Below are 43,844 nucleotides of genomic sequence, written 5' to 3'. Positions count from 1 at the left end.
TTGACATCACCAAGCTGACGCGGATATTGGTCAAAGCTAGTCCATCCGCCATCAGAGACAGTAAAACCATTGTCCAGACCGACAAACCACTGACCAAAACTCATTACAATGCTCCTTTAATGACTGATCTTGCGCGTACTACATAGCATGTACCTATTTATTGTCCAGTTTGAGTTCCGGGAACTACGCAAATCATTTGCAAATCTTTACACGGTTGACATTTCCATGACAGATTCTAACTACCAAGGGATGCAAAAGCAAATTAACCAATAGCGATCGCACTGAAGTATATTAAGGATTAGGATTAGGTACTTTTCTCGTTACCTGTTACCGATTTTTCTAAGTTTTCAAAATAAATATTATTAATCAAATTATTTTAATATTAAAATCATCTATCTCTATAAACGGCATTAATTACAATATCTTTGATACTCAGATAAAGAATTAATAGCAACAATAAAAATTGCTCAAATTGAAGAACTGGATCTAAACGCCAACCTTGATACATCAAGATTGCTCCACTTAACAACATTATAATTGGCGTAAATATAAGTTGGATAATATAAAGTGCTAAAGCCCAACCTCTAAGTCTGGTTCCACGTTGGGATAGCCAAGCTACTGTTAAAATTAAATAAATAATTGCCCAAAGCAAATAAATAATTCCAATTAAACCAGCTATATTTACTCCAAAATTCACTTGAGCGAAAGTAAGCATTTATTAAAAATCCTGCTTAATTACAAGCCAAAATTTTAAATCTATTACTCAGTAGATTCCCTAAAAGTCTTCCTTTATGAAAATTATTGGGTTAAGCAATAGCGAAACCCAACCGATGATTTTTCCTCATCTCTGGTTATAACCTCTATCTTTTTTTGCCAGAAGGTGAATTGCGCTGGGTGAGATTATCAATTTGCAGTTGTTGGCGTCCATTGGTGACAATTCGCAACATCTCTTTGAGATCCTGCTCAATATTTCCCAAAAGTCCATCGGCATATTGATCGGCACCATCTTCAATTTCTTGAGCCTGAGCGATCGCAGTTTGTCGCATCAACTCTAACTCTTGCTGACAAGCATACCGCTTGCGGTCAATCTCCGCGAGGGTTTCTTGCATTATTCCCTCACACTCTTGTTGCACTTGTCGCCGCAGTTGTTCAGCTTCCTGTTCCGCTTGGTGAATAATATCGCTTTCAGCTAAAATTTGCGCTCTTTTTGCTTGTGCAGCCTCAACAACCTGTTGCCCATACTCTTCCGCTTCCAGCAAAATCTCGTCCTTTTGGTTGAGAACTGCTGCTGCTTCTTGAAAAAGTGATGGTAAAGCCACCCGGATGTAATCAAGCTGATCTAGTAGCTTTTCTTCATCAATGAGTGTGCGTCCCGTCAACGGAATTCTGAGACTAGAGAGAACTATTTCCTCTAGGCGGTTGAGTTCCTGCTGAATATCTATACTTCCCTCTCCACCGAGAGACTCTTGAGGTGGGGGGTTGCTTCCGTTGAGATCAACATTGGAGATTTCTGATTGTAGCATTGGTATATATCCAGGGCAATGTGTGGGGGAACGAGATGATCGATAGAGCCACCAAACCTTGCAATCTCTTTTACCACACTACTACTTAAAAAACTATACTCATTTGAGGTTGCAAGAAAAACTGTTTCTATTTGGGTAGAAAGAGTTTTATTGGTGTGAGCCATTTGCAGTTCCACTTCAAAATCTGACACAGCCCGTAAACCCCGGATCAAAACTTGTGCTTGTCGCATTTGAGCATAGTTGACGGTAAGACCATCAAAGCTGTCTACTTCTACATTAGGTAGATGTTGTGTAGAATGACTGATCTGATCTAGCCGTTGCTCCACACTAAAAAGTGGAATTTTGTTAGGGTTCCGCAGTACAGCGACAATCACCCGCTCAAACAGCCGACTACCGCGCCCAATGAGGTCAAGGTGTCCCAAGGTGATGGGGTCGAAGCTACCAGGATAAATAGCAATCACAATTTTAAATATATCAAAGTTATTTACGTGATTATATCGAAACAGTTTTACGTAACCTACTCAAATTTACCATCTTGCGCTCTGGGTAAAGATGCTAAATTCAATTGTTTTAGTGGCACAAGTTATGCTCAACTAGGCATTAGGAACTAGACTCCTAAATATGGGCTGGATTTTTACCTAGGTCCCCACAATGTGGTGGAGGATTCAAGTGTAGTTCCAGTATCCGAGACACAAAAAACTCCGTACTTAGTAAAGTGCGCGGGTAATTAACGAACTTTTCTAGGTAATTTTTGATGGCACTGGATTTTTCCGCCTTGCCTTTGGCGTTTCAGTTTACTTCTCCAGGACCGATTCTGGTGAAATTAGATTTAGATATACTAGGTATCCATTTAAGTATCCGTTGGTATGGCTTGTTGATTGCCACAGCAGTTTTAATTGGCGTTATCCTTTCCCAGGAATTGGCAAAGCGCCGTAATGTTAATCCTGAGTTGCTAGGCGATTTGTTCTTTTGGTTGTTGATTGGGGCAATTCCTGGCGCAAGGCTATATTACGTTTTGTTTGAGTGGTCAAAATATGCCCCAACTCCAGGAAAAATCTTTGCGATCTGGGAAGGAGGTATTGCCATTCACGGAGCGATTCTTGGTGGCGTTTCGGCTGCCTTAATCTTTGCCAAAATCAAGCAGGTTTCTTTCTGGCAACTAGCAGATTTAGTTACGCCTTCGCTGATTTTAGGGCAGGCGATCGGACGTTGGGGTAATTTCTTTAATTCTGAAGCTTTTGGCGATCCCACTGATTTACCCTGGAAGCTCTATATTCCACCAGATCGCCGTCCTCTAGACTATGCTAGTTTCGATTACTTTCATCCCACCTTCCTCTACGAATCTCTGTGGGATTTAATGGTGTTTGCGCTACTAATAACGTTGTTTTTCCGGTCTTTATCCGGTAAGCCCCGTTTGAAGGTAGGCACACTGTTTCTAGTTTACTGGCCAGCCTATAGCTTAGGGCGCTTGTGGATTGAAGGCTTTCGCACCGATAGCTTGATGCTGGGACCATTACGGATGGCACAAGTAGTCAGTATTCTAGGAATTTTATTGGGATTAGTTGGATTAGCTTGGCTTTACTTACTTAAACGCCCCTTACCCGATGTAGTTCCTACTCTTAAAGGAAATGGCGAGAGTGGGAGATGAGGAAAATAACCATGCCCAATTCCCAATTCCCAATTCCCAAAAATAAAAAATGCCCCAGAGTATTCTCTAGGGCTTAACCAGGGTGCATCTACCATTACTCTCTACTAGAGAAAGAGGGTAGATCCGGAAAGATACTGAAGAATCTGCCAAAAAATTTTTGAGGGATTGCCGTGTGTTCTTTTAAAGGTGAATATACAGAAAACCTAAGCTATAAAAAAACACTATATGCTATGGAACCATCTGTGTATATTGTGGGAGCAGGCCCTGGAGATCCTGATTTATTAACGGTGAAGGCACAGAAATTACTGACTGCGGCTGATGTGATTTTATTTGCTGATTCTTTAATACCCGAACAGATTTTAGAACTTTGCCGAGAAGATGCAGAGATAATTAGAACTGCAAATCAGACTTTAGAAGAGATTTTGCCAATTATGATCGATCGGGTGCGATCGCAATCCAAATCTCTCGTCCGTCTCCATTCTGGCGATCCTAGCCTCTACAGTGCCATCCACGAGCAAATGCACCTCCTAGCAGAGGCAAATATTCCTTTTGAAGTCATACCCGGTATCAGCGCTTTTCAAGCTGCTGCTGCCAAACTGAAAGTAGAATTAACTGTCCCTGGTTTAGTCCAGACGATTATTTTGACGCGCATTAGCGGACGTACAGAAGTCCCCGCTACTGAAGAATTAGCCACTCTTGCGGCACATCAGGCTAGCCTCTGCCTGTATTTAAGTGCGCGTCATGTCGAAAATTCCCAAGCCAAACTACTTGAACATTACCCAGCCGAAACCCCCATTGCCATTTGCTTTCGCATCGGCTGGCCCGATGAAAAAATTAGGGTTGTCCCCCTGAATCAAATGGCAGACTGTACTCATCAAGAAAAACTAATTCGCACTACACTTTATATCATCAGTCCAGCACTCTCACCAGCAACAGGGCGATCGCGTTTATATCATCCCGAACATAGTCATCTATTTCGCTCGTCTCATAATTAAAATTCCTATGCCAACTCCAAAACACTTGACAAGTAGAAAAAAAATAGTGATAATAGCAAAGTTGACAAACAAGGGACTGTAGTTCAATTGGTTAGAGCACCGCCCTGTCACGGCGGAAGTTGCGGGTTCGAGCCCCGTCAGTCCCGTTCTAACATTTATGAGTAGTGAATCACTGAACTGAACTTCGGTGATTTTCGATTTTGAATTACCCACAGGGATTGACTCAGAATTCAGGGTTTGAATATAAGCTACATTTATCATGCTTTGCAAAAGAGAGAATTAACTGTGACTGTCAGAGTCAGAATTGCGCCGAGTCCAACCGGAAATTTACATATTGGTACAGCTAGAACGGCTGTATTTAATTGGTTATTTGCCCGTCACCACGGCGGGAAATTTATACTGCGAATAGAAGACACAGATTTAGAGCGATCGCGTCCCGAATACACCGACAATATTTTTGAAGGACTGCGCTGGCTAGGGCTGAACTGGGATGAAGGGCCATTTTTCCAATCCCAACGCTTGGATCTTTATAAAGAAGCAGTACAAAAACTGCTAGATCAAGGATTAGCCTATCGCTGCTATACCACTTCCGAAGAACTAGAGGCACTCAGAGAAGCCCAAAAAGCTAGAGGTGAAGCACCTCGCTATGACAACCGTCACCGCAACCTCACCCCAGAACAACGCGCCGCATTTGAAGCAGAAGGTCGTTCCTCTGTGATTCGTTTCAAAATCGAAGATGGGCGGGAAATTGTCTGGAATGACCTAGTAAGGGGAAAGATGTCTTGGCGAGGTAGCGATTTAGGTGGTGATATGGTCATCGCCCGCGCCTCAGAAGAGGGTAGTGGTCAACCTTTATACAACTTTGTCGTTGTAGTCGATGACATCGATATGCAAATCACCCATGTCATCCGGGGAGAAGACCACATCGCCAACACCGCCAAGCAAATTTTACTGTATGAAGCAATCGGTGCAAAAATCCCAGAGTTTTCCCACACGCCCTTGATTTTGAATGTGGAAGGACGCAAACTTTCTAAGCGAGATGGTGTTACTTCCATTTCTGACTTTCAGCAAATGGGCTTTACTGCTGAAGGCTTGGTGAATTACATGACATTGCTGGGTTGGTCGCCACCAGACTCGACGCAAGAAATATTTACCTTAGATACAGCAGCGAAAGAATTTGGCTTTGAGCGTGTAAATAAAGCAGGTGCAAAGTTTGACTGGGACAAGCTAGATTGGTTGAACAGTCAGTATATCCACAATACGCCAGTAGATAAACTTACGGATTTACTCATACCCTACTGGCAAGGGGCTGGGTATAAATTTGATGGTGGAAGAGATCGCCCCTGGTTAGAGCAACTAGTAACTTTAATTAGCCAAAGTTTGACTCGCCTGGTAGATGCAGTAGCTCAAAGCCAAGTGTTTTTTAGCGACACAGTTGAATTTAGCGAGGAAGGTAGTACGCAACTGAAGCAAGAAGGTTCTGTTGCTGTTCTTGAAGCGATTGTCACAGCTTTAGAAAATCAGCCGCAACTGTCGGAAGCCGCGGCCCAGGAGATTATTAAACAAGTGGTGAAAGAACAAAAAGTCAAAAAAGGCTTAGTAATGCGATCGCTCAGAGCAGCCTTAACTGGAGATGTTCATGGCCCCGATCTAATCCAATCTTGGTTACTACTAAATCAAATTGGTTTAGATCAGCCCCGCTTGAATCGGGCAATAACAGAAGCTCATTAGCGATTACTTCCAGATTTTAGAAATATTTTAGATTTTAGGGGCGCACGAACGTGCGCCCCTATCCATAAGGTAGAGCAACTATGGGAACAAGAAATCATTGACTAATTACTAATGAATTATCCCCAATTTCAAATCTAAAATAAGCTGACAAGTATTTAAATTGCCTACAATCAGTAGCCAGAAAGCCTACTGTGATTCAATTTCTAAATTGTGAATTTTGAATTTCTTAGTAGTCAATTATCCTGATGTTGGGAACTTGGTGTGTAAAATTCATGTCTTCAAAAACACTTAGAAGCGAATGTAATTACAATGCCGACAAAAGCGCTCAATAGAGGGATGAGATTATCGTTCATGATAGTTACGGTCTTCATCATATCGACAGTTAATGCTGTGACTGATGCTCAGGAAGCGCCAACGATATTTGGAGATGTCACCATTGGCTCTCAGTTTTCGCCAGACCCCATGACAGTTCGCGGGATGAGTGGTGGTTCAATATCTGGGAATGAAGTAGCTGCGAGGAGTGAAACAGCTACTGGTCCTTGTACGGGATTTGTTGATGAAACACCAGACCACACATTATCCCTAACAAGTAAATTTGACTACCTGAAGCTGCAAGTGCAGAGTCCTGAAGACACCACCATGATTATCAAAGGACCCGGCGGTACTTGGTGTAATGACGATTTTGATGGTAAAAATGCTGGCATTGTTGGTGAATGGCTACCTGGAAGTTACCAAATTTGGGTTGGCTCCTACCAAAAAGGTAAGTATCTCCCTTACACTCTAAAAATTACAGAAGTTAAGTAGGGAATTGGGTACTGGGGATTGGGTACTGGGGATTGGAAGCTAATGATTAGGTATTGGGGATTAAGTAGAGCGGCGTGAATAATTCAAGGTTTGTAGTGTTCGCGTAGCGTCTCGGAGAGAGCGACTCCAGCCCTCATAAGAGGACTAAAGTCCTCACTACGAACTAATCTCAATATTTTTTAAATTACTTAATCTAGTTTGATTTCTTCTCACCGACTTACTTAGATTAAATAATTAGGGTTCAACTAATTTTTCCAGTCCCCAGCGATGCACTGAGCTTGTCGTTGGCGCAGCCTCTCGTAGAGAAGTGTCCCCAGTCCCCAGAATGAAGATTGAGAGCGGCTTGAACGACACGAGAACCATTCTGAAGAAATTCTCGGTGTCTTTGCATCCCGTTGCGCTCCCTTTTATCGTGCGATATTGTATTAAAATTAAGTTAACTTTGATTAAGATTCTTGTTGGCATTGCCATAATAGGCCGATCGCTCTATAGCAGTGCATATAAGAGGTCAAATTAAACAAAATGGATTTATAAACATCCGTTTAACAGCTTAAAGTCACATAGTGATGAACATTCTGTTGCTAGGGCTGATGAGTTGTATATGCATCTAGAGGCAAATTAAGATGAAATTCTCTTGGAAAGTCGTAGTACTCTGGACATTGCCAGCTTTGGTAATTGGCTTTTTCTTTTGGCAAGGGGCTTTTGCAGGCGCTCCTGCCGACATGAGTAAGAATACAGCGAATACCCGCATGACTTATGGCCGCTTTCTAGAATACTTAGACGGCGATCGCGTCACCAGCGTAGATTTGTACGAAGGTGGTAGGACTGCAATTATCGAAGCCCGCGATCCAGACATTGAAAATCGTGTCCAAAGGTGGCGGGTAGATTTGCCTATTAACGCTCCTGAGTTAATTAGCAAGCTGAAAGAAAAAGCCATTAGTTTTGATGCTCACCCCATGCGGAATGATGGCGCAATTTGGGGATTATTGGGCAATCTCGTGTTTCCAGTTTTATTGATTACCGGACTGTTCTTTTTGTTCCGCCGTTCTAGCAACCTCCCCGGTGGGCCAGGTCAAGCGATGAACTTCGGCAAATCTAAAGCGCGTTTCCAAATGGAGGCCAAAACCGGGGTCAAATTTGACGACGTAGCCGGGATCGAAGAAGCTAAGGAAGAATTGCAAGAAGTTGTCACCTTCCTGAAACAGCCAGAAAAATTTACGGCTGTAGGCGCACGGATTCCCAAGGGAGTGTTGTTAGTTGGACCTCCTGGAACTGGTAAAACCTTACTAGCAAAAGCGATCGCTGGCGAAGCAGGTGTACCATTCTTCAGTATTTCCGGTTCGGAATTTGTGGAAATGTTCGTTGGTGTGGGTGCATCCCGCGTCCGTGATTTGTTCAAGAAAGCCAAAGACAACGCCCCCTGTATTATCTTCATCGATGAAATCGACGCTGTAGGCAGACAACGGGGCGCTGGTATCGGTGGCGGTAACGACGAGAGAGAGCAAACCCTCAACCAATTGCTCACGGAAATGGACGGGTTTGAGGGTAACACAGGCATCATTATTATTGCTGCTACCAACCGTCCTGACGTATTAGACTCGGCATTGTTGCGTCCCGGTCGCTTTGACCGCCAAGTAACAGTTGATGCACCCGATATCAAAGGGCGTTTGGAAATCTTGCAAGTCCATGCACGGAACAAGAAACTAGACCCTAGTGTATCTTTAGATGCGATCGCTCGTCGCACTCCTGGATTCACTGGTGCTGACTTAGCCAACTTACTCAACGAAGCGGCAATTCTCACCGCCAGAAGACGCAAAGAAGCGGTCACCCTCCGCGAAATTGATGATGCAGTTGATCGCGTAGTCGCTGGGATGGAAGGTACTCCTTTGGTGGACAGCAAGAGTAAGCGCTTAATTGCCTACCACGAAATTGGACACGCCTTGGTTGGGACTTTGTTAAAAGACCATGACCCAGTACAGAAAGTCACACTCATCCCAAGAGGACAAGCACAGGGTTTAACTTGGTTTACACCCAACGAAGAACAGGGGTTAATTTCTCGTTCTCAACTCAAAGCCAGAATTACTGGTGCTTTGGGTGGTCGGGCTGCTGAAGAGGTGATTTTTGGGGCTGCGGAAGTCACAACTGGTGCAGGTGGAGACTTGCAGCAGTTGTCAGGAATGGCGCGGCAAATGGTGACTCGTTTCGGGATGTCCGACTTAGGACCACTGTCGTTAGAAAGCCAGCAGGGAGAAGTATTCTTGGGTCGTGACTGGACAACCCGATCTGAGTATTCCGAATCCATCGCTTCTCGCATTGATGGACAAGTGCGAACGATCGTGGAAGAATGCTATGAAAATGCTAAGAAGATTATCCGTGAGCATCGGACTGTGAGCGATCGCTTAGTCGATCTGCTCATTGAAAAGGAAACCATTGATGGCGAAGAATTTCGCCAGATTGTGGCTGAGTACGCTGAAGTGCCTGAGAAGCAACAGTACGTACCTCAACTGTAATACTTGACTCAAGTCTAGCTACCATCTGGAAATAAGTAAAATAACAAAAAATAAAATGAGGATGCCGTATACCATCCTCATTTTTTTGCCTAAAATTTTGGTTTTTTCAGAGCCAGTTGATAAAGTCTAGATGATCGAGGAATGCAGTCAGCGATTCGACTCCTGCTGCCTCCTTCAATTCTAGGACTTACGCCAGAAACCTCTTAAACTCCTATTCCTCGGTGTACTCTGCGTCGCGCCAGTTGCTTCTCCCAAGGGGAGACGCTACGCGAACAAGTCGGGGAACCCGCCCAACGTACTGGCTTCTCTGTGGTTAGATTTTCCGTTACCTGTGCCTAAGTCCTGAATTCTTGGAAGTCCCAAAGATCATAAAGACACCACATTTCTTTCTAGAGAACTCCAAGAAATAAATTATCCAATCTTGTGGGGTGCCCAGTCCATAGGGCGGGCGAGACGACCACCCCACAGGATTTATTTAATTGGATATTTTTTATTTGTCAGTCCCCTACGAGATACCAAAGGCGATCGCGCAGTGTGTCTGAAAATACATTTTTTCTTACCCATAAATAAATTTAGTTGCTGTATATCATGAGTCTGTTTCGGTTAGATGCCCAATACCCCAATCCAGATGCATCTTATGGAAGTTCCTCAAATATCAATATCCATAGGAGACTAAAGAAGGAAGAATATTAAAGATATCTCATGGGTATTGAAGCAGCGAAGGCTGTAACTAGTTAAGGAGGATTTATGCGTGCAGTACTGATGGCAGGGGGTTCGGGAACGCGGCTTCGCCCATTAACTTGCGATCTGCCCAAACCGATGGTGCCAATTCTAAATCGACCAATTGCCGAACATATTATTAATCTCCTCAAACGACATCAAATTACAGAAGTGATTGCAACATTGCATTATTTACCTGACGTCTTGCGAGATTATTTTCAAGATGGCGGCGATTTTGGCGTTCAGATGACTTATGCCGTCGAAGAAGATCAGCCTTTAGGTACAGCAGGCTGTGTGAAAAACATTGCCGAACTTCTTGATGAAACTTTTTTAGTTATTAGCGGTGATAGCATAACAGATTTCGACCTGACGGCAGCGATCGCATTTCACAAACAAAAAAAGTCAAAAGCAACTTTGATTTTAACCAGGGTTCCCAACCCCATTGAGTTTGGGGTGGTGATTACCGATGAGGAAGGACGGATTCGGCGATTTTTAGAAAAACCCTCTAGTAGTGAAATTTTTTCCGATACCGTCAACACTGGCACTTATATTCTTGAACCAGAAGTTTTGGAATATCTGCCAGTAAACACTGAATGCGACTTTTCCAAAGACTTATTCCCCTTACTACTAGCAAAAGATACAGCCCTGTATGGTTACATTGATCAAGGTTACTGGTGTGATGTTGGTCACTTAGATGCCTACCGCGAGGCTCAGTATGACGCATTAGATCGGAAGGTACAACTGGATTTTCCCTACAAAGAAGTTTCCCATGAGTTGTGGGTAGGCCAAAATACTTATATCGATCAGACGGCTGTGATCGAAACTCCAGCAGTGATTGGTGATAATTGCCGCATCGGGGCAAGAGTCCAAATTGAGGCCGGAACTGTAATTGGAGATAATGTTACTATTGGCGCTGATGCTAATCTCAAACGTCCTATAGTGTGGAATGGGGCAATAATTGGCGAGGAAGCACATCTTTCTGCCTGTGTAATTTCCCGTGGCACTCGTGTAGACCGCCGCGCCCATGTATTAGAAGCTGCTGTTGTGGGTTCGCTTTCCACGGTGGGAGAAGAAGCCCAAATTAGCCCCGGCGTGCGTGTTTGGCCTAGTAAAAAGATTGAATCAGGCGCAGTTTTAAACATTAACTTGATTTGGGGCAATATTGCCCAACGGAATTTATTTGGGCAACGTGGTGTGCAAGGATTAGCGAATATCGATATCACCCCAGAATTCGCCGTGAAATTGGGATCTGCTTACGGTTCTACCTTAAAACCTGGTTCTAAGGTCACGGTTTCCCGTGACCAGCGTAATATTTCGCGGATGGTGACGCGATCGCTCATTGCTGGTTTAATGTCAGTAGCTATTGATATTCAAAATCTTGATGCCACAGCTATCCCCATTGCCCGCACAGTTATACCTACAATGTCGGTAGTTGGTGGTATCCATGTGCGGGTACACCCCGATCGCCCCGACTACATTTTGATTGAATTCATGGATGCCAAGGGCATTAATATCTCCAAAGCCCTGGAAAAGAAAATTGAAGGGGCTTACTTTAAGGAGGATATGCGGCGGGCGCTAATTCATGAAATTGGCGATGTATCTTATCCTAGCCAAGTCATGGAGCGCTACTGCACTGCTTTTGAGAAACTTTTGCATGTTCATACACTCCGCAACAGTCGCGCAAAAGTGGTGATTGACTATGTTTATGCCGTATCGGGGGCAGTTTTACCCCAAATGTTAGATAAATTTGGGGCTGATGCAGTCGTACTGAATGCCAGTGTCAATAAAACGGCGATGTCTGTAGCTGACCGCGAAGGACTGCTGACTCAGTTAGGTCATGTAGTGGAGGCATTGAAAGCTAACTTTGGTGTGCAAGTATCCGCTAACGGGGAACAGCTAATTTTAGTTGATGAATCAGGCTACCCAATTCGTGGGGAAACTTTAACAGCACTGATGGTAGATATGATTCTGACAGCTAACCCCAGAGGAACTGTAGTAGTACCAGTTCATGCTTCTAGTGCTATTGAACAAGTCGCCCGTCGCCATGATGGGAGAGTGATTCGCACCAAAGCTAACCCGACAGCTTTAATGGAGGCTTGTCAGAAAAACCCGAATGTGGTATTGGGAGGTAGTGGAGATACTGGTTTTATTTTCCCGCAACTGCATCCGGGATTTGATTCTATGTTCTGCATTGCGAAGATCATTGAAATGTTAACTATACAGGAGCGATCGCTTGCTTCTGCGCGAGCGGAATTGCCCCGCGTAATTCACAAAACTTATACAATACGCTGCCCGTGGACAGCTAAGGGGGCTTTGATGCGTTACTTGGTGGAAACTCACCCCGCCCAAAACCTAGAGTTAATCGATGGAGTGAAAATTTGTCAACCCTACGATGACAGTTGGCTATTAGTTTTACCAGATGCTAGCGAACCACTGGTGCATTTGTATGCAAATAGCAACGATCGCGAATGGGTAGATGAGACTGTAAGAAACTACCGCACCCGTGTACAGGCGTTTGTGGAAAGACAACAAGAATATCAACCCGCAGAACTGTAATTCGTAATTCGTAATTCGTAATTAAAGAATTCAATTGCGAATTACGTTACAGCACTTACGGCAGCTATGAGGTACATCCTCAAAGCTGAAAGCTATGCTAAAAGAGGGGCAAGGAGAAAACTGTATTGCATAATAGCGGGAAGCGCTGTAACGATTTTGCATACTCCTGCACATTGGTCACTGAGGCTTCTCGAAGTGCGTCTTGTAGAGAGCGCCATTACCAATTACTAATTATCATGAGAGGGATTACAAATTATTATCTAGGACATTCTGGTAAATTTCTCTCAGCGTAATTGCAATCAAAATAAATTAAAGCTTCCCTAGTAGAGGTGAATGCTCTAGTTGTGGAGTATGCGTCACTGTTTTGACTTGCTTCAGATGACCAAACTTTCAAATAGTAATGACTATTATCATCGCTAGACCATAATTCATAACGGTAATTACCTCCTGACCCCTGACTATTTAAATAGTCAGCTAGTGCTGTATTTGATGCAGATACAAAGCTAAATACAGTCAAAACAGGAATTACAGCTACTTTCAATATTTGGATTAATTTCATAAATGCACACAAAAGTTACTCTCCTAGCTTGTTTTACGAGTGTAGCTTTTGGAACCAGTAATTACTGAGAATATTTTGTGAGGCAATCGTCAGGCACTTAGTTTGAGTGCATGGAGGGTCAATACTGCGTAGGTTTTGAGTTGATCCCCCCAACCCCCCTTAAAAAGCGGGGCTAAGAACGCCTTATTTTCCTGCTTTTTAAGGGGGAGAAGGGGGATCTCCAATGACTACAGCAGATTTCAGGTAAATGAAGTATATATATAAAACCCAAAACCTTGTAGAGACGTAGCAGTGCTACGTCTCTACGTGTATTCGATTAGAGCGCAATCTGCTGTATGCACCTTAACCGAGCAGTATTGGATGGAGGGTGAGTTAGAAATCCTTTTATTTACCGAAATACTTTACAAAAGTTTACTTTTTATAAATGAAAATAATTTTCAATAAGTCTGATAGTATATCTTCAGGCTTATTGATATAGATATTCATTAAGTCATTGATATATCTCAGCTATTTGCAAACTTTTCAGGAGGTAATGTCAGCTAAGTCTTGGAGTGAGTTTAATGCTGGATGGACAGTGGGTAGCTGTGGAGGAGCTTTGTTTGCCTTCCTGCTGTTAACCAATAGCAGTTTGTTTTTCTGAGTTGCACAAACTTGGCAAATAGGTATCCTTGCGTAAATTATTGCGATCGGTGCTTTGCACCATCGCGCAGCCTCCCGCAGGGCAAGAGAATCGCAAATCATATATCAGGTGAAAATATGTCGAAAAAAATTGGTCTGTTCTACGGTACTCAAACTGGCAACACTGAATCTGATGCTGAAAAAATTCGGGATGAGTTTGGTGGCGATATTGTAACATTACATCCCATTTACGAAGCAGATACTACCACTTTTGCTGAGTATGAATTGCTGATTATTGGCTCTCCAACTTGGGATATTGGTAAACTTCAAAGCGATTGGGAAAGCTTTTTCCCCGATTTGGATCAAATAAATTTTAAAGGTAAACTGATTGCCTATTTTGGTGATGGAGACCAATATGGCTATGCCGATAACTTCCAGGATGCAATGGGAATTCTGGAAGAAAAAATTTCCCAGAAGGGCGGTAAAACTGTTGGCTATTGGCCAACTGAGGGATATGACTTTGAGCAATCTAGGGCTTTGAAAAATGGGAAGTTTGTCGGATTAGCACTTGATGAAGGTAGTCAATCTGATCTCACAGATGAGCGAATTAAAACTTGGGTTGCTCAGTTGAAGACAGAATTTGGTTTGTAGAAAGCCTTGGGGCCGGGAGATCCCCGACTTCTTATAGAAGTCGGGGATCTGACAACTAGTGAAATTGATAATTTAGAAGTTACAGGTATTTATGTCTGATTCCTTTGATGTTTTGTGGTTAAGTGCCAGTCCTGCTTTACAGCGTTTTGATAAACCATTACTTGATTACTTATCTGGGTATATAAACGTCGCCCAGTGGGAATACCAGCAAACTAAAGATGAAGCCAGTTCCATAGATAAAGCTGTGGAGTTGCTATATGACTTTTTAGAATGGTGCGATCGCCCCCTGCATTTAGCGGGACATGGAATGGGTGGTGCGATCGCCTTAACCTTTGCCCGTCGATTTCCCCACCGAGTGCGATCGCTGACTCTGCTAGCTGTAGCAGCTCAACCTGCAAACAATTGGCAAGCTCACTATTACTTTCAGCGACAACTTTTTAGCATCAGCCGCGAACTAGTTTTGGCAAGCACCGTTCGCAGTCTATTTGGAAATCAACCGCCTCATACCACTAAGAAGTTAGTCGCTGCCTTGGATAAAGATTTAGAACAATCTCCATCGTCACACTCTTTATTTAAGTTGGTTTATTTACCCAAGGGCGGAGTTTCTATGCCAATGATGGTATGTGGTAGCAAGACTGATCCCATAGTTAACCCACTTACATTGCATGACTGGTTGAATTGGCTCAAGCCAGAAGATAAGCTCTGGGAATACGCACAAGGATATCATTTCTTTCACTACTTCTATCCTCAACAGGTTGGCGAAGAGATTTTGAGTTTTTGGCAACGCCATCATCCGCATCTACTGGAAGCATCTGCACTATCTTTTAGCAGTTCTACAAATTAGTAACTTTGAGAGTGCGATCGCCTTTGGTGTTGACGCAGCGATCGCTACTTTACAGATGGTGATAAGCAAGATTTCTCAATGAAACCTAGAAAGAGAAGGTTGTTCGGACTGTACCAATATAGATTGTGTCATTATTACTATTGTGTTCTGGGTTTGTAACCATAATTAGTCCCGGTGTGACTGCAATAGCGTCATTGATGGCATAGCGGTAAAACAACTCTAATTCCAGCGAGCTATTGGGATCTACGCGAGTTGCAACATCATTACTAGTCACCTTTGGCGGTAGTCCAATCACAAACCCCCCTAAGTTTCCTTGTCCACCTAAATCGGGAAATGCTGCTGTCACCGACCAGTTCACAATGTCCGCATTGGCTCCCTGATTGTCACCTCCTTCGGCATGGGCGTATGTAAAGCCTGCCGATGCTGCCAAGGTGAATTGACGACTAACATCATAAGCCATATTTACACCATAGGAGTTAGCTGAAGTAGGACTGCCATTAAAGGGGTCGCTGGCATTGATACTGCCTGTACCAGTATCGAGCGCATTGTTCGGCTCATCATTGTCAGCACTGTAAGAATGTGTATAGGTGAGTGCAAAAGTCAAATGATCGATTGGACGTAAAGTAAGTTCAGCCAAACCCACATAAGTCCCGCCGAAAAGTCCCGAATTTGGATTATTGCTATTGCCACCAGCAGCGTAGGCGGCGCTAAGTCTTACTGCCTTGCTAAACTCATAAGTGAGAGAACCACCAGCAACATCTTCCCCCCCGATAGCAAAGATGGGATTGAACTGCCCAAAGAGTGAGATGGAACCATTAACATGATCCCCCAGAGGGGAAACAGCATCCACATCGTCATCCAGCATTTCATGTAGTTCATCATTTGCACCAATATGGATGGCAAGCTTATCTCCCACCTTAAATTGATACGATAATTTAGCTAAAGTCAGTTGATTAGGGCTGTCATAATCATCTAGTGTCAACCGTCCCATATTTGTGCCTGTGGCAACACTCAAATTAGGCGTATTGCTAGCTTGTAACCGAGTTCTCAACAGGTCTTTACCAGTAAAACTGGTATCAAGAGTCAGCCACAGGAAATCACTGGCAATCAGATTACGACTCACCGGTACGCCACTAGCATCAGCCTTTTTGTTACCCCCAATAGCCGTCAAGGAAAAGAGGGCGTTACCATAGAGCTTCGTCGTTGTAGAAAATTGTTGCTTTTCTACAGTGGCATCGCGTACTTCCAGATCATCCACCCGACCTCCTAGGGTCGCCAGTTCTGGCGCAAAACTCTCCTGTAACTTTTGCAACAGCGCTAAGTCGTCTTTTTTCACTAGACTGTCTGTTGTAGAAGCCAGCAATTCATTCACCCGGCTTAAACAAGCATTGACACCAGCTGCAAATTCATAACGGCTGAGGGCACGATTACCACGATATGTTGAGTCAGAATATCCGGTGATACATCCATAGCGTTCTACTAAAGATTGCAATGCCTGAAAAGCCCAATCAGTAGGTTTAACATCTGAAAGTTGGGATACCGAAGTCACCTGTCCTTGGTCAGTATTTTCGGCAGTATCGTTTACCAATGGTTTATCCTGTTTTGCTGGTAGCACTGACGCTGATGTTTGAGCAAAAGCAGGATGTGAAAAATGCAGCAGTAATCCAAAGGTTAACTGGAAAATAATTGCAATATTTTTGAACTTGTGACCCATAATCTTACTTCTTATTGTTGATGGCAAATTCAGTAACTTTCACCTCAAACATTGTTGGAAAAATTACTTAGCTTCCGGCAACGATAATCTTGTAGGTTAGGGTGAAAGGTATAAATCGACCATTGTATCCAGTATTCTTTTTAGGGTATCCACTCAGTTTCAATTCGTATTCTCCCACTGTAGGGAAAGTAATTTCAGCACCGGGAATCCCTTGATAGCGATCGCCATTGACAGCTTTTAAGATTGGACTGATCAGAGGCGAAGCATTTTTCTCATGAGGAACCGCATACACTGCAAGCTGACAATTACATTGCGATAGGGGAATGATCCGCCCACTTCTGTGAGTTAAAGCAAACCAAGCAAGGGAAGGCTTTCCAGCCTGGGGATTGTCATTGGGTTCAATATGAAAGGTAGCTCCAACATCTCCTGACATCTGTACTGTATGAGCAAGTACGGGCGTAGCTATCAATGTCGAAAGGAGGAAGATGAAGGGCTTTGAAAAATATTTGAGGGAAGGCATTAATTATCACACTCTACACGTGTTTTTTTATGTCTACATTTTTTGCTGAAACTGAATTTGTGTCAAAAGACAAGCTGTCGAAGTTGAGGAGCGCTGGATGGTGTATTTTAACAAACCTGGGAAGTTTAGAATTACCGTAGACGTAGCCTTTATTCTCGCTTCCAGACCTTTTTAAATTTGTCATGCAAGGATTTTCAATCCAAAACCTAAAATTTAAAATCTCAAATTCAGTGAGTTTGTGTTTCTCTATTGATTGATTTTAGGGAAATATCGCTAACTCAGTTTCCGGGTCAAAAAAGTGAATTTTCTCTGGAGTTAGCGATAACCAAAGTTGCTCACCAACTTGTACAAATCGGTCTGGTGGTATTCGCACTTGTAGGAATTTGGCTGTAGTAGCAGGTTGAGATCCCGGTTCGGCAATCTTAACGGCGAGAAAGGAATCGTTGCCGAGATTCTCTACCAAATCTACTTGTACTGGTAGGTTTTTGGTGGCAGGCATACTCAAGTTCAAGTGTTCTGGGCGAATGCCTAAAATTAGAGTTTTCCGATCATATTTTTGTAAAGCTTTTCCCCAAACTTCTGGAAGGGTGAAACGCAACTGGGAATGAGTAATCAACAAAGGGGCATGAAATTCCACAGGAATAAAATTCATCGGTGGGGAACCAATGAATTCTGCTACAAAAAGGTTGGCAGGACGGTTGTAAAGTTCTAGGGGAGAAGCGACTTGCTGAATTTTACCCTCAGACATAATTGCAATGCGATCGCCCATTGTCATCGCTTCTGTTTGATCGTGGGTGACGTAAATCGTCGTTGTCCCCAGTTGGCGCTGCAATTTGACAATTTGGGCGCGGGTTGCCGCCCGCAGTTTGGCATCTAAGTTAGAAAGCGGTTCATCCATTAAAAATACTTGGGGATCACGGGCGATCGCTCTTCCCAGTGCAACTCGTTGTCTTTGTCCCCCAGATAGCTGTTTGGGTAAGCGATTCAGCAATGTTTCGATTTGCAACAGTTGAGCAACACTACGCACCTGCTCATCTACAGCTCGTTCTTTGTCAGAAATATACCGCAGTCCTTTAGGTAAATTTCTTGTCGCCCCCACGAAGAGATTTTCAGCCCATGTCCGAAGATATGGGGATGAGGGGGATGAGGGAGATGAGGAAGTAATTTCTCCCCTGGCTTCCCTAAGACGGCGGCGTAAGCCAAAGGCGATGTTGTCGTACACCGTCATGTGAGGATAGAGGGCATAATTTTGAAACACCATTGCGATGTCGCGTTCTTTGGGTGGTAAGTCATTAATCAAGCGATCGCCTACCCAAATATTGCCTCCAGTCATCACTTCTAATCCGGCGATTAACCGTAGTAGGGTGCTTTTACCACAACCAGAAGGACCTACCAACACCATAAACTCGCCATCTGCGATCGTCAAGTTAATGCGTCGCAAAACATTGACGCTTCCCCCACGCTCTTGCGCTGCATCAGTTTTATCCCCAGACATCAGGGGAGATTGGGTTTGTGAAGTAGCACTTTCCCCTTGACGTGAGGAAAAACTTTTATAAACGTTTTCTAAAACAACTTGGGACACAACTAATTTGGGGATTGGGCACTTGTACTGAGTTTCGACTACGCTCAACTACCGCGTTCGCGTAGCGTCTCGTAGAGAAGTTGTTGGCGCAGCCTCTCGTAGAGAAGTATGGGGCATTGGACAAATGACTAATGACCAATGACCAATGACAGTTTAGCGCCAATCATAATACACGTTGTATGTAAATACGAAAAGTTAAAAAAACAGCTTGCACCATAAAAAGCAAACTATTCTAAATTTTAGGGCTATCAAGAGGTGTTGTTATGACTACCGATGTACCTAAAAATCTTTCCCAAGACCCAAGCATTAACCCTATCCATGACATTGTAGACGTACAAACCACAGATTGTTGCATTGTGGGTGGGGGACCGGCAGGAGCAGTATTGGCGCTGTTGTTAGCGCGTCAAGGCATTTCTGTGATGCTGCTGGAAGCACACAAAGACTTCGATCGCGACTTTCGCGGCGATACGATTCATCCATCGGTGATGGAAATTATGGAAGAATTGGGACTTAGCGATCGCTTGCTGCAACTCCCCCATGCCAAAATGCGCCAAATTAGTATTCAAACTCCTGAAGATACTGTCACATTCGCAGATTTCAGTCATCTAAAAACCCATTACCCCTACATTACAATGCTTCCCCAGGTGAAATTCCTGGAGTTCATCACCCAAGAAGCACAAAAATATCCTAGTTTCCATCTGGTGATGGGTGCGAATGTACAGGAATTAATTAGCGAAAATGACGTAATTCAAGGTGTCCGCTATCGGGGAGGCGGAGGTTGGCATGAAATCCGGGCAATAGTGACAGTGGGTGCAGACGGTCGCCACTCACGTCTGCGCCACCTGGGTGAGTTTGAATCCATCGAAACTTCACCGCCAATGGATGTCCTCTGGTTTCGCCTACCGCGTCAGCCAGAAGACCCTGAAGGGGGAATGGGGCGCTTTGGTCAAGGTCGCATCATTGCCATGCTTGACCGTGGTGATGAGTGGCAACTTGCATATATCATCCCTAAAGGAGGCTATCAACAACTGCGGGCTGCGGGTTTAGAGGAATTAAAAACATCTTTTGTCGAAGTAGTGCCAGAATTCCAGCAACGCATCCAAAATTTAGATGATTGGTCACAAATAGCTTTTCTCTCAGTGGAGTCCAGCCGCGTTAAACGCTGGTATCGTCCGGGACTGCTACTCATCGGTGATGCTGCCCATATAATGTCCCCCGTCGGTGGAGTTGGGATTAACTACGCAATTCAAGATGCTGTAGTTGCGGCGAATGCACTCAGCAAACCGCTCAAGAACCAACAAGTACAACTTAGCGATTTAGCAAAAGTACAGCGTCAACGCGAGTTGCCCACACGCATTATTCAGGCATTTCAAACTTTTGTCCAAAAGCGGTTACTTGCACCGATTCTCACCTCAAATCGCACCTTTGTACCACCTGCGTTTTTGCGCTTACCTATCTTGCGTGACCTTCCAGCAAGGTTGATCGCCTTGGGTGTTTTCCCTGTTCACGTCAAGACTTAATTTTTGCCAAGAATTTTTGATATTTCATCACCTAGTGGTACAATAATACTACTCAAATGCAGAATTCAATGCTCATCCTAGTCAGGCGAAAGTGGCGAACGGTATATTTAATGCTGTTCAAAGCGGTCGCTTGGCTTTTATGCTAGAAATAACTAAAAACTAAAAATGGATGTAGAACATTTGTTCAAATATTATTAAAAAATGCAAACAATTAAACCTATCTAGATATTAATTGGCACTACATAGAAAACCCCCCTCTTTTTGAATCAGTACTTTTTGCAGTTAGGAGTAATTTTAATGAACAGTTGCGTTTTGATGGCGGAAATTATTAATGAACCGCAACTCCGCTATACGGCGGATAATTTGGGAGTCACGGAAATGCTGGTGCAGTTTCCCAATTCCCAGAAACCAGAAGAGCCGCCAGCCACACTGAAAGTTGTTGGCTGGGGCAATTTAGCGACAGAAATTCAGCAAAACTACCACCAAGGCGATCGCGTCATCTTGGTAGGGCGTTTAAGTATGAATACTGTTCCGATGCAAGAAGGTTTTAAAGAAAAACGCGCTGAATTGACGGTGCAACAAATTCAATCTGTTGGAGGTAGTTTTAATACTGATCCATTGCCCTCAGCAACCGTAACTCCATCATTCACTGAAACGGCTCCACGACAACCATCTTCAACATCTCGTCCTCCACAGAAAGATATCCCCAATTACGAGTCACAAAGGCCAGCGCCTACCCCGGTTACAAATCCTGTTGGCGTTACTCCCCAAGTAACCAGTTACGAACCCGTACCCCAACCTACAAATTATGAGCGAACCACTTATCCAGCAGTGAAAGCGGAAGAACCAGATCCAGATGATATTCCCTTCTAAAGTTGGTAGTGGAGCCTCTGTTAAATTGGCTCAAATACTTAGCAAGAAACATTACGATTAGATAGTTTATACAAATAGCCATCCTTTCGGATGTGCTATTTTTTTGTCTACCCTTTTCAAGGTCTTGTGTAATGGCTTGATTTGTAGTTTGCTCAAAGTATGCCTTGGCAGGCAATTATATTTGGCAATATTTTGCTTTTTGCTGAATCAGATTATTTGTAGAAGTCTGGTTGGAACTATATATTTAGACTAGGGTTGAAAAACGGAGAGGGAGGGATTCGAACCCTCGTTAAGTTTCCCTAAACAGACTTTCCAGGTCTGCGCCTTAAACCGCTCGGCCACCTCTCCAGGTGCCACAAGCTACGATTCTACTATAGAATCCTAGAAAATGCAAAGATAAAGAAAGATATTTTAGATTGAATCTGAAAGTCCTAATTCCAAAACCCAAATCCAGATGTCCCGTACATACACAATTAAAGTTCGCGATCGCGCCACTGGCAAAACATACACCCTAGAAGTCCCAGAAGACCGCTACATCCTGCACACTGGTGAAAAACAAGGCGTAGAACTACCGTTTTCCTGCCGCAACGGGGCTTGTACCGCTTGTGCTGTGAGAGTGTTGTCAGGAGAAATTTACCAACCAGAGGCGATCGGCTTGTCGCCAGATTTACGTCGGCAAGGTTATGCCTTGTTGTGTGTGAGTTACCCTCGTTCTGACTTGGAAGTGGAAACACAAGACGAAGATGAAGTCTACGAACTCCAGTTTGGACGCTATTTTGCTAGGGGGAGAATTAAAGCGGGTTTACCCTTAGATGAGGAATAAATTTAAAATCACCGAATTTCTGATGCCTGTACATTTTGGTGACTGGTTGCGAAAAATAGCGATTTTGGCTTGCTTATTGCTCTTGGTGAGTTGCCAAGGTAAAAACCAGCTGCCAACCAATGAGGCTGAGGTGAAAGTAGCGCGGGTAGTTAGTGGGCAAAGTTTGGAAGTGTTAGGTATGGCTGAACAACCAAATTTGATTTCCCAAGTGCGGTTAGTAGGTATTGATGCACCAGATTTGCGACAGCGCCCTTGGGGGGAAGCAGCAAAAGAACAGTTAGAAAATCTAATTGGTGGTGCAGAACAATTGGTAACGCTGGAGTTTGATTTAGAAGCAAAAGACAAAATCGGGCGAACCCTAGCTTATGTGTGGAAAAATAAGGTGTTGTTAAATGAAGAACTAGTCAAACAAGGGAATGCAATGTTTGTGGGGCGATCGCCTAACCACAAATATGACCAGCGTTTAGAACGTGCCCAACAATGGGCTAGACTCATGGGGCAAGGAATCTGGAACCCAGAAAAATCTATGCGCCTCACTCCCGCCGAGTTTCGCCGCCAAAATCTTTGAGAGTGAGGGATGAGGGAGTAGAGGAGGCAGGGGGAGCAGGGGGAGAAGAATTAATGCCCCATACCCCATGCCCAATACAACTCTTGGAGAGGCTGCGCCAACGACTTCTCTACGAGACGCTACGCGAACGCGGTAGTTGAGCGTAGCGATGCACTGAGCGTAGTCGAAGTGTCGAAACTCAGTACAAGTGCCCAATACCCAATACTTCGACTTCGCGGTAGTTGAGCGTAGTCGAAACTCAGTACAAGTGCCCAATACCCAATAACTAATGACTAATCTACAAATTTTTCTAGATATTGCCACAGAAGCGGCCTTAGCTGCTGGTGCCATTTTGCAAGGTTACTTAGGGAAATTAGAAGACGCAATTATTGAAAAAGGACGCCCTGGGGATTTAGTCACTGCTGCTGATAAAGCCTCAGAAGAGGTGATTTTAGACATTTTGCGTCGCCACTTTCCTCAGCACTCGATCCTTGCTGAAGAATCAGGAAAATTAGGTAATCAAGAGAATGAATATCTCTGGGCAATAGATCCTCTAGATGGCACAACCAACTACGCTCATCAATACCCATTTTTTGCTGTTTCCATTGGACTGTTAATTAATGGCGTTCCGCAAGTTGGTGTAATTTATGACCCCTTTCATAATGAGCTATTCCGGGCTGCTGCTGGCTTAGGAGCAACGCGTAACCGTCAGCCCATAAAGGTTTCAGTCACATCTCAACTGAGTAAAAGCCTACTAGTGACAGGATTTGCCTACGATCGCCGCGAAACTTCTGATAACAACTATGCAGAATTTAGCCACCTCACCCATCTTACTCAAGGAGTCAGACGTAGCGGTTCCGCATCGCTAGATTTGGCTTATGTTGCCTGTGGACGTGTTGATGGTTACTGGGAACGAGGGCTTTCTCCTTGGGATATTGCCGCCGGGATAATTTTGGTACAAGAAGCTGGGGGCAAAATCACCGCCTACGATGGCACTGCCGTCAAAATTGAATCAGGTAGAATTCTTGCCACAAATGGTTATATTCACGACTCCCTTAGTAACGAACTTTTACAAACTCCGCCACTGTCAGCTTGGGTGTAGCAGGTGGCGGCTTTCCCCCTAACTTTGGGTAAACTAAGAGGAATCTAACTGCTCCTTTGGTGCAAAACCTCTATATGTCTTTTAAAATAGATCGCGGACTATTTAAATATGATTTCATAGATCATCACGCCGTATTGTGCGTTCCAGTTGATGCGAATGTGAAAGAGATTCGTAAACGCTATCTCCAAATTGCCCGTCGCTTACACCCGGATAGTAGTTTTACTGAAAGTGATGCCCAAAAACAGCTAGGAAACGAATTCTTATCAAAGCTGGTTAACCCAGCTTACGAAAAACTTGTTGGCGATCGCACTCGCACGGAATATATTCTAATTTTGTCACAAATTGGCAAGCGTTTGGTACAAGAGTCTACCTCGGTAACTCTCAACACCGACTTGGCTAGACAGTTAGTTGAGGCGGCTAATGTCGATCATTTCTATAAAAGTGCGATCGCGAAACTCGCCCAAACCCAATATGATTCTTTAGAGCATGTACTGCAAGTCATTGCCCAAGTTAGTGAGTTGAATTTAGTCTATTTAATGCGGAATGCGGGTAAATCATCCGCAGCGTCACCCCCATCTGCTCAACCCAAAGTCCAATCAGGTATACCTCAGCCAAATACACCAAAAAGTACAGCACCAGCGCCAGCCCCAGCAAAAGAAGGCTTGGTTGTAGAACAGTATGTTCGTCGCGCTCAATCTTTGATTGAGAAAAACCAATTTGCCCCAGCCAAGGTAGAGTTGCAAGAGGCACTAAAGCTAGAACCGAAAAATAGTCGCTGTCATAGCTTAATTGCAATGGTGTATTTGAAGCAAAATCAGCTAAAAATGGCAAAAATCCACTTCGACAATGCTCTAAAATTAGACCCTAATGATGAAACGGCATTGCAATGGAAACCGAAAATAGATAAGGCTTTAGGACAACAAACTAGCGATCATAAGGTGACATCATCCCCCAATAATGGAGATAAGCAACCAGAGAAATCTGGTAGTGGTTTGTTCGGTGGTTTGTTTGGTGGGAAGAAAAAATAATGGTGTATCAACCAGCTGCGGGAGCCAGGGATTTATTACCCCTGGATGTGGAGAAAAAACGCTGGATTGAAGATCGGTTACAGCAAGTGTTTCACCGTTGGGGATATCACAGGATTATCACCTCGACTTTAGAGCGCATGGATACCCTGATGGCGGGAGAAGCAATTCAGCGTCAGATGGTGATTCAACTACAACAAAATGGCGAAGATGATGAATTAGGGCTACGTCCAGAATTAACAGCATCTATTGCTCGTACTGTTGTGACTCGGATGGCCGGTGGTACTTATCCGCAACGGTTGTATTACAACGCCAATGTGTTTCGCCGCACTTGGGAAAGTAGACACAATCGCCAACAGGAGTTTTATCAAGCTGGGGTAGAGTTATTAGGTGCTGGCGGATTGCTGGCAAATGCGGAAGTCCTGCTATTAGTAGCAGATTGTCTGGCAGCATTGGGTTTGCAAGGATGGCATTTAATTTTAGGTGAGGCGGGAATTACGCGATCGCTCCTGAGTGCCTTTCCTGCTAATTTACAAGATCAAGTTCGCAGTGCGATCGCTCATCTCGATCGGATTACCATAGATACTTTACCCCTGAGTGACAAACTACGCGATCGCGCCCGAATCATCATGGATTTGCGCGGGACAAGTGCAGATGTGTTGCAAAAAGTTAGTAGCTTGGATCTAGATAAAGAACAGCGAGAGGCAGTAAATAACCTCAAATCCCTAGTAGAATTACTAGAATCAGAGAAACAATTTCCTTTAACCCTCGACCTTAGCCTGATCCAGACTATAGACTACTACACCGGTATTGTCTTTGAGGTTGTCAACCATACCGAATCCCAAGCCAGAGTTTTAGGGCGCGGTGGTCGCTATGACCAGCTTTTGGGGCTATATCATCCTCAAGGTGAAAACATCCCCGGAATTGGTTTTGGACTCAATATCGAAGATTTATACCAGGTTCTGCTGTGTACTCAGCAATTACCACAGGCGACTCCAGCGAGTGACTGGTTAGTAGCTCCAGAAAGTGCCAATGCTAACGCCTTTGCCTTTGCCTACGCGCAAAAACTCAGAGATTCTACTGATTTGGTGCGGGTAGAAATTGATTTAGGGGGAAGGGATGCAGAAGCTATCCGACAATATGCACGCGATCGCAGCATAGCCCAAATTGCTTGGATCAAAGCTGATGGCTCCGCAAAAATTGAACCATTGCGTTAGTGGGGATTGGGGACACTTCTCTACGAGAGGCTGCGCCAACGACAAGCTCAGTGCATCGCTGGGGATTGGGGACTAGGAATTGGGATTGGGCATTGGGCATTGGTTATTAATTCATCCCCCTTATCTCCCTCGTTTCCCCCACTCCCCACTACCTTGCTAGGCTAGAAAGAGCCGATACAGAAAAGGGGGAATCCAGAACATGCCGCACACAATTGTTACAGAAGTCTGTCAAGGCATCGCTGACTGCGTAGATGCCTGTCCAGTAGCTTGTATTCATGATGGGCCAGGAAAAAATACCAAGGGGACTGATTGGTACTGGATTGACTTTGCCACCTGCATCGACTGTGGCATCTGTCTCCAAGTTTGCCCAGTAGAAGGGGCAATTCTTCCAGAAGAACGACCGGAGTTGCAAAAAAGCCCACAATAGTCCATAGTCAACAGTCAATAAGTCAATAGTTATGTTTGACTTGACTGTTGACTTATTGACTGTTGACCAATGACCAATGACCAATGACAAATGGCAAATGACTATTTACTAGATATCCAAAATGTCCACGCCGGATACATCAAAGATGTAGATATCCTGCAAGGTGTGAATTTCCGGGTTGCACCAGGGGAATTGGTGACAGTGATTGGCCCTAATGGTGCGGGTAAATCTACTTTGGCCAAAGCAATTTTTGGGCTTTTGATCCCCCACACAGGCACAATTACCTTCAAAGGTGAAAATATCGTCGGGCTAAAGTCTAATGAAATCGTCCAACGAGGAATGTGCTACGTACCGCAAATCGCCAATGTTTTCCCCTCTCTCAGTGTTGAAGAGAATTTGGAGATGGGCGCTTTTGTGCTTAACGTTCCTTTGAAACCAATTAAAGATAAAATATTTACTATGTTCCCCAGACTAAGCGATCGCCGTCGTCAACGCGCTGGTACTCTCTCTGGAGGAGAACGCCAAATGCTAGCGATGGGCAAAGCTTTGATGTTGGAACCTAGTTTGCTAATTTTAGATGAACCATCTGCTGCTTTATCCCCAATCTTGGTGACACAAGTATTTGAGCAGATTAAACAAATTAATCAGGCGGGTACTGCGATCGTATTAGTAGAACAAAATGCCCGTAAAGCTTTAGAGATGGCTAATCGTGGATATGTATTAGAATCGGGACGTGATGCGATCTCCGGTCCTGGTGAAGAATTGTTGAATGACCCGAAAGTGGGTGAGCTATATCTGGGAGCAGGTAAGAGACATTAATCTTTATTTAATCACTCTTGCCTCATTCAACATAACACCAGTTTAAGAAGGGAGCTTCATCAGACGATAGCGATGCTTAGGTTGGGCTGCGCCGACGCTATCTATAACTAATACAAAAACCATAACATTACCTGCCACTGCCGCGACCGTCGTTTTCGATGCTCAAAGAATTCTCCCCAATAATCCATTTCTAATCACATCTACAGCTAGTCAAGAGGGAAAACAGGACATTCATTCAGGAAAAAGTGACCAAAACGTAAATTACCCGGATCTGCTAAAATCCCCCATTAAAAGCATTTTTAGTCTACTTTGTCAATGCGTAAGTTATGACGAATTACGAATTAGTAATTATGTTGAGTGCTTTTGGCAATTTGGCATCCCAAATATTTCTGTTGCAGTTTTAATTGATATATCAGCAGGGTTACAGGGACATTGAGAAAATTCTACAAGGGATTTATTCCCGTCTCGAAATCCCACCCAATGGCCAGTTGTTGACGTATACGCTCTCCGAACCACCTTCATGTGGGTGCAGCGCAAACGTCACCGCTTCACTACAACTGGCTAGAATTCAAACAGAAAACACATAGTACGAATGCACTTACCAGATTTAAGTCGGGTGATGACAGTGCTTGAGTTAGCTCAAGCGTAATCAAAATTTGTAAAAAAATATATCAGACTGAAAAATTTAAATTAACTTGCTGTACTGTTTGTAACAGTATATTAACATTATACAGTAGCTTAACCAGGCAAATGGTATGTGCTGTGATCACGAAGGTGTCATAAGTATCTTCTTTGGATATAACTTATGAAAATCTTGTTAGTAGAGGATGACGTGTTACTGAGTACAGCACTTTTCAAGTTGTTGAGTGCAAATCATTATACTATCGACATAGCAAGCAATGGACAAGCTGGATTAGAACTAGCGATATCGGCGGAATATGAGTTGATTTTGCTGGACTGGCTAATTCCAAAACTGGATGGCATAAGCTTATGTCGGCAACTGCGATCGCAAGGCTATGGTAAATCTATTTTGTTGCTAACAGGGAAAAATTCTAATGCAGATATAGTCGCAGGGTTAGATGCCGGAGCAGATGATTATGTCATTAAGCTAGAACAGCAATTTGAGCAACAGCGCTTAGTGATGGAGATGAGCCAGCGTATCCGGCGATCGCTCAATTTTCAAGATATCTTACAAACCACCGTCGATGAAGTGCGGCAGTTTCTGGAGTGCGATCGCGTCACTATCTTCCAATTTTATCCAGGTTGGGGTGGAACGATTGTTGTGAAGAATTTAGAAGTCAAAATTCAGGATTCAGAATCAAGACACTCTCTGAGAGATGCTGGGCAACACAGACTTAGGGAACTCCAAGAAATAAATTATCCAATCTTGTGGGGTGGGCGTCTCGCCCGCCCAAGTCATAGGGCACTCATGTTGCCCACCCCACAAGAGTTAGTTGGATATTTTTTTTGTCAGTCCCTTACAGCGTTTTGCAACTAGATAAGGTACACCCTTCGCCAACCCTTAGTTGACACTGGTAAATGCGATCGCACAATCTTAAGGAATAGGGATGAGGGAGTGAGAGAAAAAAAACCAATACTTCGGCTTACCTCGGCTCCCTTCGACTGCGCTCAGGGCGAGTCGCTCGGCACAAGTCGCGGTTCGTGAGCGTAGTCGTTCGCCTAGCGTCTCGTAGAGAAGGGCAGTACAAGTGCCCCATAGCCAATGACAAATGACCAAATTCTGTGACAATGATTAACAACCAGCCAGAATATTGTATCTAAACAACTCATGAGCCAGAGTTCTGAAAATAGCCCTTTACCAGGCAAACCAGTTCAATCATATTTCCAGTGGTTATACGCTTTCTGGAAATTCTCTCGCCCGCACACGATTATTGGTACAAGTCTGAGTGTTTTGGGTTTATATTTAATTGCCATTGCCATTAGTAATCCTACTGATTCCCTATTCCCGTTCGGCTACGCTCACGGCAAGCCTACTCCTCACTCCCATTCGACTACGCTCACGGCAAGCCTACTCCCTGTGTTGGGCGCCTGGATTGCTTGTTTGTGCGGCAATGTCTACATTGTGGGGCTGAATCAATTAGAAGATGTGGAAATTGACAAGATTAATAAGCCTCATTTACCCTTAGCATCGGGTGAGTTTTCCCAGCAAACAGGGCAATTAATTGTTGCTTTGACTGGGATTTTGGCGCTAGTTGTGGCGTGGCTAACTGGGCCGTTCTTATTGGGGATGGTGGCCATTAGTTTGGCCATTGGTACAGCTTATTCTTTACCGCCAATTCGCTTAAAACAGTTTCCTGTTTGGGCGGCGCTGTGTATTTTTTCGGTGCGGGGTACGATTGTTAATTTAGGATTGTATCTGCATTACAGCTGGGCATTGCAACAAAGCCAAACAATTGTGCCTGTGGTGTGGGTGCTGACGTTATTTATTTTGGTGTTTACCTTTGCGATCGCTATCTTTAAAGATATCCCCGATATGGAAGGCGATCGCCTCTACAATATTACTACTTTCACAATCCAACTAGGCCCGAAAGCTGTGTTCAATCTGGCTCTTTGGGTAATAACTGTCTGCTATCTAGGAATAATTCTAGTTGGGGTGCTACGCGTCGCCTCAATTAACCCCATATTCCTGATAGTGACTCATTTGGGGCTGTTGGTTTGGCTATGGTTGCGGAGTTTGAAGGTAGACTTACAAGATAAAAGTGCGATCGCTCAATTCTACCAATTTATCTGGAAACTATTTTTTACGGAATATCTGATTTTTCCTATCGCCTGCCTTTTGGCTTAGACAATGCTAGAAACCTTTCCCACTAGTTCTATTATCGCTGCTGTTGTAGTTGTGATCAGTCTGTCAACCCTTGGCTATTTCGGCTGGAAAACTTTGATTACCTCAGACTTGTTTCAAAAAGGAATCAATCTGGCTCAAGCAAAAGATTACCAAGGTGCAGAAGCAGCCTTTCGCAAAGTCATTTCTCTCAACTCTACTAATGATGTGGTGCGCTTATTTTTGGGAGATGTTTTAAACCAGCAAGGACAAGTAGAAGAAGCAACAGAATTATTCCGGGAAGTAATTCGCCGCAGTCCGAAAAATCCTGATGCTTACTTGCGTCTGGCGAATATTCTCATGCAGCAAGAGCGAGAAGAAGAAGCTAAAACTAACCTACTACAAGCTAAAGATTTATTACAAAAACAGCGCCAACCTGAAAAAGCTAAAAAAATCGCTCAACTGTTAGATAAAATGAGTGCTAAGTCTAGTAAATCTTCAATTGAGTAAGAATTGCGTAGATAAAATCTTCCTGTTCAGTCTCCTAATTTTTTTTACCATTCCCATCATTATGGTGAGAATGGTTTTTATTTTGGAATTTACCAATGTCTGCCGTAATTATGTCCGCAGTTTTCACAAGTTTGACCACTTCCTTCATAGCCCTTACGGACTGACAAATAAAAAAAAACATCCCAAATTTTCTTGTGGGATGGGTGTCCCCACCCGTCCCAATACTGGTAGGTTAAGGAATTTCTTGGTTAAGGTAAGCAGGGGTAGCAGGGGGAAAAATGGAGGCAGTGTCTTCCCTGCTTATCTGAGGAATATTGCCACCCGTCCCAGATTTAGGGCGCTCATGTTGCCCACCCCACAAGATGGATCATTTATTTCTTGTCAGTCCCTTACAATAGACATCTCCAGAACCCTTGTAGAGACTAGGACTAGCCCTTTAAGGTGGGTAGAAATTTTGCTCAAAGAATCCCTCTTGACTCTGTGTTCTCTGCGCCTAATAAGGTTAGATAAATTACTTTTAAACCGCAGAGTCACAGAGAAGAGCGACAAGCTCCATAGCCGGCAATCAATTGATTTAGAGGAGAAAATTCGGGGGATTTTAAAAGCTTGTATTTTGGCAAAACATCTATGAGAGTAACAACTTTCTTGGTTTGCCAAGATATATTATAGTCTCCCTAAACAGTGCAGGAGTTAGACACACTGTATCAATAGTATTTTAGCACTAAAATACTATTAAGCGAGGACAGCGATTTAATCGTAGATTTTATAGATTCCCAAAAATCAAGTGTTTATGTTAGACATAATATCAGAAGTGTGGACTAAATTTTTGACATCAGAATCATTTATTCCACATGGGCACTGCTATCTATGGCAAACTAATTTAGTTTGGTTACACATATTATCTGATGCATTTATTGCACTAGCTTATTACTCGATTCCAGCTACACTATTTTACTTTGTCCGTAAGCGGCAGGATTTGCCCTTTGATTGGATCTTTCTCCTATTTAGTGGATTTATCGTAGCTTGCGGCACCACTCATTTAATGGAGATTTGGACACTTTGGCATCCAACCTATTGGGTGTCAGGATTTCTCAAAGCAGTAACTGCAACAATATCTGTAATTACAGCATTAGAACTTGTACCTTTAGTTCCACAAGCCCTGGCACTTCCTAGCCCGGCTCAACTAGAACAAGCAAATCAAGAGCTTCAAACACAAATAGCCGAGCGTTTACGGATAGAAGAGGAACTGCGAAAATACCAGAATCATCTGGAAGAAATGGTTGCTGTTCGTACCAATGAAATTACCAACACTAACGAGCAATTACAACAAGAAATCCTGGAACGCCAACGCATCTTAGAAGTTCTCCGACAAAGTGAAGAACGCTACCGTTACTTAGCTGAGGCAATTCCTCAACTTGTATGGACAACTAATGCTAACGGTGAATGTGATTATTTTAATCAAAATTGGTGCGATTATACTGGGCTAACATTAGAGCAGTCCTTGGGTTCTGGTTGGTTAGCGGCATTGCATCCAGATGATCTTCAAAGTGCTGATGAGGTGTGGTCTGATGCTGTAAAAAATAAGACTATATATAACAATGAATATCGCTTCAAACGGGCTTTGGATGGCTCCTATCGTTGGCAGCTAGCGCGAGGTTTACCGCTCAAAGATGAGCAAGGTTTTGTAGTGAAGTGGTTTGGAACGTGTACAGATATCCACGAACAAAAACAAATACTTGAAGAGCGAGCGCAACTGTTGGAATTAGAACAAATAGCACGAGCAAAAGCAGAAACAGCCAATCGAATTAAAGATGAATTTTTAGCCGTCCTCTCTCACGAACTACGCACTCCACTAAACGCAATTCTCGGCTGGTCAAAGTTGTTGCAAAACCGCAGGTTAGACCAAACAAAGACATTTGAAGCACTAGCCACAATCGAGCGGAATGCCTCATTACAGGTTCAACTCATTGAGGACTTGCTGGATATCTCCAGAATTTTACAGGGCAAACTGACGCTGAATATTACGAAGATTAACTTAGAGTCTATGGTCTTGTCGGCACTACAGACAATGCATTTAGCGGCAGAAACAAAGTTGATTAAGGTGAATACAGCATTTGCACCCCTTACGGGACAACTGATGGGCGACTCGACTCGTTTGCAGCAAGTCGTTTGGAATCTTCTTTCTAACGCGATCAAATTTACACCCAAGGGAGGAAAAGTAGAAGTGCGACTAGAGCAAGCTGATGGCTATGCTCAAATCATAGTTAGCGATACAGGTAAGGGAATTAGTGCTGAGTTTTTACCTTATGTGTTTGATTATTTCCGCCAAGCAGATAGCACATCTACTAGAAGTTTTGGTGGATTAGGACTGGGATTGGCAATTGTCCGTAATATTATTGAAATCCATGGCGGCATCGTCAAGGCAGAGAGTCAGGGTGATGGGAAAGGGGCAATATTTACTGTTAGCTTACCGCTTCTACCAGATGAAAGCCCAAAGCTGAAGGATGAAGAAAACTATCCGACATTCTTAACTACTAACTCCTTACCCCTCATTGGCATTCGAGTTTTAGTTGTGGATGATGATGCTGATTCACGAGATTTTGTTGCTTTTGTATTAGAGCAAGATGGGGCTTCTGTCATCGCGGTATCTTCTGCTTATGAAGCATTACAAACTTTAGCAGAGGTAAAGCCAGATGTGTTGGTTAGTGATATTAGTATGCCAGATATGAATGGCTATATGTTAATAAATCAAGTCAGAACTTGGACACCAGAACAAGGTGGACAAATTCTGGCAATTGCCTTGACTGCCTTTGCTAGAAGCGATGACCAGCAAGAAGCACTAAAAGCTGGGTTTCAGATGCATTTAGCCAAGCCTGTTAACCCAGAAGAATTAATTGCAATCATTGCACAACTTATGGAAGTAAAAGTGTCAGTAATTACCTAAAAAACGACTTTTTACCGAAGAATAATTTAGAATTCAGGAGCCAGAATTCAGAATAGATTCTGTGCGACTAGATGGGGAAATTAACCTGCGATCACAGGTTAATTTGGCTCGTAAAATTGGAATCTGGAATTTGGCACTTTGCAATAATTTTCAAGGTTGACTTTTCACTCTTAAAGACATGAGGTAGGATGCACGCTGAAATTATCTCTCTCTGAATCATAGGATCAATCATTCTGTGGAGTTCTCTTAGGAAACCCACGCTAGGCGCGATCGCTGTCCCTCTTGTTCAGGGCAATGGGATTCCCACTGAGCGAATAGCAAGTTTAACAGCCCCTTTGACTACATCACTCACTGTCGCATCGCCTAAAGATTGCCCCCACTTCACGAGTTTCGCTTTCATTGTCGGGTTATCTTGAGCCTGAGTTGCCAGTTCCGTTGCAACTTGCTTTTGGGCAACATCAACATTTACGCCTTGATGTTGCAACTGTTCGATCAAAGTTTGTATCTGAGTTGCTGCTTGAGCCAAATCCTGACTCATATTCACAATATAATCACGCTGAACATAAGTTCCACTGATGGATTCATTGTAATTGCCATCACCATTAAGATTAATTACACGATCACCGCTCATATTAGCTCCCATTTCAAGTGCTTTAAAGATAACTTCTGCCAGAGACAGTTGATTGTCATGTTTGTCCGACCCAGGGTCTTGTAGATGGTTTTGCTCAACTTGCTCCAATTCAGTTTTGTATGTCTGATAAAACTTGTTTTCAACTGCGCTTGTGTCAGCATGATTGGGAACTTGGATCTTAACCAGAGCATCCTCTCCCATCATCTCGAACCCCTGTAATTGATAATGGTTTCCGTGCATCAGCTGTCGAAACGCAGCAGTTAAAGCTTGTCGGTTATCCTCGCTGCGAATGAGCAATTGCAGGATTGAATTATCCTTTCTGAAAAACTTCTCGAAGTCCCCATATCTAAAATTGTTCGGGCTAGGAGGGAAGCGTCGCCGACCCGCCATAGGATCAGGAAGCTCCTCCAGAAATATATAGTCGCATATCACCTTGCTGAGAATTGTCGTTTCATCAATAGTCCAATCCTCTAAGCAAGCGCCAGTTAAACGGGTGTTACTTAAGTTTGCACCATCTAGTTTAGCTTGCTGTAGGTTTGCATGCTCCAAGTTAGAACCCCTCAGACTTGCCCGATTAAGATTTGTTCCAATAAAGCTAGATTTAAATAAATTGGCTTCCTCTAAGTTGATACCTTCAAGGTTTAGACCATTAAATTCTTTGTCTTTTACATTTCGTCCCAGAACCAATTGTCTAACTTTTAGGTACTTAAGATAGCTATTTCCAACACGAGCATGTTCTAAGGAGTTAACTCCTCGCCAACGGGTTCTTGTAATTATTGCTTTTTTGAAATTTGCACCTTTAAGAGTAGCTGAAGTAAAAGTAGCGTCAGTCAAATCAGCCTCATTAAAAAGAGTTCCTCCATGAGTGGCTATTCTAATGTACAGCCTCCAAAGCCAATTAAACTGAGTATTTTCAGTAATCGCCGAGCGAGAGAACCAACAACCAAAAATCGCTCCAATTATTGATGCGAGAAATGCTGAAATCCATGCACCATTTGTAATATTGGGGTTATTGGGGTTCTTCGCGTGACTGCCCAAATTATAAACAATATGTCCTAATTCGGGAGGCAGCGAGTCCTCATAAATCGCAAATATTGTCGCCTTTGTTATAACTATTAAGATTAGAACCAATAATAATGCAGTCATAAAAAAACTACTCAAATCTTCTTCTTCATTTGTTGCTATTATTAATGCAACAATAAGTACGATAACAATTGCAACAACTCCTGATATTACAGAAGTCAACACCCAATCACGAAGAAAATTGAGTAAAAATGTACGTGTAATCATAATAATAATAACTGATGAAAATGCTATAAATATTGAAAATAGAAAAGATGGTTTTTGACGAGAATTACGGAAAAAATATAGTAAAAATGTAATACTTATAGTCGTTGTAAACGCTGAAATCAAACATAAAAATATATGGATGCCGTATAAAATAAATGACCAAGAGCGAGTCAACCCTGCTTGCGCTCCGGTAAAATTCGCCTGATTAAGTAGAGCATCTGTAAAGTTTGTTCCTTCCATTTTCGCATTGCTAAAATCTACTTTAGGGAGTGAAGGATCAACACTGGCTGAGGCATGGGTAAAGTTTGCCTCACAAAGATTTGCGCCATGAAAATTCGCCCCTTGGATTTCGGCATTGTTAAAATCGACATTGCGGAGATTTGCTCCTCGAAGGTCTGCTCCTCGAAGGTCTGCTCCACTAAAGTTTTCTCTTCTTAAATCCTGTCCACGATAGTTCTGATTTCTTAAGTCTCGACGACCAGAAGGGTTATACATAGCAAGTAAGTATTATGTAGGGCTGATGTATATTTGATTTTAGAGATAGCACAAAAATCTGTTAGAGTCTAGATATTCAGTAAAATCTATATTACATATAGGATTCATATTTGATTTTTGAACGAATACGTAGGGTGTGTTGTCGCCAAGCGCCGCACTAAAGTCCAGAATACGGTGCGTTACACTTCGTGGTAACACACCCTACATATACTTAGATTTTTTCAGAAATCAAATCGGATTCCTATATAAACCAAGCAGGTAAGGTAATAAAAATGCTGAAAAACAAGAATCTACTGGTAGCAGCTATTATCTGCTTGTGTTTGAATAATGGGAATACTGCCTTTGGTAAAGATGTTGGCGTTGTTTTAGCAAAAATTCCAGACTCAAATCAAGCAGCACTTACTGAGAACAAAAATGCAGCTGCTAACTTTGAGCAAGGAAATAATCTCTATAAACAAGGAGATTTAAAAGGAGCAGAGGCGGCTTTTCGGAAGGCAATTGAACTAGAACCCAACTTTGTACAAGCTTATATTGGCTTGGGAAATACTCTTGACGCTCAAGGTAAACCAGAAGAAGCGATCGCACTATACAATCAAGCCATCACCTTTTATCCTAAGTATGCAGACGCTCACTATTACTTAGGGAACGCCTTGTATGCTCAAGGAAAACCAACAGAAGCAGTGGCAGAATATACAGCAGCCATTGTCTTAGATCCGAAAAATTCAGCAGGTTATAACGCCTTGGGAAATGCTCTCTACGCTCAAGGCAAATTAGAAGAAGCGATCGCACATTACAAAAAAGCCATAAGTTTTGATCCTAAGTATGCAGATGCTCACTATAATTTAGCAAGTGCTTTATACGCTCAACAGAACCTAGCAGAGGCAGTTGCCGAATATACCGAAGCGATTCGCCTCGATCCCAAACACGCACAAGCTTACACGGGTTTGGCAAATGCAATGGACGATCAAGGTAAGCCACAAGAAGCGATCGCACATTACAAAAAAGCCATTAGCCTTGTACCCAACTATGCTTATGCTTACTATAATTTGGGCATCACCTTGGGAAGGGAACAACAGCTAGAAGAAGCGGTTTTTAATCTTAAAAAAGCCAGAGAGTTATTTCAAGCTGAGGAAAACAAGGAGATGGTTGAGCAAGTTGATCAAGTAATCCAAAAAATTAATACCCGAACGAATTGAATAAAGGGGATTGGGGATTGGGGATTGGGAAAGAAGAACTATTGATAAATGACAAATGATCGTGACTCAAGAAATAGGCAAAGTCTACCTCGTAGGTGCTGGGCCTGGAGATGCGGCATACCTGACAGTAAAAGCTTACAATCTCTTAGCTGCTGCTCAGGTGTTAGTCTACGATGCTTTAGTAGATGCTCAATTATTGCAGTGTGTACCAGATAATTGCCTGAAGTTGGATGTTGGCAAACGGGGCGGTAAACCTAGTACAAGCCAAGCAGAAATTAACAAGTTACTGGTAAACCACTGTCTACAAGGAAAACAAGTTGTCCGACTTAAATCAGGCGATCCGTTGATTTTTGGGCGTTGTACTTCCGAAATTGAAGCTTTGAAAGCATCCGGTTGTGATTTTGAACTAGTACCAGGAATTTCCTCAGCTCTTGCAGCACCTTTGTTAGCAGGAATTCCCCTCACAGATCCGGTGTTGAGTCGCTGCTTTGCAGTGTTTACCGCTCACGAACCAGAGGTTTTGGACTGGGAGGCACTGTCACGCTTAGAGACACTGGTAATTTTGATGGGGGGTCAACATCTACCAGAGATTGTACATCAGCTGGTGCGATATGGGCGATCGCACTTAACACCTATTGCCATCATCCGTTGGGCAGGAACTCCCGATCAACAAATTTGGATCGCGCAACTGGGGAATATTGTGGAACAAACCACCGAATTATCCCTTTCTCCGGCGGTAATTGTGATTGGTGAAGTTGTTGGGCTACGGAAGTACCTACAACCTGAGAAAATAGATGATCAGAATTCGACTACAGCCAAAACTCTTAGCCCCCCTGCTATGTTAAGCAACTTCCCCCAATCTCCCCTTGCCCTTACTGGTAAAACAATCTTGGTGACACGTTCCGTTGGACAGTCGAGCCAATTTAGCGATCGCCTCATGGCATTAGGTGCAACAGTCATCGAAATGCCTACCTTAGAAATCGGCCCGCCCTCCAGTTGGGAAGATTTAGATAATGCGATCGCTCATTTATCTGAATTTGACTGGTTAATTCTTACTTCTACCAATGGCATAGACTACTTTTTTGAAAGGCTAATTGCTCAAGGTAAAGATACCCGTGCCTTAGCTGGCGTTAAAATTGCCGTTGTTGGCGAGAAAACAGCCCATAGTCTCAAGCAACACTCTCTGCAAGCAGATTTTATTCCCCCCAACTTTGTTGCCGATTCTTTAGTAGAAAATTTCCCAGAGAAACTGGATGGTAAAAAGGTTTTATTTCCCAGAGTGGAAAGCGGCGGCAGAGAAGTTTTAGTTAAAGAATTAACTGTTAAGGGAGCAAAGGTGATAGAAGTTGCTGCATATCAATCGTGTTGTCCTAATAGTATCCCACCTGCGGCAGAGTTAGCTCTCCAAAACGGCAAGGTAGATGTGATTACCTTTGCCAGTTCTAAAACTGTACAATTTTTCTGTCAACTTACTAACCATATATTTTCCAGCAATTATAATGCTAATGCGAGTCAATTCTTAGAAGGAGTTTGTATTGCCTCTATCGGGCCTCAAACCTCTAAAACTTGTCATGTTTTATTCGGACGAGTGGATGTAGAAGCTGAAGAATATACTTTAGATGGTTTAACCAAAGCATTGATAATATGGGCGAAAAATTCTTAAATGAGGGGGATCAGGGAGATGAGGAAGCAGCTTGAGAAAGAATACCCCATACCCAATGACTAAACGTATAATCGGCTTAACCGGAGGTATTGCCACTGGTAAAACTACTGTCACCAATTATTTAGCCAGCACTTATAATCTGCCGATTTTGGATGCAGATATATATGCTAGAGAGGCAGTATCTTTAGGTTCGCCTATTCTGGGTGCGATCGCCGGGCGTTATGGCGAACAAATTTTACTACCAGATGGCAGCCTCAACCGCCAAAAGCTAGGCGAAATTATCTTTAATCATCAAGATGAACGCAACTGGATAGACGATTTGATTCATCCTGATGTGCGCGATCGCTTCTTCAAAGCAATTGCCCAGTCCTCCTTACAAACACTGGTGTTAGTAGTGCCTTTATTATTTGAAGCTGGGATGACTGATTTAGTTACAGAAATTTGGGTAGTGCGTTGTTCCCAAGAGCAACAACTACAAAGATTGATCCAACGAAACCATTTAAATAAAGAACAGGCACAAGCCAGAATTAACAGCCAATTATCTATCGAAGAAAAAGTGGCTCATGCAGATGTTGTTTTAGATAACTCCTCCACCCTAGAAGTACTGCTCAAACAGGTGGATATAGCCCTACAAACTAGCAGTAGCCGAGACTAGAGTCTATTGATCTTAAAAAATCCATCTGGGGGACATTATTATCAAAATATAAAATTTTGATAAATTAATATCATCTGTTATAGCAAAAAACACTCATGTCTGACAAAATATTATCTAGTGATTCGGTGATTTTACAGTTGAATATATGGTTAATATTATTGTAAATTTAATTTGCCAGTAAAAAATAGCTGATCTCAACTCGGATATTTTATTAGACACTCAACATTTCTGGCAATCAAGTAATCAATAGTATTAGCAACAGGTAATTTCACCTGATATATATAGAATCATTAATGATATCAATGATTTGTTTTACATAAAATACTATTTCGGATATAATAAGTATTAATATCTCAAAATTAAGTTTGCGAATAACTGATCTTTTAATTATCAGTTCTATTTTGAAATTTTTATTAAATGCCTTCTCTTCAATCAGAACAGGTATGAACTTAAGTTTTACTTTTTTAAACAAATTAACTCTGATTATCTCTCCAATAAAGGAATTAAAACATAAAAAGAAAATACACGATTACAGCCAACAAGTTTCGGGAAGTGACTACGTATTTGAGCGCATCAATGAAGGAATGATTGGGTACATGACTGGTGTAGGAAAAGGCATCAAACCCTGCGATCGCATTATTTTACGACAAGGTTGTGAATCTTATCAATATCAAGTTGAAGAAATTGATTACTACTCCGATCCATCTGATATGTGGATAGCTTTACTTAAGCAAGTACCGATTGAATAATATGAAAATCAGTTGCTTCAATTAAATATCTGAAGACTCTTCTTCTACTAGAGAATAATAGAAAGAATGGATCTATTTTAAGTTTATCAAAAAATGAGCTATTAAAGTATTCCTCTCGTAAGATAACAAGTAAAGTTACTTTCAACCCACAATTTGGCTTTCTTTTACCATCACTGCGATCGCTTAATATTCCCAGTGAAGTTTGTTGCGATCGCCTTAATACACCTGTTACCTTAGCGACGGTAAGCTAGTTAGAACTCAATTTGGGTTAAGCATTTCTTCCTTCTCTGGCTTTGCGTCCTTGGTGTCCTTCTCTAACGAGACGCTGCTCGATGGCGGTTTGTTAAAAAATTGACAGTATTTTATAAGTCTGGGGTTACACAGACAAAGCCTGCGGTAGCAAGCTATATTTTAGTTCCTAAATGTGATAAGTGTTAAGGCGCTCCCATTTTAATAACAGTAAGTGAATGTTCTAGTTAAAGAGGTATAAAATAAGTGGCAAAAGACAGTCAGATAAAAATTGAAGAGATTAACGATAGATCACCACATTTACCAGCCGTTATAAAACTATGGGGTATGAATAGGACAACCCTTGGCTTTTTCCCTAAAGGTGCTTTTGCAGACCATGCAAAGAATCGCCAGATACTTGTAGCTCTTGATCCTCAAGCAGGATGCATTGGCTATTTGTTATATCGACATTCCTATGATCGGATCACAATCGTTCATCTTTGCGTTGATGGGGAGCATCAAAACAAGAAAGTGGCAAGGTTACTTGTCAATCACCTCAAACAAATAACTCAAGAAAAATATACAGGTATTGGCTTAAACTGCCGTCGTGATTATGACTTAGCAGGTATGTGGTCAAAATTAGGTTTCGTTCCTCAATATGAGAAAGAAGGAAAGAGTAAAGATAAGAAGTTGCTAACTTTTTGGTGGTTTGATCACGGGCATCAAAACCTATTTTCTAATACTCACATTCAAAAACTTGAGTCAAAGCTATGCGTTGTTATCGATGCCAATATCTTTTTTAATTTATATAGAGATGAATATAGCAGTAATGAAGAATCTAGATTACTATTGGCTGATTGGTTAGAGCCAGAGTTAGAATTATGCATTACCGATGAAATATTTAACTATATAAGTCTTGTTAATGATGATAAGGAAAGAGAATCACAAAGACAACTAGCAAAACGTTTTGTCAGCTTACCCTCTCTAAGTAAAAATTTAGATGAAATATGCCAAAATCTCAAAAAGTTTATATATCCAAAAAATATAATTTTTTCTGAACTTGATGTACGTCATTTAGCCAGAGCTATAGCCTCAGACTCTCACGTATTCGTAACCAATAAAAAAGAACTGTTAGATATTACAGATGAAATTTATGATAGATTTAGGCTCTCTATTCTTACTCCTAATGAACTGCTTACTCAATTAGACGAGCTTCGCAATAAGCCTGATTATCAGCCTGTACGTTTGGCTGGTACTCTCCTAAAGCAAGTACCAGTTCAAAGGGGACAAGAAGATTTGTTGACCAATTATTTTACTTGTATAAATCAAGGTGAAACAAAAACTGCATTTCAACAGCAGTTACGTCGATTTCTCACTGAAGTAGACAAATTTGATTGTTATATAGTTGTCGAAGGAGAAAATAAACCACTTGCTTTATTTGTGTATGGTAAATATAAAAAAAATGAGCTAGAAGTTCCACTTCTCCGAGTTGGGAATAATCACTTATCAGCTACACTGGTACGGCACTTGATTTTTCAATCAGTATTACATTCTGCTAATGAACATCGGCAATTTACTAGAATTACTGACTTAACTTTAGACGAAACTGTTATTACAGCTATTCAGGAAGATAATTTTATCCGAGTTAATAACGGATGGTTAAAGATAAACTTAGCAGTTGCTGAAACTGCATCTCAGTTATCAATGCGCCTCGCTACTTTAGCCTCTAATTTAGGGCAAGAATATAATTTTTGCATTCAAATTGCTGATAGTCTCAATACAAACAACTTAACTACAGATGTTCAAGCATCAGCAAATATTGAACGATTCCTTTTTCCAGGAAAGATTATTGATGCTGAAATACCCAATTTTATCATTCCCATTCAACCCAGATGGGCACAAGATTTATTTGATTCAAATTTGGCTAGTCAAACTCTATTTGGATCAAAAATAGAACTTGCTTTTAACCGTGAAGCCGTCTACTATCGATCAGTTAGGAACTCAAGAGGCTTAAAAGCTCCATGTAGGATTATTTGGTATGTGAGCCAGGGTGATTATAATTTTTACTGTGGAATAAGCTCTGTTCGAGCCTGCTCGTTTCTAGATGAGATTATCATCGATCAACCTAAAAATCTTTATCAACGTTTTCAAAGGCTAGGAGTTTATAAGTTGGCTGATATTATGAATGTAAATCAAGATAAAGATGGCAATATTATGGCAATTAGATTCAGCAATACTGAGTTATTTAAATTTCCTATAAATTTCAAGCAAGTTCAAAAAATTATTAATAAAAAAGAATCATTCCAGTCGATTTGTAAAATTAGCAACGATTCGTTTAAAAAGTTATATAATTTAGGATATGCCAATAAGATATAGATAAAGTTTCATGCCTAACAACATACTTTTATTGTCAATCAAACCTAAATACGCAGAAAAAATATTTTCTGGAAAGAAACAAGTAGAACTCCGTCGTGTTCGCTCTCGATTAAATATGGATGACTTGGTTCTAGTCTATGTCTCATCTCCCAAAAAAGCTTTAGTAGGTTCATTTGAAGTAAAGTATATTACTCAAATAGAAATTAAAAAATTCCCGAAAGACTTAAATGAGTTTTGGAATCAGGTCAAAAATATAGCGGGAATTAGTTCTAAAGAATTTCAAAGTTATTATGATGGTGCTTCAGTAATAGTTGGTATTTTTGTAAAAAATATAAAAACTTTACCAGATCCTATTGAGTTAACACAGCTAAGAGAGAAAATACCAGAATTTCGCCCTCCGCAAAGTTATCGTTACTTAAAGGAAAGTGAGTTCAAGATGTTTGAGTCTATGATGCAAGGTATAACAATAAATTCTTCGTGTAAATAAATAGATTTTGATTATAAATAAATTATTTATCAAATCATCTAAAGTTAATTAATGATCATGCTAGCTGACCATAAATCTGAATTTGTGAGTTTATTTCAGGAATTCATAATCTCATATCCCTACACACCATCTGGCATAAGTCATACAAACTCATATACTCAACAGCGTCAGCAGAGATGTCGTGATTTTGAAGCGATTGCAGTAGCAGTAGACTCTGGAGAAAACGTAACAGAATCATTGTTGCTACCTCTATTGCTACCTTACGATAACAATACCAAAAATGCTCAAAGGGGAGCTTGGATTCATGTTGCTTCGTCTGTGACAAAAGATATAAAAGAATTGTTTGAGGGAGCAAAGTGGGCAAAACCCGAAAATTGGCAGCAAATTTATCTTGCGATTTGGAATTTTGTTCGTTGCTGCAATGATAATCCAGAGCAATTATCAGCAGCTTGTAAAGAATTTTCACAGATGCCCTATTCTAAGGATTTCCAAACGGAAATACTCACGCCT

Annotated in this window: 37 protein-coding genes and 2 tRNA genes (1 of these 39 only partly in view); 30 read left to right on the top strand and 9 right to left on the bottom strand. The window is 42.3% G+C overall.

The annotated features are described in order from the left end of the window. Positions 1 to 388 precede the first annotated feature (388 nt). The 3 genes from V7K50_RS10210 to coaD all read right to left on the bottom strand — a co-directional run bounded on the left by V7K50_RS10210 (position 389) and on the right by coaD (position 1,984). Positions 389 to 715, bottom strand: coding sequence for a Ycf66 family protein (locus V7K50_RS10210; RefSeq protein WP_334959624.1), 327 nt, complete (start codon positions 713 to 715; stop codon positions 389 to 391). Between the two features lie 145 nt (positions 716 to 860). After that, the gene (locus tag V7K50_RS10205) at positions 861 to 1,523 is read right to left on the bottom strand and encodes a DivIVA domain-containing protein (protein ID WP_334959622.1); all 663 of its coding nucleotides are present in this window, start codon (positions 1,521 to 1,523) and stop codon (positions 861 to 863) included. After that, complete coding sequence (gene coaD / locus V7K50_RS10200; protein ID WP_334959620.1) at positions 1,439 to 1,984, bottom strand: pantetheine-phosphate adenylyltransferase; 546 nt, start codon at positions 1,982 to 1,984, stop codon at positions 1,439 to 1,441. Before coaD ends, V7K50_RS10205 begins: the two co-directional genes overlap by 85 nt. A 293-nt stretch (positions 1,985 to 2,277) precedes the next feature. Here coaD and lgt point away from each other — a divergent pair, with 293 nt between their 5' ends. From lgt to V7K50_RS10165, 7 genes are all read left to right on the top strand, one after another. Beyond that, complete coding sequence (gene lgt, locus V7K50_RS10195; RefSeq protein WP_334959618.1) at positions 2,278 to 3,171, top strand: prolipoprotein diacylglyceryl transferase; 894 nt, start codon at positions 2,278 to 2,280, stop codon at positions 3,169 to 3,171. A gap of 230 nt (positions 3,172 to 3,401) precedes the next feature. Next, positions 3,402 to 4,166: a precorrin-4 C(11)-methyltransferase gene (cobM, locus tag V7K50_RS10190; RefSeq protein WP_334959616.1), complete on the top strand. Its 765-nt coding sequence runs from the start codon at positions 3,402 to 3,404 to the stop codon at positions 4,164 to 4,166. 72 nt (positions 4,167 to 4,238) lie between these two features. Further along, positions 4,239 to 4,312 (top strand) — tRNA-Asp (locus V7K50_RS10185). Positions 4,313 to 4,451: 139 nt separating this feature from the next. Next, complete coding sequence (gene gltX / locus V7K50_RS10180) at positions 4,452 to 5,897, top strand: glutamate--tRNA ligase (RefSeq protein ID WP_334959614.1); 1,446 nt, start codon at positions 4,452 to 4,454, stop codon at positions 5,895 to 5,897. A 309-nt stretch (positions 5,898 to 6,206) separates the two neighbouring features. After that, positions 6,207 to 6,701 (top strand): hypothetical protein, encoded by a 495-nt coding sequence (locus V7K50_RS10175; protein WP_334959613.1) that lies wholly within the window; start codon positions 6,207 to 6,209, stop codon positions 6,699 to 6,701. Between the two features lie 623 nt (positions 6,702 to 7,324). Beyond that, on the top strand, positions 7,325 to 9,211 hold the full coding sequence (gene ftsH2, locus V7K50_RS10170) for an ATP-dependent zinc metalloprotease FtsH2 (protein WP_334959611.1): 1,887 nt from the start codon (positions 7,325 to 7,327) through the stop codon (positions 9,209 to 9,211). Positions 9,212 to 9,958: 747 nt separating this feature from the next. Then, on the top strand, positions 9,959 to 12,487 hold the full coding sequence (locus V7K50_RS10165) for a mannose-1-phosphate guanyltransferase (RefSeq protein ID WP_334959609.1): 2,529 nt from the start codon (positions 9,959 to 9,961) through the stop codon (positions 12,485 to 12,487). Between the two features lie 256 nt (positions 12,488 to 12,743). On the opposite strand, the gene V7K50_RS10160 is transcribed toward V7K50_RS10165, so the two are convergent. Continuing rightward, positions 12,744 to 13,046 carry a hypothetical protein gene (locus V7K50_RS10160; RefSeq protein WP_334959607.1) on the bottom strand — a complete coding sequence of 101 codons (303 nt, stop codon included), beginning with the start codon at positions 13,044 to 13,046 and terminating at the stop codon, positions 12,744 to 12,746. A gap of 532 nt (positions 13,047 to 13,578) precedes the next feature. Here V7K50_RS10160 and V7K50_RS30670 point away from each other — a divergent pair. The 3 genes from V7K50_RS30670 (at position 13,579) to V7K50_RS10150 (ending at position 15,159) form a co-directional block, all read left to right on the top strand. Then, positions 13,579 to 13,686, top strand: coding sequence for a photosystem I reaction center subunit XI (locus V7K50_RS30670; RefSeq protein ID WP_442944571.1), 108 nt, complete (start codon positions 13,579 to 13,581; stop codon positions 13,684 to 13,686). Between the two features lie 116 nt (positions 13,687 to 13,802). Then, a complete protein-coding gene (fldA, locus tag V7K50_RS10155) occupies positions 13,803 to 14,315 on the top strand; it encodes a flavodoxin FldA (RefSeq protein ID WP_334959605.1) in 513 nt (170 codons plus the stop codon). Positions 14,316 to 14,406: 91 nt separating this feature from the next. Further along, positions 14,407 to 15,159: an alpha/beta fold hydrolase gene (locus V7K50_RS10150; protein ID WP_334959603.1), complete on the top strand. Its 753-nt coding sequence runs from the start codon at positions 14,407 to 14,409 to the stop codon at positions 15,157 to 15,159. Positions 15,160 to 15,244: 85 nt separating this feature from the next. On the opposite strand, the gene V7K50_RS10145 is transcribed toward V7K50_RS10150, so the two are convergent. The 3 genes from V7K50_RS10145 to V7K50_RS10135 all read right to left on the bottom strand — a co-directional run bounded on the left by V7K50_RS10145 (position 15,245) and on the right by V7K50_RS10135 (position 18,975). After that, positions 15,245 to 16,873 (bottom strand): iron uptake porin, encoded by a 1,629-nt coding sequence (locus tag V7K50_RS10145; protein WP_334959601.1) that lies wholly within the window; start codon positions 16,871 to 16,873, stop codon positions 15,245 to 15,247. Positions 16,874 to 16,940: 67 nt separating this feature from the next. Then, positions 16,941 to 17,393: a hypothetical protein gene (locus tag V7K50_RS10140; protein WP_334959599.1), complete on the bottom strand. Its 453-nt coding sequence runs from the start codon at positions 17,391 to 17,393 to the stop codon at positions 16,941 to 16,943. A gap of 259 nt (positions 17,394 to 17,652) precedes the next feature. Beyond that, on the bottom strand, positions 17,653 to 18,975 hold the full coding sequence (locus V7K50_RS10135; protein ID WP_334959597.1) for an ABC transporter ATP-binding protein: 1,323 nt from the start codon (positions 18,973 to 18,975) through the stop codon (positions 17,653 to 17,655). Positions 18,976 to 19,238: 263 nt separating this feature from the next. Here V7K50_RS10135 and V7K50_RS10130 point away from each other — a divergent pair, with 263 nt between their 5' ends. Further along, a complete protein-coding gene (locus V7K50_RS10130) occupies positions 19,239 to 20,495 on the top strand; it encodes an FAD-dependent oxidoreductase (RefSeq protein ID WP_334959595.1) in 1,257 nt (418 codons plus the stop codon). Positions 20,496 to 20,792: 297 nt separating this feature from the next. After that, complete coding sequence (locus V7K50_RS10125) at positions 20,793 to 21,368, top strand: single-stranded DNA-binding protein (protein WP_334959593.1); 576 nt, start codon at positions 20,793 to 20,795, stop codon at positions 21,366 to 21,368. 263 nt (positions 21,369 to 21,631) lie between these two features. Here the strand turns inward: V7K50_RS10125 and V7K50_RS10120 are convergent. Then, positions 21,632 to 21,716 (bottom strand) — tRNA-Ser (locus tag V7K50_RS10120). Between the two features lie 106 nt (positions 21,717 to 21,822). Here V7K50_RS10120 and V7K50_RS10115 point away from each other — a divergent pair. The 11 genes from V7K50_RS10115 (at position 21,823) to V7K50_RS10065 (ending at position 33,564) form a co-directional block, all read left to right on the top strand. Beyond that, entirely contained in the window at positions 21,823 to 22,191 is a 369-nt protein-coding gene (locus V7K50_RS10115; protein WP_179063903.1) for a 2Fe-2S iron-sulfur cluster-binding protein, read from the top strand. Then, the gene (locus V7K50_RS10110; RefSeq protein ID WP_334959591.1) at positions 22,181 to 22,759 is read left to right on the top strand and encodes a thermonuclease family protein; all 579 of its coding nucleotides are present in this window, start codon (positions 22,181 to 22,183) and stop codon (positions 22,757 to 22,759) included. Before V7K50_RS10115 ends, V7K50_RS10110 begins: the two co-directional genes overlap by 11 nt. 268 nt (positions 22,760 to 23,027) lie before the next feature. Continuing rightward, entirely contained in the window at positions 23,028 to 23,840 is an 813-nt protein-coding gene (locus V7K50_RS10105) for an inositol monophosphatase family protein (RefSeq protein ID WP_334959589.1), read from the top strand. Between the two features lie 74 nt (positions 23,841 to 23,914). Next, positions 23,915 to 24,868 carry a J domain-containing protein gene (locus V7K50_RS10100; protein ID WP_334959587.1) on the top strand — a complete coding sequence of 318 codons (954 nt, stop codon included), beginning with the start codon at positions 23,915 to 23,917 and terminating at the stop codon, positions 24,866 to 24,868. Further along, on the top strand, positions 24,868 to 26,082 hold the full coding sequence (locus V7K50_RS10095; RefSeq protein WP_334959585.1) for an ATP phosphoribosyltransferase regulatory subunit: 1,215 nt from the start codon (positions 24,868 to 24,870) through the stop codon (positions 26,080 to 26,082). Before V7K50_RS10100 ends, V7K50_RS10095 begins: the two co-directional genes overlap by 1 nt. A 199-nt stretch (positions 26,083 to 26,281) precedes the next feature. Next, the gene (locus V7K50_RS10090; RefSeq protein ID WP_334959583.1) at positions 26,282 to 26,509 is read left to right on the top strand and encodes an indolepyruvate ferredoxin oxidoreductase subunit alpha; all 228 of its coding nucleotides are present in this window, start codon (positions 26,282 to 26,284) and stop codon (positions 26,507 to 26,509) included. Between the two features lie 90 nt (positions 26,510 to 26,599). Then, on the top strand, positions 26,600 to 27,328 hold the full coding sequence (locus tag V7K50_RS10085) for an ABC transporter ATP-binding protein (protein WP_334959581.1): 729 nt from the start codon (positions 26,600 to 26,602) through the stop codon (positions 27,326 to 27,328). Between the two features lie 805 nt (positions 27,329 to 28,133). Further along, positions 28,134 to 28,826, top strand: coding sequence for a response regulator (locus V7K50_RS10080; RefSeq protein WP_334959579.1), 693 nt, complete (start codon positions 28,134 to 28,136; stop codon positions 28,824 to 28,826). A 291-nt stretch (positions 28,827 to 29,117) separates the two neighbouring features. Continuing rightward, positions 29,118 to 30,134 carry a homogentisate phytyltransferase gene (locus V7K50_RS10075; protein ID WP_334959577.1) on the top strand — a complete coding sequence of 339 codons (1,017 nt, stop codon included), beginning with the start codon at positions 29,118 to 29,120 and terminating at the stop codon, positions 30,132 to 30,134. A 3-nt stretch (positions 30,135 to 30,137) separates the two neighbouring features. Next, complete coding sequence (locus V7K50_RS10070; protein ID WP_334959575.1) at positions 30,138 to 30,620, top strand: tetratricopeptide repeat protein; 483 nt, start codon at positions 30,138 to 30,140, stop codon at positions 30,618 to 30,620. A gap of 790 nt (positions 30,621 to 31,410) precedes the next feature. Continuing rightward, a complete protein-coding gene (locus V7K50_RS10065) occupies positions 31,411 to 33,564 on the top strand; it encodes a hybrid sensor histidine kinase/response regulator (RefSeq protein WP_334959573.1) in 2,154 nt (717 codons plus the stop codon). A gap of 286 nt (positions 33,565 to 33,850) precedes the next feature. Here the strand turns inward: V7K50_RS10065 and V7K50_RS10060 are convergent, their stop codons facing one another. After that, positions 33,851 to 35,980, bottom strand: a complete 2,130-nt coding sequence (locus tag V7K50_RS10060; RefSeq protein WP_334959571.1) for a pentapeptide repeat-containing protein — start codon at positions 35,978 to 35,980, stop codon at positions 33,851 to 33,853. Positions 35,981 to 36,252: 272 nt separating this feature from the next. On the opposite strand from V7K50_RS10060, the gene V7K50_RS10055 reads away from it, so the two are divergent. From V7K50_RS10055 to V7K50_RS10025, 7 genes are all read left to right on the top strand, one after another. Next, complete coding sequence (locus tag V7K50_RS10055) at positions 36,253 to 37,176, top strand: tetratricopeptide repeat protein (protein ID WP_334959569.1); 924 nt, start codon at positions 36,253 to 36,255, stop codon at positions 37,174 to 37,176. Between the two features lie 55 nt (positions 37,177 to 37,231). Then, positions 37,232 to 38,839 (top strand): uroporphyrinogen-III C-methyltransferase, encoded by a 1,608-nt coding sequence (gene cobA / locus V7K50_RS10050; RefSeq protein WP_442944570.1) that lies wholly within the window; start codon positions 37,232 to 37,234, stop codon positions 38,837 to 38,839. 55 nt (positions 38,840 to 38,894) lie between these two features. Then, positions 38,895 to 39,494 (top strand): dephospho-CoA kinase, encoded by a 600-nt coding sequence (gene coaE, locus V7K50_RS10045; protein ID WP_334959567.1) that lies wholly within the window; start codon positions 38,895 to 38,897, stop codon positions 39,492 to 39,494. Positions 39,495 to 39,937: 443 nt separating this feature from the next. Then, on the top strand, positions 39,938 to 40,243 hold the full coding sequence (locus V7K50_RS10040; RefSeq protein WP_334959565.1) for a hypothetical protein: 306 nt from the start codon (positions 39,938 to 39,940) through the stop codon (positions 40,241 to 40,243). A 495-nt stretch (positions 40,244 to 40,738) separates the two neighbouring features. Further along, entirely contained in the window at positions 40,739 to 42,847 is a 2,109-nt protein-coding gene (locus V7K50_RS10035; protein ID WP_334959563.1) for a GNAT family N-acetyltransferase, read from the top strand. Between the two features lie 10 nt (positions 42,848 to 42,857). After that, the gene (locus V7K50_RS10030; protein WP_334959561.1) at positions 42,858 to 43,334 is read left to right on the top strand and encodes an ASCH domain-containing protein; all 477 of its coding nucleotides are present in this window, start codon (positions 42,858 to 42,860) and stop codon (positions 43,332 to 43,334) included. A 57-nt stretch (positions 43,335 to 43,391) separates the two neighbouring features. Then, positions 43,392 to 43,844, top strand: partial view of an McrB family protein gene (locus V7K50_RS10025; protein ID WP_334959559.1) — the 5' portion only. It continues 1,125 nt past the right edge of the window; only the first 453 of its 1,578 coding nucleotides appear in the window; its start codon is at positions 43,392 to 43,394; the stop codon falls past the right edge of the window.

The sequence above is a fragment of the Nostoc sp. genome, from assembly GCF_036917135.1.
Lineage (GTDB): Bacteria > Cyanobacteriota > Cyanobacteriia > Cyanobacteriales > Nostocaceae > Nostoc.
This window is presented reverse-complemented; position numbering and strand designations above follow the sequence as displayed.

Bases quoted from the DNA above. Each gene is read 5' to 3' on its own strand.
- V7K50_RS10175 (WP_334959613.1), top strand. From the start codon at position 6,207: ATGCCGACAAAAGCGCTCAATAGAGGGATGAGATTATCGTTCATGATA.
- V7K50_RS10125 (WP_334959593.1), top strand. From the start codon at position 20,793: ATGAACAGTTGCGTTTTGATGGCGGAAATTATTAATGAACCGCAACTC.
- coaE (WP_334959567.1), top strand. From the start codon at position 38,895: ATGACTAAACGTATAATCGGCTTAACCGGAGGTATTGCCACTGGTAAA.
- fldA (WP_334959605.1), top strand. From the start codon at position 13,803: ATGTCGAAAAAAATTGGTCTGTTCTACGGTACTCAAACTGGCAACACT.
- V7K50_RS10065 (WP_334959573.1), top strand. From the start codon at position 31,411: ATGTTAGACATAATATCAGAAGTGTGGACTAAATTTTTGACATCAGAA.
- V7K50_RS10030 (WP_334959561.1), top strand. From the start codon at position 42,858: ATGCCTAACAACATACTTTTATTGTCAATCAAACCTAAATACGCAGAA.
- V7K50_RS10160 (WP_334959607.1), bottom strand. From the start codon at position 13,046: ATGAAATTAATCCAAATATTGAAAGTAGCTGTAATTCCTGTTTTGACT.
- V7K50_RS10115 (WP_179063903.1), top strand. From the start codon at position 21,823: ATGTCCCGTACATACACAATTAAAGTTCGCGATCGCGCCACTGGCAAA.
- V7K50_RS10085 (WP_334959581.1), top strand. From the start codon at position 26,600: ATGGCAAATGACTATTTACTAGATATCCAAAATGTCCACGCCGGATAC.
- V7K50_RS10210 (WP_334959624.1), bottom strand. From the start codon at position 715: ATGCTTACTTTCGCTCAAGTGAATTTTGGAGTAAATATAGCTGGTTTA.
- cobM (WP_334959616.1), top strand. From the start codon at position 3,402: ATGGAACCATCTGTGTATATTGTGGGAGCAGGCCCTGGAGATCCTGAT.
- V7K50_RS10150 (WP_334959603.1), top strand. From the start codon at position 14,407: ATGTCTGATTCCTTTGATGTTTTGTGGTTAAGTGCCAGTCCTGCTTTA.
- V7K50_RS10080 (WP_334959579.1), top strand. From the start codon at position 28,134: ATGAAAATCTTGTTAGTAGAGGATGACGTGTTACTGAGTACAGCACTT.
- V7K50_RS10205 (WP_334959622.1), bottom strand. From the start codon at position 1,523: ATGCTACAATCAGAAATCTCCAATGTTGATCTCAACGGAAGCAACCCC.
- lgt (WP_334959618.1), top strand. From the start codon at position 2,278: ATGGCACTGGATTTTTCCGCCTTGCCTTTGGCGTTTCAGTTTACTTCT.
- V7K50_RS10070 (WP_334959575.1), top strand. From the start codon at position 30,138: ATGCTAGAAACCTTTCCCACTAGTTCTATTATCGCTGCTGTTGTAGTT.
- V7K50_RS10130 (WP_334959595.1), top strand. From the start codon at position 19,239: ATGACTACCGATGTACCTAAAAATCTTTCCCAAGACCCAAGCATTAAC.
- V7K50_RS30670 (WP_442944571.1), top strand. From the start codon at position 13,579: ATGTCAGCTAAGTCTTGGAGTGAGTTTAATGCTGGATGGACAGTGGGT.
- ftsH2 (WP_334959611.1), top strand. From the start codon at position 7,325: ATGAAATTCTCTTGGAAAGTCGTAGTACTCTGGACATTGCCAGCTTTG.
- V7K50_RS10060 (WP_334959571.1), bottom strand. From the start codon at position 35,980: ATGTATAACCCTTCTGGTCGTCGAGACTTAAGAAATCAGAACTATCGT.
- V7K50_RS10040 (WP_334959565.1), top strand. From the start codon at position 39,938: ATGAACTTAAGTTTTACTTTTTTAAACAAATTAACTCTGATTATCTCT.
- V7K50_RS10145 (WP_334959601.1), bottom strand. From the start codon at position 16,873: ATGGGTCACAAGTTCAAAAATATTGCAATTATTTTCCAGTTAACCTTT.
- V7K50_RS10095 (WP_334959585.1), top strand. From the start codon at position 24,868: ATGGTGTATCAACCAGCTGCGGGAGCCAGGGATTTATTACCCCTGGAT.
- V7K50_RS10140 (WP_334959599.1), bottom strand. From the start codon at position 17,393: ATGCCTTCCCTCAAATATTTTTCAAAGCCCTTCATCTTCCTCCTTTCG.
- V7K50_RS10110 (WP_334959591.1), top strand. From the start codon at position 22,181: ATGAGGAATAAATTTAAAATCACCGAATTTCTGATGCCTGTACATTTT.
- V7K50_RS10090 (WP_334959583.1), top strand. From the start codon at position 26,282: ATGCCGCACACAATTGTTACAGAAGTCTGTCAAGGCATCGCTGACTGC.
- V7K50_RS10100 (WP_334959587.1), top strand. From the start codon at position 23,915: ATGTCTTTTAAAATAGATCGCGGACTATTTAAATATGATTTCATAGAT.
- V7K50_RS10105 (WP_334959589.1), top strand. From the start codon at position 23,028: ATGACTAATCTACAAATTTTTCTAGATATTGCCACAGAAGCGGCCTTA.
- V7K50_RS10165 (WP_334959609.1), top strand. From the start codon at position 9,959: ATGCGTGCAGTACTGATGGCAGGGGGTTCGGGAACGCGGCTTCGCCCA.
- V7K50_RS10055 (WP_334959569.1), top strand. From the start codon at position 36,253: ATGCTGAAAAACAAGAATCTACTGGTAGCAGCTATTATCTGCTTGTGT.
- V7K50_RS10075 (WP_334959577.1), top strand. From the start codon at position 29,118: ATGAGCCAGAGTTCTGAAAATAGCCCTTTACCAGGCAAACCAGTTCAA.
- cobA (WP_442944570.1), top strand. From the start codon at position 37,232: ATGATCGTGACTCAAGAAATAGGCAAAGTCTACCTCGTAGGTGCTGGG.